This is a genomic window from Streptomyces sp. NPDC107559 (assembly GCF_055657365.1).
In genome coordinates this window covers 362013-418263 of record NZ_JBVKBD010000003.1, presented here as the reverse complement: position 1 = coordinate 418263, position 56251 = coordinate 362013, and the positions used below count along the sequence as shown (strand labels likewise).

49 protein-coding genes, 1 tRNA gene and 1 pseudogene (2 of these 51 only partly in view) are annotated in these 56251 nt (G+C 71.8%); 33 read left to right on the top strand and 18 right to left on the bottom strand.

The features are described 5' to 3' along the window. Positions 1-241, bottom strand: the 5' portion of a protein-coding gene (locus ACZ7OY_RS13300) for an FHA domain-containing protein FhaB/FipA (RefSeq protein ID WP_351610948.1). It extends 278 nt beyond the left edge of the window; 241 of the gene's 519 nt are visible here — the first part of the coding sequence; it begins with the start codon at positions 239-241; its stop codon lies off the left edge, out of view. Positions 242-251: 10 nt separating this feature from the next. Beyond that, positions 252-1100 carry an FhaA domain-containing protein gene (locus ACZ7OY_RS13295; RefSeq protein WP_471911501.1) on the bottom strand — a complete coding sequence of 283 codons (849 nt, stop codon included), beginning with the start codon at positions 1098-1100 and terminating at the stop codon, positions 252-254. Positions 1101-1558: 458 nt separating this feature from the next. On the opposite strand from ACZ7OY_RS13295, the gene ACZ7OY_RS13290 reads away from it, so the two are divergent. The 5 genes from ACZ7OY_RS13290 to ACZ7OY_RS13270 all read left to right on the top strand — a co-directional run bounded on the left by ACZ7OY_RS13290 (position 1559) and on the right by ACZ7OY_RS13270 (position 6565). Further along, a tRNA-Leu gene (locus ACZ7OY_RS13290) sits at positions 1559-1645 on the top strand. A gap of 665 nt (positions 1646-2310) precedes the next feature. Beyond that, the gene (locus tag ACZ7OY_RS13285) at positions 2311-3270 is read left to right on the top strand and encodes an NAD-dependent epimerase/dehydratase family protein (protein ID WP_471911500.1); all 960 of its coding nucleotides are present in this window, start codon (positions 2311-2313) and stop codon (positions 3268-3270) included. A gap of 201 nt (positions 3271-3471) precedes the next feature. Then, a complete protein-coding gene (locus ACZ7OY_RS13280; protein ID WP_471911499.1) occupies positions 3472-5034 on the top strand; it encodes a DUF2252 domain-containing protein in 1563 nt (520 codons plus the stop codon). Between the two features lie 344 nt (positions 5035-5378). After that, positions 5379-6176: a hypothetical protein gene (locus ACZ7OY_RS13275; protein WP_351610915.1), complete on the top strand. Its 798-nt coding sequence runs from the start codon at positions 5379-5381 to the stop codon at positions 6174-6176. Positions 6177-6235: 59 nt separating this feature from the next. Beyond that, a complete protein-coding gene (locus ACZ7OY_RS13270) occupies positions 6236-6565 on the top strand; it encodes a rhodanese-like domain-containing protein (protein ID WP_351610965.1) in 330 nt (109 codons plus the stop codon). Between the two features lie 44 nt (positions 6566-6609). On the opposite strand, the gene ACZ7OY_RS13265 is transcribed toward ACZ7OY_RS13270, so the two are convergent. Further along, positions 6610-7818, bottom strand: coding sequence for an acyl-CoA dehydrogenase family protein (locus ACZ7OY_RS13265; protein ID WP_471911498.1), 1209 nt, complete (start codon positions 7816-7818; stop codon positions 6610-6612). Between the two features lie 100 nt (positions 7819-7918). Between ACZ7OY_RS13265 and ACZ7OY_RS13260 the strand changes: the two genes are divergently transcribed. The 4 genes from ACZ7OY_RS13260 (at position 7919) to ACZ7OY_RS13245 (ending at position 11411) form a co-directional block, all read left to right on the top strand. Continuing rightward, on the top strand, positions 7919-8044 hold the full coding sequence (locus tag ACZ7OY_RS13260; protein ID WP_471911497.1) for a hypothetical protein: 126 nt from the start codon (positions 7919-7921) through the stop codon (positions 8042-8044). Positions 8045-8507: 463 nt separating this feature from the next. Further along, positions 8508-9305, top strand: coding sequence for a DUF5819 family protein (locus ACZ7OY_RS13255; RefSeq protein ID WP_471911496.1), 798 nt, complete (start codon positions 8508-8510; stop codon positions 9303-9305). After that, positions 9302-10603, top strand: a complete 1302-nt coding sequence (locus tag ACZ7OY_RS13250; RefSeq protein WP_471911495.1) for an HTTM domain-containing protein — start codon at positions 9302-9304, stop codon at positions 10601-10603. The genes ACZ7OY_RS13255 and ACZ7OY_RS13250 overlap by 4 nt, the downstream gene beginning before the upstream one ends. Before the next feature lie 10 nt (positions 10604-10613). Further along, positions 10614-11411, top strand: a complete 798-nt coding sequence (locus ACZ7OY_RS13245; RefSeq protein WP_471911494.1) for a TrmH family RNA methyltransferase — start codon at positions 10614-10616, stop codon at positions 11409-11411. 19 nt (positions 11412-11430) lie between these two features. Here ACZ7OY_RS13245 and paaN read toward each other — a convergent pair whose 3' ends face one another. Next, a complete protein-coding gene (gene paaN, locus ACZ7OY_RS13240) occupies positions 11431-13122 on the bottom strand; it encodes a phenylacetic acid degradation protein PaaN (protein WP_471911493.1) in 1692 nt (563 codons plus the stop codon). Positions 13123-13282: 160 nt separating this feature from the next. Here paaN and ACZ7OY_RS13235 point away from each other — a divergent pair, with 160 nt between their 5' ends. Both ACZ7OY_RS13235 and ACZ7OY_RS13230 read left to right on the top strand, forming a co-directional pair. Next, positions 13283-14797: a 3-hydroxyacyl-CoA dehydrogenase gene (locus tag ACZ7OY_RS13235; RefSeq protein WP_471911492.1), complete on the top strand. Its 1515-nt coding sequence runs from the start codon at positions 13283-13285 to the stop codon at positions 14795-14797. Further along, complete coding sequence (locus ACZ7OY_RS13230; protein ID WP_471911491.1) at positions 14794-15384, top strand: TetR/AcrR family transcriptional regulator; 591 nt, start codon at positions 14794-14796, stop codon at positions 15382-15384. The genes ACZ7OY_RS13235 and ACZ7OY_RS13230 overlap by 4 nt, the downstream gene beginning before the upstream one ends. Before the next feature lie 99 nt (positions 15385-15483). On the opposite strand, the gene ACZ7OY_RS13225 is transcribed toward ACZ7OY_RS13230, so the two are convergent. Continuing rightward, the gene (locus tag ACZ7OY_RS13225) at positions 15484-15984 is read right to left on the bottom strand and encodes an Lrp/AsnC family transcriptional regulator (RefSeq protein WP_384724928.1); all 501 of its coding nucleotides are present in this window, start codon (positions 15982-15984) and stop codon (positions 15484-15486) included. Between the two features lie 175 nt (positions 15985-16159). Between ACZ7OY_RS13225 and pdhA (ACZ7OY_RS13220) the strand changes: the two genes are divergently transcribed. From pdhA (ACZ7OY_RS13220) to ACZ7OY_RS13200, 5 genes are read left to right on the top strand one after another with little or no spacing between them, the layout of a single operon-like run. Beyond that, positions 16160-17305, top strand: coding sequence for a pyruvate dehydrogenase (acetyl-transferring) E1 component subunit alpha (gene pdhA, locus ACZ7OY_RS13220; RefSeq protein ID WP_471911490.1), 1146 nt, complete (start codon positions 16160-16162; stop codon positions 17303-17305). Then, complete coding sequence (locus ACZ7OY_RS13215) at positions 17302-18306, top strand: alpha-ketoacid dehydrogenase subunit beta (RefSeq protein ID WP_471911489.1); 1005 nt, start codon at positions 17302-17304, stop codon at positions 18304-18306. Before pdhA (ACZ7OY_RS13220) ends, ACZ7OY_RS13215 begins: the two co-directional genes overlap by 4 nt. After that, entirely contained in the window at positions 18306-19697 is a 1392-nt protein-coding gene (locus ACZ7OY_RS13210; protein ID WP_471911488.1) for a dihydrolipoamide acetyltransferase family protein, read from the top strand. Before ACZ7OY_RS13215 ends, ACZ7OY_RS13210 begins: the two co-directional genes overlap by 1 nt. Positions 19698-19722: 25 nt before the next feature. After that, positions 19723-20700, top strand: coding sequence for an NTP transferase domain-containing protein (locus ACZ7OY_RS13205; RefSeq protein WP_471911487.1), 978 nt, complete (start codon positions 19723-19725; stop codon positions 20698-20700). Beyond that, complete coding sequence (locus ACZ7OY_RS13200; protein ID WP_471911486.1) at positions 20697-22094, top strand: molybdopterin molybdotransferase MoeA; 1398 nt, start codon at positions 20697-20699, stop codon at positions 22092-22094. Before ACZ7OY_RS13205 ends, ACZ7OY_RS13200 begins: the two co-directional genes overlap by 4 nt. Before the next feature lie 21 nt (positions 22095-22115). Here the strand turns inward: ACZ7OY_RS13200 and ACZ7OY_RS13195 are convergent, their stop codons facing one another. Beyond that, on the bottom strand, positions 22116-23231 hold the full coding sequence (locus ACZ7OY_RS13195; RefSeq protein ID WP_471911485.1) for a potassium channel family protein: 1116 nt from the start codon (positions 23229-23231) through the stop codon (positions 22116-22118). Positions 23232-23287: 56 nt separating this feature from the next. Between ACZ7OY_RS13195 and ACZ7OY_RS13190 the strand changes: the two are divergent. Together ACZ7OY_RS13190 and ACZ7OY_RS13185 are read left to right on the top strand one after the other, a co-directional pair. After that, positions 23288-24046: pseudogene (locus tag ACZ7OY_RS13190) on the top strand (potassium channel family protein); the annotation flags it as partial. 29 nt (positions 24047-24075) lie between these two features. Continuing rightward, positions 24076-25065 carry an NAD(P)H-quinone oxidoreductase gene (locus ACZ7OY_RS13185; RefSeq protein WP_471911484.1) on the top strand — a complete coding sequence of 330 codons (990 nt, stop codon included), beginning with the start codon at positions 24076-24078 and terminating at the stop codon, positions 25063-25065. Between the two features lie 80 nt (positions 25066-25145). On the opposite strand, the gene ACZ7OY_RS13180 is transcribed toward ACZ7OY_RS13185, so the two are convergent. Beyond that, positions 25146-25439 (bottom strand): hypothetical protein, encoded by a 294-nt coding sequence (locus ACZ7OY_RS13180; protein ID WP_471911483.1) that lies wholly within the window; start codon positions 25437-25439, stop codon positions 25146-25148. Positions 25440-26033: 594 nt separating this feature from the next. On the opposite strand from ACZ7OY_RS13180, the gene ACZ7OY_RS13175 reads away from it, so the two are divergent. Further along, positions 26034-26579 carry a bacterial proteasome activator family protein gene (locus ACZ7OY_RS13175; protein WP_351616695.1) on the top strand — a complete coding sequence of 182 codons (546 nt, stop codon included), beginning with the start codon at positions 26034-26036 and terminating at the stop codon, positions 26577-26579. Positions 26580-26657: 78 nt separating this feature from the next. Here the strand turns inward: ACZ7OY_RS13175 and ACZ7OY_RS13170 are convergent, their stop codons facing one another. Next, entirely contained in the window at positions 26658-28343 is a 1686-nt protein-coding gene (locus tag ACZ7OY_RS13170) for a protein kinase domain-containing protein (RefSeq protein ID WP_471911482.1), read from the bottom strand. A gap of 332 nt (positions 28344-28675) precedes the next feature. On the opposite strand from ACZ7OY_RS13170, the gene ACZ7OY_RS13165 reads away from it, so the two are divergent. After that, positions 28676-30247, top strand: coding sequence for a protein kinase domain-containing protein (locus ACZ7OY_RS13165; RefSeq protein ID WP_471911481.1), 1572 nt, complete (start codon positions 28676-28678; stop codon positions 30245-30247). 137 nt (positions 30248-30384) lie between these two features. Here ACZ7OY_RS13165 and ACZ7OY_RS13160 read toward each other — a convergent pair whose 3' ends face one another. Together ACZ7OY_RS13160 and ACZ7OY_RS13155 are read right to left on the bottom strand one after the other, a co-directional pair. After that, positions 30385-31383 (bottom strand): phosphotransferase, encoded by a 999-nt coding sequence (locus ACZ7OY_RS13160; protein ID WP_471911480.1) that lies wholly within the window; start codon positions 31381-31383, stop codon positions 30385-30387. 199 nt (positions 31384-31582) lie between these two features. Next, positions 31583-32242, bottom strand: a complete 660-nt coding sequence (locus ACZ7OY_RS13155; RefSeq protein ID WP_471911479.1) for a response regulator — start codon at positions 32240-32242, stop codon at positions 31583-31585. A gap of 353 nt (positions 32243-32595) precedes the next feature. Between ACZ7OY_RS13155 and pdhA (ACZ7OY_RS13150) the strand changes: the two genes are divergently transcribed. Genes pdhA (ACZ7OY_RS13150) through ACZ7OY_RS13140 form a run of 3 tightly spaced genes read left to right on the top strand, consistent with a single transcriptional unit; the run spans position 32596 to position 36213 of the window. Continuing rightward, a complete protein-coding gene (pdhA, locus tag ACZ7OY_RS13150; protein ID WP_471911478.1) occupies positions 32596-33768 on the top strand; it encodes a pyruvate dehydrogenase (acetyl-transferring) E1 component subunit alpha in 1173 nt (390 codons plus the stop codon). Positions 33769-33770: 2 nt separating this feature from the next. Further along, positions 33771-34751, top strand: coding sequence for an alpha-ketoacid dehydrogenase subunit beta (locus ACZ7OY_RS13145; RefSeq protein ID WP_351614228.1), 981 nt, complete (start codon positions 33771-33773; stop codon positions 34749-34751). Positions 34752-34761: 10 nt separating this feature from the next. Further along, positions 34762-36213, top strand: coding sequence for a dihydrolipoamide acetyltransferase family protein (locus ACZ7OY_RS13140; RefSeq protein WP_471911477.1), 1452 nt, complete (start codon positions 34762-34764; stop codon positions 36211-36213). 91 nt (positions 36214-36304) lie between these two features. Here ACZ7OY_RS13140 and ACZ7OY_RS13135 read toward each other — a convergent pair whose 3' ends face one another. Together ACZ7OY_RS13135 and ACZ7OY_RS13130 are read right to left on the bottom strand one after the other, a co-directional pair. Continuing rightward, positions 36305-37387: a BRO-N domain-containing protein gene (locus ACZ7OY_RS13135; RefSeq protein ID WP_471911476.1), complete on the bottom strand. Its 1083-nt coding sequence runs from the start codon at positions 37385-37387 to the stop codon at positions 36305-36307. Positions 37388-37536: 149 nt separating this feature from the next. Then, positions 37537-38439, bottom strand: a complete 903-nt coding sequence (locus ACZ7OY_RS13130; RefSeq protein WP_471911475.1) for a D-alanyl-D-alanine carboxypeptidase family protein — start codon at positions 38437-38439, stop codon at positions 37537-37539. A 221-nt stretch (positions 38440-38660) separates the two neighbouring features. Here ACZ7OY_RS13130 and ACZ7OY_RS13125 point away from each other — a divergent pair, with 221 nt between their 5' ends. Both ACZ7OY_RS13125 and ACZ7OY_RS13120 read left to right on the top strand, forming a co-directional pair. Continuing rightward, positions 38661-39311, top strand: a complete 651-nt coding sequence (locus ACZ7OY_RS13125; protein WP_384732491.1) for a GntR family transcriptional regulator — start codon at positions 38661-38663, stop codon at positions 39309-39311. Beyond that, positions 39308-40618: an MFS transporter gene (locus ACZ7OY_RS13120; RefSeq protein ID WP_471911474.1), complete on the top strand. Its 1311-nt coding sequence runs from the start codon at positions 39308-39310 to the stop codon at positions 40616-40618. Before ACZ7OY_RS13125 ends, ACZ7OY_RS13120 begins: the two co-directional genes overlap by 4 nt. A 128-nt stretch (positions 40619-40746) precedes the next feature. Here ACZ7OY_RS13120 and ACZ7OY_RS13115 read toward each other — a convergent pair whose 3' ends face one another. Further along, positions 40747-41571, bottom strand: coding sequence for a maleylpyruvate isomerase family mycothiol-dependent enzyme (locus ACZ7OY_RS13115; protein ID WP_471911473.1), 825 nt, complete (start codon positions 41569-41571; stop codon positions 40747-40749). A gap of 214 nt (positions 41572-41785) precedes the next feature. Between ACZ7OY_RS13115 and ACZ7OY_RS13110 the strand changes: the two genes are divergently transcribed. After that, positions 41786-42583, top strand: coding sequence for a carbon-nitrogen family hydrolase (locus ACZ7OY_RS13110; RefSeq protein WP_351614247.1), 798 nt, complete (start codon positions 41786-41788; stop codon positions 42581-42583). Between the two features lie 10 nt (positions 42584-42593). Here the strand turns inward: ACZ7OY_RS13110 and ACZ7OY_RS13105 are convergent, their stop codons facing one another. Further along, the gene (locus tag ACZ7OY_RS13105) at positions 42594-43088 is read right to left on the bottom strand and encodes an LURP-one-related/scramblase family protein (RefSeq protein ID WP_471911472.1); all 495 of its coding nucleotides are present in this window, start codon (positions 43086-43088) and stop codon (positions 42594-42596) included. 204 nt (positions 43089-43292) lie between these two features. Here ACZ7OY_RS13105 and ACZ7OY_RS13100 point away from each other — a divergent pair, with 204 nt between their 5' ends. After that, positions 43293-44153, top strand: a complete 861-nt coding sequence (locus tag ACZ7OY_RS13100) for a calcium-binding protein (RefSeq protein WP_471911471.1) — start codon at positions 43293-43295, stop codon at positions 44151-44153. A gap of 90 nt (positions 44154-44243) precedes the next feature. Further along, positions 44244-46079 (top strand): NHL domain-containing thioredoxin family protein, encoded by a 1836-nt coding sequence (locus ACZ7OY_RS13095; protein WP_471911470.1) that lies wholly within the window; start codon positions 44244-44246, stop codon positions 46077-46079. Positions 46080-46196: 117 nt separating this feature from the next. Here the strand turns inward: ACZ7OY_RS13095 and ACZ7OY_RS13090 are convergent, their stop codons facing one another. The 3 genes from ACZ7OY_RS13090 to ACZ7OY_RS13080 form a co-directional block, all read right to left on the bottom strand. Beyond that, positions 46197-46445, bottom strand: a complete 249-nt coding sequence (locus ACZ7OY_RS13090; RefSeq protein WP_351619102.1) for a DUF6458 family protein — start codon at positions 46443-46445, stop codon at positions 46197-46199. 88 nt (positions 46446-46533) lie between these two features. Then, positions 46534-47829 carry a M18 family aminopeptidase gene (locus ACZ7OY_RS13085; protein ID WP_471911469.1) on the bottom strand — a complete coding sequence of 432 codons (1296 nt, stop codon included), beginning with the start codon at positions 47827-47829 and terminating at the stop codon, positions 46534-46536. An 89-nt stretch (positions 47830-47918) separates the two neighbouring features. Next, positions 47919-49745: an acyl-CoA dehydrogenase gene (locus ACZ7OY_RS13080; protein ID WP_471911681.1), complete on the bottom strand. Its 1827-nt coding sequence runs from the start codon at positions 49743-49745 to the stop codon at positions 47919-47921. A 142-nt stretch (positions 49746-49887) separates the two neighbouring features. On the opposite strand from ACZ7OY_RS13080, the gene ACZ7OY_RS13075 reads away from it, so the two are divergent. The 4 genes from ACZ7OY_RS13075 (at position 49888) to aspS (ending at position 54558) form a co-directional block, all read left to right on the top strand. Further along, complete coding sequence (locus ACZ7OY_RS13075; RefSeq protein ID WP_351619091.1) at positions 49888-50361, top strand: SseB family protein; 474 nt, start codon at positions 49888-49890, stop codon at positions 50359-50361. Between the two features lie 148 nt (positions 50362-50509). Further along, a complete protein-coding gene (locus tag ACZ7OY_RS13070; protein WP_471911468.1) occupies positions 50510-51487 on the top strand; it encodes a pirin family protein in 978 nt (325 codons plus the stop codon). 65 nt (positions 51488-51552) lie between these two features. Next, positions 51553-52638 carry an AI-2E family transporter gene (locus tag ACZ7OY_RS13065; RefSeq protein ID WP_471911467.1) on the top strand — a complete coding sequence of 362 codons (1086 nt, stop codon included), beginning with the start codon at positions 51553-51555 and terminating at the stop codon, positions 52636-52638. 156 nt (positions 52639-52794) lie between these two features. Beyond that, complete coding sequence (gene aspS / locus ACZ7OY_RS13060) at positions 52795-54558, top strand: aspartate--tRNA ligase (RefSeq protein WP_471911466.1); 1764 nt, start codon at positions 52795-52797, stop codon at positions 54556-54558. A gap of 106 nt (positions 54559-54664) precedes the next feature. Here aspS and ACZ7OY_RS13055 read toward each other — a convergent pair whose 3' ends face one another. Further along, complete coding sequence (locus tag ACZ7OY_RS13055; protein WP_351619079.1) at positions 54665-55141, bottom strand: hypothetical protein; 477 nt, start codon at positions 55139-55141, stop codon at positions 54665-54667. Positions 55142-55303: 162 nt separating this feature from the next. On the opposite strand from ACZ7OY_RS13055, the gene ACZ7OY_RS13050 reads away from it, so the two are divergent. Further along, positions 55304-56251: the 5' portion of a dioxygenase family protein gene (locus ACZ7OY_RS13050; protein ID WP_471911465.1), read on the top strand. 12 nt of this gene lie beyond the right edge of the window; the window shows 948 of its 960 coding nt (coding positions 1-948); the start codon lies at positions 55304-55306; its stop codon lies off the right edge, out of view.

The following is a 56251-nucleotide window of genomic DNA, read 5'->3' as shown; positions in this document are numbered from 1 at the left end:
CCAGCTTGGTGGGGGCGTTGCGGCGCTGGCGGCCGCCGGCGGCCTGCTGGCGCTGCTGCGGAGGCGCCGCCGCCTGTCGGCCGGTCTGCGCCTGAGGCCGGGCGGCCTCCCGCCGCGCTCCGCGCTGGGTGACACGCGTACCGAACAGGTCGCTGCGGATGACCTGCACGGCCACGATCACGAACAGCCACAGTACGGCCAGGAAACCCAGCCGCATGACCGTGAGGGTCAGCTCTGACATTGCCCCCGCTTCACCCTTCGGCTTGCCGGTAAATGATGGTGGTGCTGCCCACGACGATCCGCGAGCCGTCGCGGAGCGTAGCGCGGGTGGTGTGCTGCCCGTCCACCACGATGCCGTTGGTGGACCCGAGATCCTGGATCGTCGAGGGCGTTCCGGTCCGGATCTCACAGTGCCGGCGGGATACGCCGGGGTCGTCGATCCGCACGTCGGCCTCGGTGCTGCGGCCCAGCACCAGGGTCGGGCGGGAAATCTGGTGACGCGCGCCGTTGACCTCGACCCAGTAGCGCGTGCGTGCGCCGTGGGCCGGTCCGCCGGGCTGGGCGGGCTGCGGGTAGCCGTAGCCACCGGGGCGCGGACCCGCGCCGGGCGGCGGTGCGGCCGGCATGGGAGGCGCGGCACCTGCGCCGGGCTGCGGGTAGCCGTGGCCGCCCGCACGCCGGCCGCTCGCGGACGGGTCGGGGGCCTGCGGTGCCTGCTGGCTGCTGGACGAGGCGAGCGTACGGCTGCGCACCCGGTACAGGCCGGTGTCCAGGTCGGCGGCCTTCTCCAGGTTGACCTTGATCGGCCCCATGAAGGTGTAGCGCTGCTGCTTGGCGTAGTCGCGCACCATGCCGGCGAGCTCGTCGCCGAGCTGGCCGGAGTAGGGGCTGAGGCGCTCGAAGTCGGGCGTGCTCAGCTCCACGATGAAGTCGTTGGGGACGACCGTGCGGTCGCGGTTCCAGATCGTGGCGTTGTTGTCGCACTCGCGCTGGAGCGCGCCGGCGATCTCCACGGGCTGGACCTCGGACTTGAAGACCTTGGCGAAGGTGCCGTTGACCAGACCTTCGAGGCGCTGCTCGAACTTCTTCAGGACTCCCATGGGGCACCTCCTCCGTCGTTGCCGCTGTGCCTGTGCCTTGTCCGGTGCTTGTACTGCTCGTACTGCTTACTGATCGTATCCACGCGCCGCTCGATCGGCTGGTTCCCCCTGTCGGCTCGGTCGACGGGTGTCGACGCCTGCGAGCTTCCCTGCGGAACTCCCCTTCGAACTCTTCTTGCCCAGGATCGTAGAGGGGGCCGCAGACCAGTGTCCCGCACCCGGCTGCGCACCCTGACCGGCTCCTGGTCAGACGGGCGGTACCGGTACGAGGTTGATACGTGAACCGGTACGTGTCGAGACGTAGCCGCACCGGCACCGGCACCGGCGGACCGGCTGTGCCGCTGCTCACCGCCTGCCCAGGGGAAAGGGATGTGAACGCACCCCGGACCGCGTGCTAATGTTCTGCATGTCGGAAGGCGCCGCACCGAAAAGGAACGGAACCGGAAGACACACCCAATGCGCGGGTGGCGGAATAGGCAGACGCGCTGGATTCAGGTTCCAGTGCCCGCAAGGGCGTGGGGGTTCAACTCCCCCCTCGCGCACCAGACGAAACGGTCGGTACCGATTACGGTACCGGCCGTTTCGCGTTACGGGGCGAACCCCGGGGGTTGTTGTCGGGCTCGGATCCTTCGGCCGGGGCCGGCGGCGGGAGAGCGCGGGTTCGGAGCCGCCGACCCGGAGCCGCCGGGTACCCGATCCCCGATGTGGATCTTCACTTGCTCCGCTCTCGCAAGCCGCGGGTGGATTGTGAGGAAGGTCTCAGTGCCCGGAAGGGCCGTTCTTTCGCGGACGGGGGCCACGGACGGGCTTCGCGGCGCCGGTGAGTGCACTCCGTGTCCGGACCGTCCCCAGGGGTGACCGCGATGTGCTGTCCGTGGGGCGGGACCTGGCTGCCCCGGGCGTGCTCCGGCCGGGCCGTCCGCCGGGCGGGAGGGCCGTGGGCCGTGTGAAGTGCTGCCGGTGCCGGGCGAGTTGACGGGCCTGGGAGTCGCCCTCCGTCCCGGCCCGGTGCCGCACGCAGGGCATTCTGTGTCCCACGAGGGGGAGTTCTGTGTTCCGAGGGGGCCTGTGCCCCACAGGGACAGTTCTGTGTTCCGAGGGGGCCTGAGCCCCACAGGGACAGTTCTGTGTCCCGTGGGGGTCTGTGTCCCGCAGGGGAGTTCCAGGGCGCCCGCCGTCCTGATCGTGTGTCCCGGGGAGGGAGTGTTCCGTGTCACCCACTGTTCTGATCACCGGAGCCGCCGGATTCGTCGGCAGCCACGTGGCCGGCGAGGCCCGCCGCCTGGGCGTGGACCTGCGGCTGATGGTTCATCGCAGACCGCTGCCCGGTTCCGCGGGACAGTCGCTGCCCGGCGCGCGGGAGCCCGTGACCGTCGAGGCCGATCTCGGCGACCCCGGCTCGCTGCGCGGGGTGTGCGCCGGGGTGGACGTGCTGCTGCACTGTGCCGCGCGGATCGGCGGCGGTCCGCAGGACAACGAGAGCGTCAATGCCCGGGGTACGCAGGCCCTGGTCGCCGAGGCCCGGCGGGCCGGGGTGTCCCGCATCGTCCAGATCAGCACGGCGTCCGTCTACGGGCGGGGGACCTACCGCCGGGCCCGCCCGCAGGACCTGGTGCGCAACCCGCAGTCGCCGACCTCGGCGACCCGGGCCGTCGCCGAGGACGCCGTGCTCGCCGCGGACGGGGTCGTGCTCCGCCCGCATCTCGTCCACGGTCCGGGCGACCTCTGGTTCGTCCCCGGCCTGAGCGGTCTGCTGCGCGCCCTGCCCGGCACGGTCGAGGGCTGGACCGCGCGGCTGTCCGTCGTCTCCGTGCACGACCTGGCCCGCCTGGCGGTCATGGCGGGACTCGCCCCGCGAGCGAGCCTGACCGCGTCCGTCTACCACGTCGCCCCCGCGGAGCCGGTGGCCGCGCGGGACCTGCTGCGCGCGGTGGCCGACTGTGCCGGACTGGCCTGGCCGGAGCTGGACCTGACCGTGCGGCAGGCCCAGGACCTGCTGGACGGCGAGCCGCGCCTGCGGCACGCGCTCGGCATGCTCGTCACCGACCACTGGTTCGACGGCGGGCCGCTCTGGTCCGACCTGGCCGCCGCGCCCGGACCGGACTTCGCGCAGGCCTTCTCCCGGTACACGCCCTGGTACCGGCCGGTGCTGGACGGTGCCCGGGGTTGAGGCGGCCGGGCGGGCCGGAGCGCCGGAGGCGCGGAGGTACGAAAGGTACGGAGAGGCGAGGACCGGTCGGACCGGTGCCCGGAGTGGGTGTTCTGCGGGTGGTTGTCCACAGGGTCTGACGCGTTTCGGCCACCGGCGGTACGGTCGGCACGCATTGATGTTCATGGAAGTTCTTGCGCGGGTGCGGGGGAGGCGGTCGTCATGACCGAGTTCGGTGCGGAGTTGGCGGAGCCGGTGGGGTCCGCCGGATCGGCGGAGGCCGTCGCGGCGGCGGAGCTCGGTGTGGAACCGGTGGTGCCGGGGCAGTCGGCGCGTGCGGCGGTGCCGGAACGGGCGGTGGCGCAGGAGCGGCCGGCGGAACCGGTGGCGCCGGTGGTGGCCCGGCGGCTGTCCACGGTGCGGGGCTTCGCCGCGTGGCCCGTGGCGGGGTCGCCCAAGGAGGAGGGGAAGGCGCTGCGGCGCCGGGTGCCCCGTGCGGCCCACGCCGAGCTGGACCTCGACGCGTCACGGCCCGACGCGGTCGCCGCGGTGGAGGAGTCCAACCAGGGCCGTATCGCGGAGCTCACACCGATCCGGGTGGGCAGGATGGCGGCCACCCCGTTCGCGTTCCTGCGGGGTTCGGCGGGTCTCATGGCGTACGACCTGGCCCGCACGCCCATGACCGGGATCCGCGCGCAGATCTGCGGCGACGCGCACGCCGCGAACTTCGGTCTGTACGGCGACGCCCGCGGCGGCCTGGTCATCGACCTCAACGACTTCGACGAGACCGTGCACGGCCCCTGGGAGTGGGACCTCAAGCGGCTCGCCGCCTCGCTCGTGCTCGCGGGCCGGGAGGCCGGCGCCGACGAGGACACCTGCCGCAAGGCGGCACGGGACACGGTGGGCGCCTACCGCCGCACCATGCGCCTGCTGGCCAAGCTCCCGGTGCTGGACGCGTGGAACGCCATAGCGGACGAGGAACTGGTCTCCCACACCGACGCCCATGACCTGCTCGGCACGCTGGAGCGGGTCTCCGAGAAGGCGCGGGCCAACACCAGCGGGCGCTTCGCGGCCAAGTCGACCGAACCGACCGCGGACGGCGGCCGCCGCTTCGTCGACGCGCCCCCGGTGCTGCGGGGCGTCACGGACGCCGAGGCCGCGGCGGTCGCCGCGGCCCTGGAGCCGTACCTGGACACGCTCTCCGAGGACCGTCTCCCGCTGCTGGCCCGGCACACGGTGCACGACGTCGCCTTCCGCATCGTCGGCACGGGCAGTGTGGGCACCCGGTCGTACGTGGTGCTGCTGCTGGACCACCGCGGCGAGCCCCTGGTCCTCCAGGTGAAGGAGGCGCGGGCGTCGGCGCTGGTGCCGCACCTGGTGAGCGCCGGGTTCGAGGTGCCCCGGGTCGAGCACGAGGGCCGCCGGGTCGTCCTCGGCCAGAAGCGGATGCAGGTCGTCAGCGACATCCTGCTGGGCTGGACGACGGTCGAGGGCCGGCCCTTCCAGGTCCGGCAGTTCCGCAACCGCAAGGGAAGCGTCGATCCGGCCGCGCTCGCCGCCGACCAGGTCGACGACTACGGCCGGATGACCGGCGCCCTGCTGGCCCGCGCCCACTCGCACAGCGCCGACCCGCGCCTGATCGCCGGCTACTGCGGCAAGAACGAGGAGCTGGACGAGGCGATCGGCACCTTCGCCGTCGCCTACGCCGACCGCACGGAGGCGGACCACGCCCGGCTCGTGGCGGCAGTACGGGCGGGCCGCATCCCGGCGGAGACGGGCGTGTGAGGTTCGACGGTCGTCTGGTGGGTGTGTGAGGTCCGGCAGCCGTCTGGTGGGTGTGTGAGGCTCGACGGTCGTCTGGTGGCTACGTGAGGTCCTGCGGCCGTCTGGTGGGTGTGTGAGGCTCGACGGCCGCCTGGTGGGTACGTGAGCTCCGGCAGTCGTCCGACGGGCGTGTGAGGTCCGGCGGCCGTCCGGATGTGCGGGGTCCGGCGGCCGTCCCTGTGAGGCCGCCTGCCGTACCGGAACGCCGTGCGGGGCCTGCCAGGACCCTGCCGCGGCCCGGGTGCGGGCGGTCTGTCCCGGCCCTGTGGAGCCGGACCGCCCCGACCGTGGCCTACGCTGTTCGGGTGACGACCCCGGAAGCTGAGCAGGCACGGCCCGAGGAGCGGCTGGAGCGGGCCGTTCGGGCCGCCGAGCAGGCGCTGATCGAGTACGAGATCGCGGTGGAGACCTTCCGTGTGGAGGTCGAGAACTTCTCGCGCCTCCATCACCAGAAGCTCGGCCCGATGTACGCCCGGCTCGACGAGCTGGAAGCGCAGATAGCGGAGGCCAAGGCCGCCCGCACCGGTGACCCCGAGGATCTGCGCAAGGCACAGGACGCCCGCGCGCGGGTGCTGCCGATGCCGGGTGTCGAGGAGCTGTTCCACGGCTGGATGGACGGCGAAGGTCTGTTCCCCGAGGCTGTGGCGATGCTCACGGACCAGCCGGTGCGGCCCCCGCAGCGGGTGCGCCCCAGCGACGAGGTCCGCAAGCTCTACCGCGAGCTGGCCCGCAAGGCCCACCCCGACCTGGCCCAGGAGGAGGGCGAGCGCCGGCGCCGCGAGGAGTTCATCACCCGGGTCAACGCCGCCTACGCCCGTGGCGACGAGAACCTGCTGCGTGAGCTGGCCGAGGAGTGGGCGGCCGGTCCGGCGCCCGCCGAGCGGGCCCCCAGCCCCAGCGAGGAGCTCTACGCCCGCCTGGAATGGCTGGCCGAGCGCAAGGAGATGCTCACGCACCTCGCGCGGGAGCTGGAGATCAGCGCGATCGGGGAGATGCTGCGGCTCGCTCCGGACGACCCCGACGCCCTGCTGGACGAGATCGCCGAGAAGCTCCTGGCCGATGTCGCCGCCCGCGAGGCGGAGCTGGCCGAGCTGCTGGGGTAGCCCCGGCCGGGACTCGAGGTGCTTCGGGTAGCGTCGGTGGCATGAGTTTCGGAGCTGGTGTGCCCACGGTCGAGGTCGCGGACCTCAAGGACGACGACTTTCTGCTGGACGTCCGCGAGGACGACGAGTGGCAGGCGGGCCACGCCGAAGGAGCGCTGCACCTGCCCATGAGCGAGTTCGTGGCCCGGTACGGCGAGCTGACCGAGGCGGCGCCCCAGGACGGCCGCGTCCATGTCGTCTGCCGTTCCGGCGGACGCTCGGCCCAGGTCACGATGTACCTGGTCCAGCAGGGCATCGACGCCGTGAACGTCGACGGCGGCATGCAGGTCTGGGCCGCCGCGGGCCGCCCCGTCGTGACGGACGAGGGCCGGCCCGGACACGTCCTGTAGCGGTTCAGGGGGCTCGCGGCCGAGAGGGCCCGCGGGCCCGGGGCTCAGCCGAGCGGATGGGCGGCCAGCAGGTCGCCCAGTGCCTCTTCATGGGCAGCCGCCGGACCTAGCGACAGTTCCAGATGCTTGGCCCAGGCGTGGTACCGGTGCAGCGGGTATTCGACGTCGGCGCCGAATCCACCGTGCAGATGCTGTGCCGTCTGCACGATCCTGCGCACCCCTTCCGAGGCCCAGATCTTGGCGACCGCGATGTCACCGGCCGTCGGCAGCGCGCCCTGCGTCCCGGAGGCGATCCGCCACGCGGCCTGCCACAGGGTGGCCTCCATCGCCCGCAGGTCGATGTAACGGTCGGCGGCCTGCACGGCGACGGCCTGGAAGGTGGCCACGGGGAAGCCGAACTGCTCGCGCCTGCCGGTGTACTCGGCGGTCATCCGCAGCACGTTCTCGCCCAGCCCGAGCGCGAGCGCGCACGTACCCGTGGTCAGCAGCCCGCGCAGCCACTCCCAGGCGCCGTCGGCGTCGATGACGTCGGCCGCCCCGATCCGCGCGGACTCCAGGCGCACCTCGGCGAGCCGTTCGCCGGTGGTGGACACCTGCTCGGCGCGTACGACCCCCGCGTGATCGCGCGGGACCAGGGCGAGGATCGTGCGGCCGGCCTCGGCGTGGCCGGTGTCCGCGCGGTCGGCTCCGGTGCGCGGGGCCAGGTGGGCGGGCACATGGGCGGGTACGACCGTGTAGTCCGCGCCGTGCGCCCACGGTACGGCCGTCTGGACGCCGTCGAGGATCCAGGAGTCGCCGTCCTGGCGGGCGGTCACGGCGAGCTCGGCCGGATCGTGGCCGGTGCGGCCGTGGGAGGCGACGGTCAGGACGATCTCGCCCCGCCCCACCGCCGTGAGCAGTGCGGCCTTCGGCGCCGCCGCACCGCCGGAGGCCGGTCCGCCGTAGGCCTGCACGGCAGCGGCGGCCGCGCAGCTCTCCAGCAGTGGCACCCGGGCCAGCACCTTCGCCGACTCGCGCAGCGTCAGACACAGCGCGACGGCGTCGAGACCGGCCCCGCCGTACTCGGGGTCCAGCAGCAGACTCAGCAGGTCCGCGTCGGCGAGCCTGGCCCACAGCGCCCGGTCGAAGTCGTCGGCGACAGCGGCTCCCCGGGTGAGTGCGGGGCTGGGCACCCCGTCGGGCGCGACCCCGGCGAACACCCCCTGTGCCGCCTCGGCCGCCGCCTGCTGCTCCTCGGTGAAGGTGAAGTCCACGGTCCCTGTCCTCCCACACGCACCCCGGCCATGACGGACCGGGCCGACGGCCTGATCTGACGGACCGTCAAGATAGAACAGGTTCTAGGAGAAGGGAACGGTGGGAGAGCGCAAGCGCGGCACGACGGCGGACTCGACCGTCGTACCTGCCGAACCCGCCGAACCTGCCGAACCCGCCGAACCTGCCGAACCCGCCGTACCTGCCGAGCCCGCCGTAGCCCCGTAGCCCCGTAGCCACCGAACCCCGTCGAAGCCGTCGTCGCAGGGCGTCGGCTGCCCGGGGCGGTCGGTGAGCGGCCGCGCAGGGTGCCGTGGTGCCCATGGTGAGATGGGCGACAGTCCCCGCGTCGCCGGGGACGGCCTGCCTGCCCGTCGGACCGGCCCACGGCGCCGTGCCGTACGGAGCCCGCGCGCTGCCGTACAGAGCCCCCGCGGTGCCGTACGGGCGCTGTGCGGGGGCGTACGGGGCTGTGCGGTGCGGGCGGGCCTGAGTAACGTTTCGCGTGCGACCGCCGTGGGGCGCGGTGCGCGTGGGGCGGTACGGTGCCCTGCGGCCGGGGGCCGGAACACGGACGGCGATCGGGGAACGGGGCGGAATGGATGCGTACGGCGGAACGGACGCGGCCGGCGGTGGCGGGAGCGCCTCGCCCGAGCCGGGCACCCCACCTGCGCAGGGAGCCGGGGTGACCATGCGCGGGACCGAGGAGGCGGGTTCGGCGGACGCCGGGCGCGAGCCGACGGCGCCGGCCGGGACGCCCGCCCCGACCGGACCGGCAGCCACGCCCGAGCCCGCCGCGACGGCACCGGACGACGTGCCGACCGGACCGCCTTCCGAGCCGCTGACCGATGTCGCCGCCCTCTCGCCCCGCTACCAGATAGCCGCCGCCCTGGCGCTCGCCGTCGTCGCGGTCACCGTCTGCGTGCACCTCGGCATGGTGTTCATGCATGTCGCCCCGTCGAACACGGTCAGCAAGAAGCACGGCAAGGCGATCGAGGAGTGGATCTACCCGGAGTTCGAGCAGAACTGGAAGCTGTTCGCGCCCAATCCGCTCCAGCAGAACATCGCGGTCCAGGCCCGCGCCCGGGTCCGTACGGCGGCCGGTGAGATCCACACCACCGGCTGGTACGACCTGTCCGCCGAGGACGGGCGGGCGATCGACGCCAATCCGCTCCCCAGCCATGTCGACCAGAACGAGCTCCGCCGGGCCTGGGACTTCTTCACGGCGACGCACGACGCCGACAACCGGCCGGTGGGACTTCGCGGCAGCCTCTCCGAGTCGTATCTGCGCCGTATCGTCGAGCTGCGGCTGGACCGGGACGGCGCGGCCGGGCGCGGCGGCACGATCGACAGCGTCCAGGTCCGCTCCGCCACCACCAATGTGCGCCCGCCCGAGTGGAGCGGCGAGCGGATCTCGCTGAAGCCGATGTACCGGGTGCTGTCCTGGTGGTCGGTCCCGGCCGACGAGGCCGAGGGGGCCACGAAGTGAACCGCATCGCCCTGTCGGTGTCCGGCGGCATCGCCCGCCTCACCGGGTCGGCCCTCGGCCCGTACCAGACCGCCGTGATCCGCATCGGGCTCAGCGCGACCTGGCTGCTGTTCCTGCTGCGCGAGTTCCCGCACCGCCATGAGATGTACGGTCCCGACGGCACGTGGGACTTCGGCCTCGCCCAGCAGCTGATCGGGCTCAACGGTGCCTTCACGGCGCTGATGTGGACGGACAGCCGCGTCTGGTTCGAGATCGTCTACGCGCTCGCCGTGCTGGCCGCCGCGGCTCTGCTGCTGGGCTGGCGCACCCGCGCGATGTCCGTGGTCTTCATGGTGGGCGTGCTGTCGCTCCAGAACCGCAGTGTCTTCATGGGGGACGGCGGCGACAACGTCCTGCACCTGATGTCGATCTACCTGGTGTTCACGCGCTGCGGCCAGGTGTGGTCCCTGGACGAGCGGCGTGCCCGGCTCGGCCGGGAGGCCCGGGCGCGCGGTGAGCGGGTGGTGGACCGGACCGGGCCGCTGCTGTGGGTGGTGCTCGGGGCGGTGCTGGTGGGGGTGACCGTCGCGGGGCGGCTGGACGGCGATCCGACCGTGCCGGTGCTGCTGTGGACGGTGTGGACGGCGTCGGCTGTGCGGTGGGCCGTCGGGCGCCGTGCGAAGTCGGCCGAGCCCCGGGTACTCCTCGACGTCATCACCAACATCGTGCACAACGGCGCGCTGTTCGTGATCATGGCCGAGGCCTGTCTGATCTACGCGACGGCCGGCTGGTACAAGATCCAGGGCTCGCGCTGGCAGGACGGCACCGCGGTCTACTACCCGCTTCACCTGGACTACTTCTCGCCCTGGCCGGCGCTGGCCGACCTGATGTCCGTCAGCGGCACGATCGTGATGCTCGTGACGTACGGGACGGTCATCGTGCAGGTCGCCTTCCCGTTCACGCTGCTCAACCGGCGGGTCAAGAACGTCCTGCTGGTGGTGATGATGACCGAGCACGCGGTGATCGCCGTGGTGCTCGGGCTGCCGTTCTTCTCGCTGGCGATGATCGCCGCGGACGCGGTCTTCCTGCCGACGTCGTTCCTGCGCCGGCTGGGCGGCTGGGCGGTACGCGCGTGGGGGCGGCTGCTGCCGCGCGGCGGGCCCGTCCTGCCCGCGCAGCGGGACCGGCGCAGCGCCGAGGCCGACGAGAACAGCGGCGACAGCAAGCACAGCCAGGACGGCGGGGACCGCGAGGACAGCAGGGGCGCCGGGCAGGCCGAGGAGATCGAGGGCGCCGAGGCCGCCGGGGCTCCCGCGTAGGCTTCACGGCATGACCGATCCCGTCAGCGCCCGTCCGGAACCCGCGGGCGCCCGGCCCGATCCGCTGTCCGTCTGGCACCGGCTCGCCGACACCGCCGTGCTGCTCGACGGCTTCCACGCGCTCAAGCACGCGGTGCGCTTCGGGGCACAGGTGCCGGTGGCGGTGACCGCCGACCGGCGGGCGGCGCTGGCGCTGGCGGCCGAGCTGGCCCCCGACGTACGGGACGCCCTGGACGCGCTGCTGACGGAGGTCCCGCAGGCGACGTACGCCTCGCTGGTCCCCCGCCCGCATCCCACCGCGGTGGCCGCCCTGGCCGTACGGCCCGCCCGGGAGGCGAACCTGGGCGCGTTGGAGCGGATGCCGCGCACCGCTCCGGTGGTCGTCCTCGACAACCCGCGCAACCTGGGCAACGCGGGAGCGGTGATCCGGCTCGCCGCCGGTTTCGGGGCGACCGGTGTGGTCACCACCGGCACGCTCGACCCGTGGCATCCCACGGTGGTGCGCGGCGGGGCGGGGCTGCACTTCGCGACCGCGGTGGAGCGGCTGGCGGTGGCCGAGCTGCCGCCGGGGCCGCTGTTCGCGCTCGACCCGGAGGGCGAGGACATCCGGGGGCTGAAGCTGCCGGACGACGCGGTGCTGGCCTTCGGCTCGGAGCGCAGCGGCCTGTCCGCCGATCTGCGCGCGCGGGCCGACCAGCTGCTGTCGCTGCCGATGCGCCCCCAGGTCTCCAGCTACAACCTCGCGACCAGTGTGGCCATGACGCTGTACCACTGGAGCCTCACCGGAGGCGCGCCCGGCACTCGCTGAGCGCGCCCCCGGACAGGCCCTAGGCCTGGCGCCGCACCTCCACCGTCCGGAACCGGTTGGCGACGAACGCGCCGTCGGTGAGCGCCGCGTTGGCCGCCGGGTTGCCGCCGGAGCCGTGGAAGTCGGAGAAGGCGGCCGTCTGGTTGACGTACACCCCGCCGGTGAGGTTCAGCGAGAGCTGCGCGGCCTCCTCCAGGCAGACCTCCTGCACGGCCGACTCGACCTCGGTGTCCGTGGTGTAGGCGCCCACGGTCATGGCGCCCTTCTCGCGGATCGTGCGGCGCAGCAGTTCCACCGCGTCCGCCGCCGAGTCCATGGCGACGGCGAAGGAGACGGGACCGAAGCACTCGTTCATGTACGCGGCCTCGTCGTCCGGCTTGGCGCCGTCCAGCTTCACGATCACGGGCGTACGGACGACCGCGTCGGGGAAGTCCGGGTTGCTGATCTGCCGGGACGCGAGGGCGACCTCGCCGAGCCCCGCGGCCGCCTCCAGGCGGGCCTTCACATCCGGGTTGACGATGGCGCCGAGCAGGGCGTTGGCGCGCGCGTCGTCACCGAGGAGACCGTCCACGGACCGGGCGAGGTCGGCGACGACCTCGTCGAAGGTCCTGGTGCCGTCGTCGGTGCGGATGCCGTCGCGGGGGATGAGCAGGTTCTGCGGGGTGGTGCACATCTGGCCGCTGTACAGCGACAGCGAGAAGGCCAGGTTGGAGAGCATGCCCTTGTAGTCGTCGGTGGACTCGACGAGCACCGTGTTGACGCCGGCCTTCTCCGTGTAGACCTGCGCCTGGCGGGCGTTGGCCTCCAGCCAGTCGCCGAACGCGGTGGAGCCGGTGTAGTCGATGATGCGGATCTCGGGGCGGGTGGCCAGGGTCTTGGCGATGCCCTCGCCGGGGCGTTCGGCGGCCAGGGCGATCAGGTTCGGGTCGAAGCCCGCCTCGGTGAGCACCTCGCGCGCGATCTGCACGGTGAGCGCGAGCGGCAGCACCGCGCGCGGGTGCGGCTTGACCAGGACCGCGTTGCCGGTGGCGAGCGAGGCGAACAGACCCGGGTAGCCGTTCCAGGTCGGGAAGGTGTTGCAGCCGATCATCAGGGCGATGCCGCGCGGGACCGCGGTGAACTGCTTGGTGAGCGCGAGCGGGTCGCGCTTGCCCTGGGGCTTGGTCCACTCGGCGGTGTCCGGGGTGCGGACCTGCTCCACGTACGCGTAGGCGACGGCTTCGAGGCCGCGGTCCTGGGCGTGCGGGCCGCCGGCCTGGAGCGCCATCATGAAGGCCTGGCCGCTGGTGTGCATGACCGCGTGCGCGAACTCGTGCGTCCGGTCGCTGATCCGCTTGAGGATCTCCAGGCAGACCACGGCGCGCAGCTCCGCGCCCGCGTCCCGCCAGGCTCCCTGGCCGGCCTTCATGGCGGGCAGCAGGACGTCCACGTCCGCGTGCGGGTAGGTGACGCCCAGCTCGACGCCGTACGGGGAGACCTCCCCGCCGACCCAGTCGTCGGTGCCGGGCTGGCCGAGGTCGAGGCGGGTGTTCAGGACGGCGTCGAAGGCGGCCTTGCCCGCCGCGGCGTCCAGGCTGCCGTTCTCGCCGTAGGCCTTGGGGTGTTCGGGGTGCGGGGACCAGTACGCGCGGGTGCGGATCGCCTCGAGCGCCTGGTCGAGGGTGGGCCGGTGCTTGGCGATCAGCTCGTGGGCGGTCGATTCGGCGGCCATGCGGGACCAACTCCTCGTCTCAGGAACTCTTCGTCGAGCTCATGACCTGGGCAGAAACATGGGCAGGAACAGCTAGTCAGAGTTAGAGTAACCGAACGATCGGTCGGGACAAGGGGGTCCGCCGCATCTGTGGAAAACCCCGTGCGGGAGGATCGCGCACATGACAGCAATCGACCTGAACAGCCCCGTGGCCGTCGTCGGCACCGGCACCATGGGCCAGGGCATCGCCCAGGTCGCGCTGGTCGCGGGCCACACCGTACGGCTGTACGACGCCGCCCCCGGACGCGCCCTGGCGGCCGCCGAAGCGATCGGTGCCCGGCTCGACCGGCTCGTGGAGAAGGACCGGCTCGGCGCCGCCGACCGGGACGCGGCACGGGCCCGGCTGCGGCCCGCGGAAGACCTCGCCGACCTGGCCGACTGCGCGCTGGTCGTCGAGGCGGTCCTGGAGCGGCTGGACGTCAAACAGGAGCTGATGCGCGACCTGGAGGCGGTCGTCGGCGACGACTGCCTGCTCGCCACCAACACCTCGTCCCTGTCGGTGACCGCGATCGGCGGCGCCCTGCGCAATCCCGGGCGTTTCGTGGGCCTGCACTTCTTCAACCCGGCGCCGCTGCTGCCGCTGGTCGAGGTGGTCTCCGGGTTCGCCACGGACGTCACCTCGGCCACGCGCGCGTACGAGACGGCCCGCGCCTGGGGCAAGACCCCGGTCGCCTGCGCGGACACCCCCGGCTTCATCGTCAACCGCATCGCACGGCCGTTCTACGCCGAGGCGTTCGCGGTCTACGAGGCGCAGGGCGCCGATCCGGCCACCATCGACGCGGTGCTGCGCGAGTCGGGCGGCTTCCGGATGGGCGCGTTCGAGCTGACCGACCTGATCGGGCAGGACGTCAACGAGTCCGTCACGCACTCCGTGTGGCAGTCCTTCTTCCAGGACGCGCGGTTCACCCCCTCGCTGGCCCAGCGCCGGCTGGTCGAGTCGGGCCGGCTCGGACACAAGACCGGACAGGGCTGGTACGACCACCGGGACGGCGCCGAGCCCGCCGAGCCGCACACCGCGGAGAAGGCGCAGCCGCCCGCGTACGTGGTCGTCGAGGGCGACCTGGGCCCCGCCGCGGAGCTGGTCGCGCTGATCCGCGAGGCGGGTATCCAGGTCCGCGAGGAGGACGAGGACCACGGCACGCGGCTGGTGCTGCCCAGCGGCGGCCAGCTGGCGCTCGCCGACGGCCAGACCTCCGTCGAGTTCCGCGACGTCGTCTACTTCGACCTCGCCCTGGACTACCGCAGGGCCACCCGGATCGCGCTGTCGGCCTCGCAGGACACCGCCCCGGCGACGCTGGCCGAGGCCACCGGCCTGTTCCAGGCGCTCGGCAAGGACGTCAGCGTCATCGGCGACGTGCCCGGCATGATCGTCGCCCGCACGGTGGCCCGGATCGTCGACCTGGCGCACGACGCCGTGAGCAAGGGCGTGGCCACCGAGGAGGACGTCGACACCGCGATGCGCCTGGGGGTCAACTACCCGCTCGGCCCCTTCGAATGGAGCCGCAGGCTGGGCCGCAACTGGGCGTACGCCCTCCTCGACGACCTGCACCTGCGTGACCCCTGCGGCCGCTACGCGCCCTCCCTCGCGCTGTACCGCCACGCGTACGCCACCGACAAGCGGGAGGGGACCCCGTGACCACCGCCAAGCGCGACACGTACACCCCGGAGACGCTGCTGTCCGTCGCCGTCCAGGTGTTCAACGAGCGCGGTTACGACGGCACGTCCATGGAGCACCTGTCCAGGGCGGCCGGCATCTCCAAGTCGTCGATCTACCACCACGTCACCGGCAAGGAGGAGCTGCTGCGGCGGGCCGTCAGCCGGGCGCTGGACGAATTGTTCGGGATCCTCGACGAGGAGCACGCGCGCGTGGGGCGGGCCGTCGAGCGCCTGGAGTACGTCGTGCGCCGCATGGTCGAGGTGCTGATATCCGACCTGCCCTATGTGACGCTGCTGCTGCGGGTGCGCGGCAACACCGGCACCGAGCGGTGGGCCCTGGAGCGCCGCCGCGACTTCGACCACCGGGTCGCCGACCTGCTGAAGGCCGCGACCGCAGAGGGGGACGTGCGCGTCGACATCGAGGGGCGGCTCGCGACGCGGCTCGTCTTCGGAATGATCAACTCGATCGTCGAGTGGTACCGGCCGGGCGGCGGGGGGACGACCGCGGGCGACGTGGCCGACGCGGTGGTGCGACTGGTCCTCGGGGGGCTGCGCAAGGCCGAGTGACGCGGCGGACGGCTCCGGGCCGGGCGGCGTGCCGGCTCGCACCGGGGCCGCGTGGCCCCGGCGACGCGGTGGGGCATCGCCGGGAGCCGTCCCGGTGACTCACCCCTGGGGCTCCAGGTCCTCCTCCTCGAACACGAGCAGCGTGCGGGTGCTGAGCACCTCGGGGATCGCCTGGAGCCGGGTGAGGACCACTTCGCGCAGCGCCCGGTTGTCGGGGGTGTGCACCAGCAGCAGTACGTCGAAGTCGCCGCCCACCAGTGCGATGTGGGACGCCCCGGGCAGCAGTCTGAGCTGCTCGCGCACCGTCCGCCAGGAGTTCTGAACGATCTTCAGCGTGATGTACGCGGACGTGCCCTGACCTGCCCGCTCATGGTCCACGCGGGCGCCGAAGCCCCGTATGACGCCGTCCTCGACCAGGCGGTTGATCCGCGCGTAGGCGTTCGCGCGCGAGACGTGCACCCGCTCGGCGACCGACCGTACCGACGCGCGGCCGTCGGTCTGGAGCATCTGGAGGATGTCCTGATCGATGGCGTCCAGCGGACGCGGGGGCGGCAGGGCGGTGCCGTCCTCCGGGCGCTCGGCCATTTGTTCAGGTGACATGTCCCCCCGCCTCTCCCTCATGGACGTACTGCGTCCATCTCAGGTTGTGGAGAACCGTTTGTCCACAGCCTGAGGGCGCATGTAGCCAAAATGTGCCGACGACCGAACAATCGGTAGGTGGGGCGGGTCACAGCCGACACGCCTCCCGTAGCCACTCCCACGAGGAGGTGCCGTCATGACGGTGATGGAGCAGCGGGGCGGGTACCGCCCGACACCGCCGCCCGCCTGGCAGCCCAGGACCGACCCCGCGCCGCTGCTGCCCGACGCGGAGCCCTACCGCGTCCTCGGCACGCCGGCCGCCGCCAAGGCCGACCCGGAGCTGCTGCGGCGGCTGTACGCGCACGTGGTGCGCGGCCGCCGGTACAACGCGCAGGCCACCGCCCTGACCAAGCAGGGACGGCTCGCCGTCTACCCCTCCACCACCGGGCAGGAGGCGAGCGAGGTCGCCGCCGCGCTCGCCCTCGAGGAGCGGGACTGGCTCTTCCCCAGCTACCGCGACACCCTGGCCGCCGTCGTGCGCGGGGTGGACCCGGTGCAGGCGCTCACCCTGCTGCGCGGTGACCGGCACACCGGCTACGACCCCTACGAGCACCGTGTCGCGCCGCTGTGCACACCGCTCGCCACCCAGCTCCCGCACGCCGTCGGCCTGGCCCACGCGGCCCGCCTCAAGGGCGACGACGTGGTCGCGCTCGCCATGGTCGGCGACGGCGGCACCAGCGAGGGCGACTTCCACGAGGCCCTGAACTTCGCCGCCGTCTGGCAGGCCCCGGTCGTCTTCCTGGTCCAGAACAACGGCTTCGCGATCTCCGTCCCGCTGGCCAAGCAGACCGCCGCGCCCTCCCTGGCCCACAAGGCCGTCGGGTACGGCATGCCGGGCCGCCTGGTCGACGGCAACGACGCGGCCGCGGTGCACGAGGTCCTCGGCGAGGCCGTGCACCGCGCGCGCCAGGGCGGCGGCCCCACCCTCGTCGAGGCGATCACCTACCGCATCGACGCCCACACCAACGCCGACGACGCGACCCGCTACCGCGCCGCCGACGAGGTCGAGACCTGGCGGGCGCACGACCCGGTCGTGCTGCTGGAGCGCGAGCTGACCGAGCGCGGTCTGCTCGACGAGGACGGCATCCGTGCCGTCCGCGACGATGCCGAGACGATGGCCGCCGGTCTGCGCGAGCGCATGAACCAGGACCCGGTGCTCGACCCCATGGACCTGTTCGCCCACGTGTACGCCGAGCCCACCCCGCAACTGCGCGAGCAGCGCGCCCTGTTGCAGGCGGAGCTGGCGGCCGGGCACGACGACCGGGAAGGTAACCACCGATGACCACGGTCGCCGTCAAGCCGGCCACCATGGCGCAGGCCCTCACGCGGGCCCTGCGCGACGCGATGGCCGCCGACCCCGCGGTGCACGTCCTGGGCGAGGACGTCGGCACCCTCGGCGGTGTCTTCCGCGTCACCGACGGCCTCGCCAAGGAGTTCGGCGAGGACCGCTGCACGGACACCCCGCTGGCCGAGGCGGGCATCCTCGGCACCGCCGTCGGTATGGCGATGTACGGGCTGCGCCCGGTCGTCGAGATGCAGTTCGACGCGTTCGCCTACCCGGCGTTCGAGCAGCTCATCAGCCATGTCGCCCGGATGCGCAACCGTACCGGCGGCAGGATGCCGCTGCCGATCACCATCCGGGTCCCCTACGGCGGCGGCATCGGCGGCGTCGAGCACCACAGCGACTCCTCCGAGGCCTACTACATGGCGACCCCGGGGCTCCATGTCGTCACGCCCGCGACGGTCGCCGACGCCTACGGGCTGCTGCGCGCGTCCATCGCCTCCGACGACCCGGTCGTCTTCCTCGAACCCAAGCGCCTGTACTGGTCGAAGGACTCCTGGAACCCGGAGGACCCGGGGACGGTCGAGCCGATCGGCCGCGCCGTGGTGCGGCGCACGGGCCGCAGTGCCACGCTCATCACCTACGGTCCGTCGGTGCCCGTCTGCCTCGAAGCCGCCGAGGCGGCGCAGGCGGAGGGCTGGGACCTCGAAGTCGTCGATCTGCGCTCCCTGGTGCCGTTCGACGACGAGACGGTCTGCGCCTCGGTGCGACGCACCGGACGGGCGGTCGTCGTGCACGAGTCGGGCGGCTTCGGCGGTCCCGGCGGGGAGATCGCCGCCCGGGTCACGGAGCGCTGCTTCCACCACTTGGAGGCACCGGTGCTGCGTGTCGCGGGGTTCGACATCCCGTACCCGCCGCCGATGCTGGAGCGTCACCACCTGCCCGGTGTGGACCGGATCCTGGACGCCGTGGCGCGTCTGCAGTGGGAGGCGGACAACTGATGGCACAGGTGCTGGAGTTCAAGCTCCCCGACCTCGGCGAGGGGCTCACCGAGGCGGAGATCGTGCGCTGGCTGGTGCAGGTCGGCGACGTCGTCGCCGTCGACCAGCCGGTCGTCGAGGTCGAGACGGCCAAGGCGATGGTCGAGGTGCCCTGTCCCTACGGCGGTGTGGTCACCGCCCGCTTCGGCGACGAGGGCACCGAACTGCCCGTCGGGGCGCCCCTGCTGACGGTCGCGGTCGGCGGACCGGCCGCCGACGAGGACACGGGCTCCGGCAACGTCCTGGTCGGATACGGGACGGGCGCGGCTCCGGCGCGACGCAGGAGGGTGCGCCCCACGGACCGGCCGGTGTCTGCCGGAGGGCCACTGCCTTCCGCCGGGCAGCCGGCCTCCGCCGGGACCGTGACCGCGGGGCGCGAGCCCGTGACCGGTACGTCCGCGCCCGGTGCGTCCGTGGCAGGGGCGCTCTCCGACGGGCCCGTGCCCGTGATCTCGCCCCTCGTGCGCAGGCTCGCGCGGGAGAACGGGCTGGATCTGCGGGAGCTGACCGGCTCCGGGCCGGACGGGCTGATCCTGCGGGCGGACGTCGAGTACGCGCTGAAGGCCGCCACCGGTCCGGACCTGCGGATGCCACCGGCGGCCGCGCAGCCGCCCCTCGCCGCCTCCGCCGCGACCGCGGCGACCGCGGCGACCACCGCGACCGGCGGCACCCGTATCCCCCTCAAGGGCATCCGGGGCGCCGTCGCCGACAAGCTGTCCCGCAGCCGGCGCGAGATCCCGGACGCGACCTGCTGGGTGGACGCCGACGCGACGGAGCTCATGCGGGCCCGGGCCGCCATGAACGCGGCCGGGGGACCGAAGATCTCCCTCATCGCGCTGCTGGCCCGGATCTGCACCGCGGCCCTGGCCCGTTATCCGGAGCTCAACTCCACCGTCGACCTGGACGCCAGGGAGATCGTCCGGCTCGACCAGGTGCACCTGGGCTTCGCCGCGCAGACCGAGCGGGGGCTGGTCGTCCCCGTGGTCCGGGACGCGCACACCAAGGACGCGCAGGGACTGACCGAGCAGTTCGCCCGGCTGACCGAGGCGGCCCGCACCGGCACGCTGACCCCCGGGGACCTCACCGGCGGGACCTTCACCCTGAACAACTACGGGGTGTTCGGCGTCGACGGCTCCACGCCGATCATCAACCACCCCGAGGCGGCGATGCTCGGCGTCGGCCGTATCGTCCCCAGGCCCTGGGTGCACGAGGGCGAACTCGCGGTCCGGCAGGTCGTCCAGCTCTCGCTCACCTTCGACCACCGGGTGTGCGACGGCGGCACGGCGGGCGGGTTCCTGCGCTATGTGGCGGACTGCGTGGAACAGCCGGCGGTACTGCTCCGTTCCGTGTGATCGCCTCGGCGCGCATACTCGGTGCGTGACCGACTACGAGCCCTTCGGCGCCCAGGGAGACCCGGGCGCCCCGGGCGCCCCGGGTGACCCCGGCGACGGTGCGGCGTACGACGCCGTGGTGCTCGCCGGGGGCGGTGCCCGGCGGCTCGGCGGCGCGGACAAGCCCGGTGTGCGGGTGGGCGGGCGGACGCTGCTCGACCGCGTGCTCGGCGCCTGTGCCGACGCGCGGACGACCGTCGTGGTGGCCGACCCCAGGCCCACCGCCCGGCCCGTGCGGTGGGCGCGTGAGGACCCGCCCGGCGCGGGACCCGTCGCCGCGCTCGACGCCGGACTCCGGCACACCACGGCGGAACACGTCGTGGTGCTCTCCGCCGACCTGCCGTTCCTCGCGCCGGGAACGGTACGGCGGCTGCTGCGCGTCCTGCGTTCCTCGGGCACGGACGGCGCGCTGCTGACCGACGCCGACGGCCGCGAGCAGCCCCTGGTGGCCGCCTACCGCGTCCGGGCGCTGCGCCACGGTCTGCGCGCGCTCGCCGAGGGCCACCCCGCCCAGGACGGCCGGCGTGGTCTCGTCGGGCTGCCGCTGCGTCGGCTGACCGCCGGTCTCGATCTCACCCGTGTCCCGGACCCGGTCGCCTCTTTCGACTGCGACACCTGGGACGACATCGCCGCCGCCAGGTCACGCATCAGGGAGCATGGGCACGTGTTGGATGAATGGATTTCCGCGGTCAAGGACGAACTCGGCATCGAACTGGACGTCGACACCGGCGTTCTGCTCGACCTCGCCAGGGACGCGGCCCACGGTGTCGCCCGGCCCGCGGCGCCGCTGACCACCTTCCTCGTCGGCTACGCGGCCGCACGGGCCGAGGGCGGCCCCGAGGCGGTCGCGGAGGCCGCCCGCAAGGCAGCCGCACTGGCGCTGCGCTGGGCGCAGGAGGACCCTGCCGGGGACAAGCCTGCCGACCCGGCTCCGGACACCGCCACCGCCCCGGACGCCGGGTGACCGCCCGTCGCGCCCCGGCCGGGCCGGGCACCGAGCGGGCCCAGGACCCGGAGGACCTCGACGTCGAGGAGGTGCTCGCCCTCGTGAACGAGAACAGGGGCCCGGTCCCGGCCGCCCCGCGTCCCGTGACCGCCCCGAAGGAGCCCGGCGAGCGCGGGGAGGCCGCCCCCGCGCCGGAGCACCGTCACCACAGGGCCACCTCCTGGCCCGAGGCACGAGCGATCGCCGAGCGCGCCGCACTGCGCGCCGCCGCCCGCCGCACTCCCGTCTCCGTCCTCCTCGACGGCGCCCTCGGCCTCGTCCTGGCCGCACCGCTCGCCGCGCTCACCGACCTCCCCTCCTTCGACACCTCGGCCATGGACGGCTGGGCGGTCGCAGGTCCCGGCCCCTGGGACGTACGGGGCGAAGGGATACTGGCGGGACAGGCGGATCCCGGGACCCTGGGTGACGGCCAGGCCGTCCGGATCGCCACCGGCGCCCGCGTCCCCTCGGACACGACCGCGGTACTGCGCAGCGAGCACGGCCGCACGGACGACAAGGCCCGTCTGTACGCCACCCGTGAGGTCGCGCACGGGCAGGACATCCGCCCGCGCGGTCAGGAGTGCCGCAGCGGCGACCAGTTGCTCCCCGTCGGCACCCTGGTGACCCCGGCCGTGCTCGGTCTCGCCGCGGCGGCCGGGTACGACACCCTCAGCGTGGTTCCCCGCCCCCGCGTCGACGTTCTCGTCCTCGGCGACGAACTGCTCACCGAGGGCCGGCCGCACGACGGTCTGATCAGGGACGCGCTGGGCCCGATGCTGCCGCCCTGGCTGCGTGCCCTGGGCGCCGAGGTCACCGCAGTCCGTCATCTGGGCGACGACCCGAAGACCCTGGGCAAGGCACTGGCGACCTCCGACGCGGACGTCATCGTGACCACCGGCGGCACCGCCGCGGGTCCCGTCGACCACCTCCACCCCACGCTCGAACGGCTCGGTGCCGAGCTCCTGGTCGACGGCGTCGAGGTGCGTCCGGGCCACCCCATGCTGCTGGCCCGGGTGCAGAGCGACCAGCACCTCGTCGGACTGCCCGGCAACCCCCTCGCGGCCGTCTCCGGACTGCTCACCCTCGCCGAGCCGCTGCTGCGGACGCTGGCCGCGCGCCCCGCTCCGGAGCCGTATGCGATGCCCCTCCAGGAGGAGGCGCACGGGCATCCCCACGACACCCGGCTCATCCCCGTCGTGCTGCGCGGCGACCGTGCCCTGCCCTTGCACTACAACGGCCCGGCGATGCTGCGGGGCATCGCGGCGGCCGACGCCCTCGCGGTCGTACCGCCGGGCGGTGTCCGGCGGGACCACGAGGCGGACCTGCTCGACCTGCCGTGGGCGAGTGCCGGGGTCGCCGCCTGTTTCACGTGAAACGTCCCCACCGCCGCTCCGTCAGGACGCGATGGTGGGGACGGCCCGGCTGACGACGATGACGCGGTCCCCCTCGTGCATGTCCGTCAGCCGGGCGTCGGTGTAGTCCAGCAGCTGTCCGCCGCGCACGACGGCCACGACCAGGTCCGCGCTGTCGCGGGGCGCACGGCCCACCTCGTCGTCCAGGACGGAACGCTCGATCAGGTCCAGGCCGCTGCCGAGGGTCATCAGGTCCTCCAGGGTCCGGGCCACCGACGGGCTCAGCATGGACATCCCGAGCAGCCTGCCCGCCGAGCTGGAGCTGGTGATGACGGTGTCCGCACCGCTCTGTTTGAGCAGGGGCGCGTTCTCGTCCTCCCGGACGGCGGCGACGATCGTGGCGTGCCGGTTCAGCTGCCGGGCGGTCAGGGTGACCAGGGCGGCCGTGTCGTCGCGCTGCGGGGCCACGATCACCCGCGAGGCGTTCCGGACCTCGGCCTTGAGCAGGGTCTCGGAACGGGTGGCGTCCCCCGTCACGGACACCAGTCCGTCCTCCCCGGCGAGGTCGGCGGCCTTGTGCTGGGAGTCCACGACGACGATCCGGTCCTTGGCGATGCCCTGTCCGGCCAGCGTCTGAACGGCGTGACGGCCCTTGGTCCCGTAACCGATGACCACGACGTGGTCGCGGGTCCGGGCCCGCCAGCGGTGGATGCGGACCTGCTGGCGGGTGCGCTCGGTGAGGACCTCCAGGGTGGTGCCGACCAGGATGATCAGGAACAGCACACGCAGCGGCGTGACGACGAGGATGTTGGTGAGCCGGGCGGAGTCGCTGACCGGGGTGATGTCGCCGTAGCCGGTGGTGGAGAGGGTGACCGTGGAGTAGTACGCGGCGTCCAGGAAGCCGACGGAGTCGTCGGCGCTGTCGTGATAGCCGGTCCGGTCGACGTAGACGACCAGCGTCGTGACGGCCAGCACCAGCAGGGCCAGGGCCAGGCGGCGCAGCACCTGCTGCAGGGGAGGCGTGGCGCTCTGGGTCGGCATGGAGATGGACCGGCCCGCCTCGGCGTCGTCACGCGCCTCGGTGCTGGTCCGGTACCAGACGGAACGCAGAAGAGAGAGCCTTTTCGTCCGGTATGGCGGTTGTCGCTGGTCGTTCATCGCGTGCCCCCTGTGGCGGTGATCCGGAAAGTCGGCACCATGGTGGCCGACACGGGCGTACACGTCACGAGCAACACGTCCGCCGCTGCGTGCCCGTCGCGGTGCATCACCATCGGAGGCCCACCTTGCGCGACCACATTGTCGTCGTCGGCTTCGGCACGAAGGGCCGGTCCGCGATCCGGTCCGCCTGCGCGTCCGGCCTGAAGAAGAACCAGGTCGTCGTGATCGACCCCAGCGCGACGGTGATCGCCGCCGCTACGGCCGAGGGCTATGAGGGGATCGTCGGGGACGCGACCCGCAGCGATGTGCTGCGGCGGGCCGAGGTGCACCGGGCGGGTCGGATCATCGTCGCCCCCCAGCGCGACGACACGGCCGTCCTGGTGGTCCTGACCGCCCGGCAGCTCAACCGTACGGCGAAGATCGTGGCCGCCGTGCGCGAGGAGGAGAACGCCCCGCTGCTGAAGCAGTCCGGTGCCGACGAGGTCATCACCAGCGCCGGTGCGGCCGGCCGACTGCTGGGCCTGTCCGTGCTCAGCCCCTTTGCCGGGCGGGTCATGGAGGACCTCATCCAGCAGGGCGCCGGACTCGATCTCGTCGAACGGCCCGTCACCAAGGCCGAGGCGGGCCGCGGTCCGCGCGAGACCGACGACCTGGTGGTCAGCGTCGTACGGGGGCACCGCCTTCTCGGCTACGACGATCCGGCCGTCGGCGTGCTGGAGCCGACGGACCGGCTGATCACGATCGTCCGGGTGGCGCCGGACGGCCCCCGGGACGCCACCGGCACGCCGAGCGTCCCGCCCCTGCCACCGGCTTGAGCGGATGCGGCGGGAGTAGCGTCCCTTCCATGTATGCGATCACGATTCCCGAAGCAGGCGGACCCGAGGCACTGGTGTGGGCCGAGGTCCCCGATCCCGTACCGGGCGAGGGCGAGGTCCTGGTCGAGGTGGTGGCCAGCGCCGTCAACCGTGCCGACATCCTGCAACGGCAGGGCTTCTACAACCCACCGCCGGGGGCGTCGCCGTACCCGGGCCTCGAATGCTCCGGCCGGGTGGCCGCGGTGGGCACCGGCGTCTCCGGCTGGAACATCGGCGACGAGGTCTGCGCGCTGCTCGCGGGCGGCGGGTACGCCGAGAAGGTAGTCGTCCCGGCCGGTCAGCTGCTGCCCGTGCCCGAAGGGGTCGACCTGCGCCAGGCCGCGGCGCTGCCCGAGGTGGTCTGCACGGTCTGGTCGAACGTCTTCATGATCGCCCACCTCCGTCCGGGCGAGACGTTGCTCGTGCACGGCGGTTCCAGCGGCATCGGCACGATGGCGATCCAGCTCGCCAAGGCCGTCGGGGCCAAGGTCGCCGTCACCGCGGGCAGCAAGGAGAAGCTGGACGCCTGCGCGGAACTCGGTGCGGACATCCTGATCAACTACCGGGAGCAGGACTTCGTCGCCGAGATCGAACGGGCCACGGGCGGTGCCGGTGCGGACGTCATCCTCGACAACATGGGCGCCAAGTACCTGGACCGCAACGTCCAGACACTCGCCGTCAACGGCCGCCTGGTGATCATCGGCATGCAGGGTGGAATCAAGGGCGAGCTGAACATCGCCACCCTCCTCAACAAGCGGGCCGCGGTCGCCGCGACCTCGCTGCGGGCCCGCCCGCTGTCCGAGAAGACGGCCATCGTCGCGGCCGTGCGCGAACACGTCTGGCCGCTGATCTCGGGCGGCCGGGTGCGACCGGTCGTGGACCGCGAGATCCCCATGGAGGAGGCGCCGGCCGCCCACCGGGTCGTGGAGGAGAGCGGCCACATCGGAAAGGTGCTGCTGGTGGTGGAGAACGTGGTCTGACGTCTGACGTCTGACGTCTGACGTCCGACCGCTCCGCGGGCGTCCGGGAGTCCGGGCGTCCGGGAGTCCGCGCGACACGCTCAGCCGCGCCGCAGGCGCAGGGCCACGAACGCGAGGCCGAAGCCGAGACCTATCAGCATCAGACCGCTGCCGAGCGGCAGGATCTGGAGGACGGGTTCGGGAGGGGCCGCGGAGCGCGCGACGTTCTGGTGTGCGGGATTTCCGGGTGGCGTGGCGGCCGTCAGACCGGCCTCCTGGGGTGCCTCGGTGGACCGGCCGGCCGTCGAGGCGTCCGGGGCGGCGGAGGCACTCGCGTCGACCTCGTCCGTGCCGTCCGGATAATCCGAGTCCTCGTCCTCGCCCTCGATCCGCACCGGCGGGTCCTCCCGGCGTCCGGGCCGTTGCCGGCCCTCACCGGCCCGGCTGCCGGCCCGTTCGGGATCCGTGGCGGAGGCGGACGCGGAGGCGGATGCGGAGGCCGAAGCGGAGCCGGAGCTCGACGCGGAGGCCGACGGGGACGCGGATGCGGAGTGATGCGCGGAGGTGTGCTCGGAGCCACGTGACGACGTATGCGGCGGCGACGTGTGCGAAGCCGTATGCGAAGACATGTGCGAAGCAGTGTGCGAAGAGGTCGGCGCGGCGGGCGCGACCGGTGCGGCGGGCGCGACCGGCGCCCTGGGTATGGGAGGGGCCGGAGCCGGCGAGGCCGCGCTGGGGCGGACGCAGTCCGCCGCGTACGCCGGTCCGCTCCCGCCGACGAGCCCGCAGGCCAGTCCCAAGAGTCCGCACACGCCAGCCGTGCGCCATATGTACCGCCTTGGAGTCACGTCGGTGACCCCCTCCCGGTGCCCAGTCGTCAGGTTGCCAAGATCGAGGCAATCAGCGTCACACGGGCGAACAATCCGGGCATTCCGGGTTCGGCCAAGGGAGGGACGTGACGGGGTGTGGCGGTGCGAGACAATGACCGCATGGAGATGCCGAGCAACGAAAGGTCGCCGGAGAACGCCCAGAAGATCCTGGTCGTGGGTCAGGATGGCATGGCACTCGGTGGCACGGACGCGGATGACGACTCCCGCGAGATCCCGGTGACGGAGATGGTGGAGCAGCCCGCGAAGGTCATGCGGATCGGCAGCATGATCAAGCAGCTGCTCGAGGAGGTGCGTGCCGCTCCCCTGGACGAGGCGAGCCGGGTCCGGCTCAAGGAGATCCATGCGAGCTCGGTGAAGGAGCTGGAGGACGGACTGGCTCCGGAGCTCGTCGAGGAACTGGAGCGGCTGTCCCTGCCGTTCGCGGACGAGGTGACCCCGAGCGACGCGGAACTGCGCATCGCCCAGGCTCAGCTGGTGGGCTGGCTGGAGGGTCTCTTCCACGGGATCCAGACCACGCTGTTCGCCCAGCAGATGGCGGCCCGCGCCCAGTTGGAGCAGATGCGCCGCGCCCTTCCGCCCGGCGCCGGGCACGAGGGCCTGGAGGACCCGCGCACGGTCGGCCGCACCGGTGGGCCGTATCTCTAGATCACCGGACGTGGAAGCACGCCGCGGCCCTGTTCCGGACCAGACGGTCCCGGGACAGGGCCGGTTGCTTCTCCCGGGTCAGGACGGGGGGTTGCCCGTCGAGACGGTGAGCGTGATCTCGGGTACCGCCTTGGGGTCGACGTCCGTGCCGGCCGGCGGGAACTGGTCCCGGACCGAGCCTTCGCCGTAGGTGTTCTCGTCGACTTCCGTGATCTTCATCTTCCAGCCGGCGGCCTGGAAGCACTCCTTGACCGACTTGATGTACTTGAACTGGAAGTTCGGGAGCCGGACCTTGTCCGGGTCGTTGTACGACTCCTGCGGCTCGCTGCACTCCGTCGGGTCGATCGTCTTCGAGGTGTCCGGGCCGCGGTAGCCCGCCACCTTGCCGTCCGAGGCCGTGGAGGAGGCCGGGGCCGAGGCCGAGGCGCTCGTGCCGTTCCCGCCCTGTCCCCCGTTGTCGTCGCCGTTCATGTTGAGGGCCGCGATCAGACCGCCCACCGCGGCGAGCGAGACGAGGATCGACCCGATGACGACCAGCCGGTTGCTCCCGCCGCCGGAGGGCGCCTTGGCGGTCACGGTCTGCGGAGTGAGGTTGTACGGGGCAGGCGTCGACGGGCCGTGCTGCGCGGCGTACCCGGGCACCGGCGTGCCGTAGCCGCCCTGGGGGGCCTGGTGCGTCTGCTGCGGGTAGCCGTACGCCGGGGCCGGACCGGGCGGCGTCGGCGCCGGGGTGCCGTACGGGCCGGGCGGGGTCGGCTGGTACGGCGTCTGCACCGGGCCGGACGGCGCCGGAGCCGCCTGGTCGACCGGCGGGAACACCGCGGCACTGACACCCGCCCCGTTCGACGTCTGCGCCCCGGGGACGATGCTTGGCGCGGCCGCCTGGAGGGAGGCCGCCACCCGCAGGCACTCGTCGTGCATGGCGACGGCGGTCGGGAAGCGCTCGTTCGGGTTCTTCTTCAGCGCGCGGGCGATCAGCGCGTCCACCGCGGGCGGCAGCGCGCGGTTGATCGAGGAGGGCGCCACCGGCTCCTCCTGGACATGCGCGTACGCGATCGCCAGCGGCGAGTCCGCCTCGAACGGCAGCCGCCCGGTGACCAGCTGGAACAGCATGATCCCGACCGAGTACAGGTCGCTGCGCGCGTCCACGCCCCGGCCGAGGGCCTGCTCGGGGGAGAGGTACTGCGGGGTGCCGACGACCATGCCGGTCTGTGTCATGGAGGTGACGCCGGACTGCATGGCGCGGGCGATGCCGAAGTCCATCACCTTGACGACGCCGCGCTTGGTCACCATCACGTTGCCGGGCTTGATGTCACGGTGGACCAGCCCCATCTCGTGGCTGATCTCCAGCGCCGCGAGCACGTCCGCGGTGACCTTCAGGGCCTTGTCGGCGGGCATCGCGCCGAGCGCCCGGACGTCGTCGTCGAGGACCGACCCGAGCGGGCGGCCCTCGACGTACTCCATGACGATGTACGGGGTCGTCGTCCCGTCGACGTCGTCCTCGCCGGTGTCGAAGACGGAGACGATGTTGGTGTGGGTGAGCTTGGCCACGGCCTGGGCCTCGCGGCGGAAGCGCTCGCGGAAGGCCTGCTCCCGGCCTAGCTCGGTGTGCAGCGTCTTCACCGCGACCTGGCGGTCGAGCACGGCGTCGTAGGCGAGGTGCACGGAGGCCATGCCGCCTTCGCCGAGCAAGTCGCGCAGCTGATAGCGGCCGCCGGCGAGGGCGCGCCCCGCATACCGGCCGTACGCCCCGTCCTGGCTCATCTCCGCTTGTCCCCCATAGCCGTCGGCGCCGTGACCGTCGTTGATCGAATGACCCATTCTCGGCCAAGTCTGCCCCAGGGCACGGACACGTCAAGCTCGGTGCCCGTTCCGTGACCGTACGCGAAAGAAGCGTCGCGCAAGCGTTACAGGCGTCGAACCGACGGTGCGCAGGATTTGCGCGACAGCGCGTGCTACGGCTTTGATGGCCGATCCGTCCTCGGCCGATCGAGGGGGTCGCCCCGGACCGGAGGCTTGCGCCGAGGCTGTAGCGTGGCCGACGGAGACCGTGACAACACCGCGCGCACCGCGGGCAGAAACGACGGCGAGGACCGATGGCACAGCAGCAGCGCGCCCAGGGCCCGTCCGACCCCGAGGCGACTGGCGGCGGAATGTCAGATGCGCCGGAGTTGTGGGGCAACGGCGGACTGGTGGGAGACGGTCGGTACCGGCTCACCCACAGACTGGGCCGAGGCGGAATGGCCGAGGTGTTCGCGGCCGAGGACGTACGGCTGGGTCGCACCGTCGCGGTCAAACTGCTGCGCGCCGACCTCGCCGAGGACCCGACCTCCAAGGCCCGCTTCACGCGTGAGGCACAGTCCGTGGCCGGTCTGAACCACCACGCGATCGTCGCCGTGTACGACTCCGGCGAGGATGTCGTGGGCGGCCAGTCGGTGCCGTACATCGTGATGGAGCTGGTCGAGGGCCGCACCATCCGCGATCTGCTGATCGACGCCGAGGCGCCGGGGCCCGAGCAGGCTCTGATCATCGTCTCCGGTGTGCTGGAGGCGCTCGCCTACTCGCACCAGCACGGCATCGTGCACCGCGACATCAAGCCGGCGAACGTCATCATCACCGACAACGGCGCCGTGAAGGTGATGGACTTCGGCATCGCCCGCGCCCTGCACGGCGCGTCGACGACGATGACGCAGACCGGCATGGTCATGGGCACCCCGCAGTACCTCTCCCCCGAGCAGGCCCTGGGCAAGGCCGTCGACTACCGCTCCGACCTGTACGCGACGGGCTGCCTGCTGTACGAACTCCTCGCGCTGCGTCCGCCGTTCACCGGCGAGACCCCGCTGTCGGTGGTCTACCAGCACGTCCAGGACATCCCGCTGCCGCCGTCCGAGGCCGACGCGGCCGCGCCGCCGGAGCTCGACGGGCTCGTCATGCGCTCGCTCGCCAAGGACCCCGACGACCGGTTCCAGACGGCGGAGGAGATGCGCGGCCTGGTCCAGTACGGCCTTCAGATGCTGTACGACCAGGGCAGCCACACCGGTACCTGGAACACCGGCCCGGTGCAGATGCACGACGGCCGGCACGTCCCGCCGGCCGGATTCGCGAACACGACCGTGCTGCCGCACCCCGGCGACGGCTCCGGCACCACGATGATCCCGCAGCCGATCCTGCCGCCCGGGTACGGCAGCGGTGACGACGGCGGTTTCGAGGGGCACGGCAACCGGGGCGGCGGCCGCGGCAAGTCGTGGATCCTCGCCGTCCTCGCGGTGATCGCCGTCGTGGCGGGCGTCGCGCTGGCGCTGAACACCGGGGGCGGCAAGGGCTCCGGCTCCGACACCACGCCGCCGCCGACCGTCTCGCACAGCGCCGTGGACGACAAGGCCTCCGAGAGCCCGAGCGACGAGTCCACCGACCAGTCCTCGGACACCTCGTCGGACGACGACCAGGGCAACGGCTCGGACTGGCAGCCGTCGTACACGCCGTCGTACACGCCGTCCGAGACCCCCTCCAGCGAGCCGTCGGACGAGCCGACCGACGACCCGACCACCGGCGACGACCCGACGTCCGACCCGACGCAGTCGGCGTCGAACCCGTCCACCCCCGCGGTCCCGACCGACGGCGGCACGGACGCCGGCGGCGCCACGGACGGAGCGGCGGGCGGCTTCTGACCGGCTTCCGGCCTGCCTGAGGGCAGCAACCAGTACGCGCGCGTGGACCCGGGGACCGGGGGCACGCGCGCGTCGCGTCGGGCCCTCGGCCGGACCGGTCCGCCGGCGTCGGGCCCTGCCGTCGGGCCGGCCGGTCGTCACCCCGCGAACGCCTCGCACACCGCGTCGTACTCCCGTGTCCACCACATCACCAGCGCCGAGGCCGCCGGGAACTGGGGATCCGCGCGGGTGTCGCCCCGCTCGTAGTGCCAGCGCAGCATCCAGAAGTCGTTCAGACGCTCCCACCACACCCGGTGGACGGCCGCGGCGAGCTCCGAGGGGGTGACCCCCGCCGAGCGGCGGTAGGCGCGGGCGTAGGCCCGTGCCTTGGGCAGGTCGAGGGCGCCCACCGGACGTACGAAGAAGATCGCGGCGGCGCGTACGGCCTCCTCGGCGCGGGGCTGCACGCCCAGGCGGTCCCAGTCGACGATCGCGGCCGGGGCGTCGCCCTTGTAGAGCAGGTTGAACGGATGGAAGTCGCCGTGCACCCAGCCCACCGAGGCCCCGCGCGGCGGCCGCCGGTCCGCGTGCCGTTCGAGCAGGGCGCGGCGTTCCAGCAGCCGGTGCCGGGCCAGCTCGTCGAAGGAGTCGGCGGGGCGGTGCCGGCGGACCCGGGCGAGCAGGTCGTCGATCAGGGCGAACGTGGAGTGCGGATCGGCGCTCTCCACGGGATGGGGGCTCGTGGCGGGGCGGGTGCGCCCCTTCGGTGGCATCACGCGCTCCAGGCAGGCGTGTACGGCTCCCAGGAGCCCGCCCAGGCGTGCGCACTGGCCGGTGGTCAGCTGGCCGCCGTGGTAGTGGCGGCCGTCGATCCAGGGGTGCAGGGCGTAGGCGTGGCCGCCGACCACGGCGACGGTGCGGCCGTCGCGGCCGGTCAGCGGCGGGGCCACCGGGACGCCCAGGTCCGCCAGCCGCTGGGTGGCCCGGTGCCGGCGTTCGATCGCGGCCGGGTCGGCGGTGTCGGGGTCGAAGTGGTGCTTGAGGAAGTAGCGGCCGCGGGTGGTGCACAGGCGGTAGCCGCGGTTCAGCAGGCCCTGGTCGACGGGCTCGCAGGCGAGGGCGGACCCGGCGGCGTACTGGCGCAGGAGGGCGCTCAACGGCGGCGACGGGGGCGCATGAAGTGCACGGGGTGGTAAGGAAGGGCGCGGCACGCGCCAGATGCTAGGGCACCGGACAAGGCCGTGAGCTGGGCGTTGTCACAGTAAGTCGCGGTCAGTCGCTTGTGGTCACATAGTGTGCTCGAACCGGTCCCGGCGGCCGCCGACGGAGGCCGGGACGATCACCGCGCACATGTGTTCACTCCTTGCCGGCCTGCGTCCGGGCCACGAAGGCGGCGGCCTGGGAACGCCGCTGCATCTCGAGTTTCGACAGCAGACCCGAGACGTAGTTCTTGATCGTCTTTTCGGCGAGGTGCAGCCGCTCGCCGATCTGGCGGTTGGTGAGTCCCTCGCCGATCAGGTCGAGAATCCTGCGTTCCTGCTCGGTCAGCCGGGCGAGCCGGTCGTCGGACCTGGCCCCCGCGCCCTCGCGCAGACGCAGCCGCACACGCGCGACGGCCTGCGGATCGATCAGCGACTTCCCGGCGGCGACATCCCGGACGGCGCTCAGCAGCTCGTTGCCCCGGATGGCCTTGAGCACATAACCGGAGGCACCCGCCATGATCGCGTCCAGGAGGGCCTCGTCGTCCGCGAACGAGGTCAGCATCAGGCATCCGACGGACTCGTCCCGGGAGCGGACCTCCCGGCACACCTCCACCCCGCTGCCGTCCGGCAGCCGCACGTCGAGCACCGCCACGTCCGGCCGGGTGGCCGGAATTCGCGCCAGCGCCTCGGCGGCCGTACCGGCCTCGCCCACCACCTCGATGTCGTCCTCGACCGAGAGCATCTCGTGGACCCCGCGGCGCACGACCTCGTGGTCATCAAGGAGAAAAACTCTGATTTTTCCCTCTTCGTGCACCCGATCAGTTTCCCACGTCAGCTCTTCCCGTGACATGGGTGACCGGGATAACGTGCCGTAGCTCCGGCCTCCTGCAAGGCTGTGACCAGCAACCTTCCCGTCCATCCCGATTTACTTGGAAATCCAAGCAAAATCGCAGGTCAGGAGGGGTTTCACAGAAATGTGGAGCACTGGGTAACGTGACTGTTGCAGGGCGCTCGCCGGGGCACCTGTCACGCCTGTTCCCGGCCGAGTGGCACCCACCCCGTGCACGGGTGCCGGAACAGGTGAGCCGCTCCCCCCGGCTCCAAAAGGAGCAGGGGGGATCCCAGCCTGCCGGCAACCCCGGGGGCCGGACCGACGGAGGAGCACACGTGACCGTGGAGAGCACTGCCGCGCGCAAGCCGCGACGCAGCGCCGGTACCAAGCGCACGAGCGCCGGCAGTACGCCGGACGCGGTGGCTGCGGAGCCGGAACTCGTCCAGCTGCTGACGCCCGAGGGGAAGCGCGTCAAGAACGCCGACTACGACAAGTACGTCGCCGACGTGACGCCCGACGAGCTCCGTGGTCTGTACCGCGACATGGTGCTCACCCGGCGCTTCGACGCCGAGGCCACGTCCTTGCAGCGCCAGGGCGAGCTGGGCCTGTGGGCCTCGCTGCTCGGCCAGGAGGCCGCCCAGATCGGCTCCGGCCGGGCCCTGCGCGACGACGACTACGTCTTCCCGACCTACCGCGAGCACGGCGTCGCCTGGTGCCGCGGGGTCGACCCGACCAACCTGCTCGGCATGTTCCGCGGTGTGAACAACGGCGGCTGGGACCCGAACAGCAACAACTTCCACCTGTACACGATCGTCCTCGGCTCGCAGACCCTGCACGCCACCGGCTACGCGATGGGCGTCTCCAAGGACGGCGCGGACTCCGCCGTGCTCGCGTACTTCGGCGACGGCGCCTCCAGCCAGGGCGACGTCAACGAGTCGTTCGTCTTCTCGGCGGTCTACAACGCTCCGGTCGTGTTCTTCTGCCAGAACAACCAGTGGGCGATCTCCGAGCCCATCGAGAAGCAGACCCGCGTCCCGCTCTACCAGCGCGCCCGCGGCTTCGGCTTCCCCGGCGTCCGGGTCGACGGCAACGACGTCCTGGCCTGCCTCGCGGTGACCCGCGCGGCCCTGGAGCGCGCCCGCAGCGGCGAGGGACCGACGCTGGTGGAGGCGTTCACGTACCGCATGGCCGCGCACACCACCTCCGACGACCCGACCCGCTACCGCCGCGACGCCGAGCGTGAGGCGTGGGAGGCCAAGGACCCGATCCTGCGGCTGCGGGCCTACCTGGAGAGCGAGGGCCACGCCGACGCGGCCTTCTTCGAGGAGCTCGAGACGGAGAGCGAGACGCTCGGCAAGCACGTCCGCGAGGTCGTCCGGGCCATGCCCGTCCCGGAGCACATGGCGATCTTCGACAACGTGTACGCGGACGGGCACGCGCTCGTCGACGAGGAGCGCGCGCAGTTCGCCGCCTACCAGGCGTCCTTCACGGGCGGAGAGGCCGAGTAATCATGGCTGTTCAGACGCTTCCCCTCGCGAAGGCGCTCAACGAGTCGCTGCGCAAGGCCCTGGAGACCGACCCCAAGGTCGTCATCATGGGCCTGGACGTCGGCAAGCTGGGCGGAGTCTTCCGGATCACCGACGGCCTCCAGAAGGACTTCGGCGAGGACCGGGTCATCGACACCCCGCTCGCCGAGTCCGGCATCGTCGGCACCGCGATCGGACTCGCGCTGCGCGGCTACCGGCCGGTCGTGGAGATCCAGTTCGACGGCTTCGTCTTCCCGGCGTACGACCAGATCGTCACCCAGCTCGCGAAGATGCGGGCCCGGTCGCTCGGCGCCGTGAAGGTGCCGGTCGTCATCCGCATTCCGTACGGCGGCGGCATCGGCGCCGTCGAGCACCACTCCGAGTCCCCCGAGTCGCTCTTCGCGCACGTCGCGGGCCTCAAGGTCGTCACCCCGGCGAACTCCTCCGACGCCTACTGGATGCTCCAGCAGGCGATCCAGAGCGACGACCCGGTCATCTTCTTCGAGCCCAAGCGCCGCTACTGGGACAAGGGCGAGGTCGACACCGACGCCATCCCGGGCGAGCTGCACAAGGCCCGCGTCGCCCGCGAGGGCACGGACCTCACGCTCGTCGCGTACGGCCCGATGGTGAAGACCTGTCTGGAGGTCGCCGCCGCGGCCGCCGAGGAGGGCAGGTCGCTGGAGGTCCTGGACCTTCGGTCGATCTCCCCGCTGGACTTCGACACGATCCAGGCGTCGGTGGAGAAGACCCGCCGTCTGGTCGTCGTGCACGAGGCGCCGGTGTTCTTCGGTTCGGGCGCGGAGATCGCCGCCCGGATCACGGAGCGGTGCTTCTACCACCTGGAGGCTCCGGTGCTCAGGGTCGGCGGCTACCACGCCCCGTACCCGCCGGCTCGCCTGGAGGAGGAGTACCTGCCGGGCCTGGACCGGGTGCTCGACGCCGTCGACCGTGCCCTGGCGTACTGAGGAGAGGGTCGTGACGACGATGACCGAAGGGTCCGTACGCGAGTTCAAGATGCCCGACGTGGGCGAGGGACTCACCGAGGCCGAGATCCTCAAGTGGTATGTCCAGCCCGGCGACACGGTGACGGACGGCCAGGTGGTGTGCGAGGTCGAGACCGCCAAGGCGGCCGTCGAACTCCCCATCCCCTACGACGGAGTGGTCCGCGAACTGCGATTCCCCGAAGGCACCACGGTGGACGTGGGCACGGCGATCATCACGGTGGACGTGGCCGGCGGGGCCGCCCCCGCCGTGGCCCCGGCGCCCGCCGGAGCGCAGCAGGAGGAGTCCCCTGCACCGGAGGAGCCGGCGGCGCCGGCCCGCACGCCGGTGCTCGTCGGCTACGGCGTGGCCACCTCCTCCACCCGGCGGCGCCCCCGCAGGACCACGCAGGCCCCGGGCCAGGAGACCCAGGCCGCCCAGGCGGTCCCGGCGGCTCAGGCGGCGATCCAGGGCGAGCTGAACGGCGCGGGCACGGCTGCCGCCGCCGCGCAGCGGCCGCTGGCCAAGCCCCCGGTGCGCAAGCTGGCCAAGGACCTGGGCGTGGACCTGGCGCAGGTGGTTCCGTCCGGTCCGGACGGAATCGTCACGCGTGAGGACGTGCACGCGGCGGCCTCCGCGGCGCAGGCCCCGGCCGTCGCGGCTCCGGTGGCCCCGACGGCTCCCGCTCCGGCCGCCGCCCCGGCTCCGGTGCAGGCCCCGGCGCCGGTCGCGGCGTACGACGCGGCCCGCGAGACCCGGATCCCGGTCAAGGGGGTCCGCAAGGCGATCGCCCAGGCCATGGTCGGTTCGGCCTTCACCGCGCCGCACGTCACGGAGTTCGTGACGGTCGACGTGACCCGCACGCTGAAGCTCGTCGAGGAGCTGAAGCAGGACAAGGACATGCAGGGACTGCGGGTGAACCCGCTGTTGCTGATCGCCAAGGCCCTGCTGGTCGCCATCAAGCGCAACCCGGACGTCAACGCGTCCTGGGACGAGGCCAACCAGGAGATCGTGCTCAAGCACTACGTCAACCTGGGCATCGCGGCGGCCACCCCGCGCGGTCTGATCGTGCCGAACATCAAGGACGCGCAGACGAAGACGCTGCCGCAGCTGGCCGAGGCACTGGGCGAGCTGGTGTCCACGGCGCGCGAGGGCAGGACCTCGCCGGCGGCGATGCAGGGCGGGACGGTGACGATCACCAACGTCGGCGTCTTCGGCGTCGACACCGGTACGCCGATCCTCAATCCGGGTGAGTCCGCGATCCTCGCGGTCGGCGCGATCAAGCTCCAGCCGTGGGTCCACAAGGGCAAGGTGAAGCCCCGTCAGGTCACCACGCTGGCCTTGAGCTTCGACCACCGCCTCGTCGACGGCGAACTGGGCTCGAAGGTGCTCGCGGACGTCGCGGCGATCCTGGAGGAGCCGAAAAAACTGATCACCTGGGCATGACGGTCGCCTCGACCGGATAGGCTCGACGCAGAGAGGGGCCGGCCGCAACTTTGGTTTGCGACCGTCCCCTCTCTGCTGTTCCGGGTCCGGGTCAGGGACGGTTGAGCACGTAGATCGGCGCCCCGTCCTCACTGGCACCCCGCGAGTGGATGCAGGCGTGCTTGCGCAGCATGCGCAGGCTGTCGTTCACCCGGTGCACCGAGAGCCCCGTACGGGCCGCGATGGACTCCAGCGGCTGACGCAGCTCACCCGTCTCGACCAGGACCGGGACGATCGCCACCGCCACCGCCCACACGTCCGAGGTCACGGACAGCCGCTGCCGCCAGTCGGCCAGCACGGACTCGGTGGTCTGGTTCACCGCGCAGGCGGCGGCGGGCGCCGGACGGTCGAGGGCCAGGGTGTCGAGCCGGTTCGCGATGCGTTCCAGGGCCAGCGCCACGGCCTGCTGCGCCGCGATGGCCTCGCGTTGCATCTCCAGCAGGGTGTGCTGCATCTCCATCATGCTCGTCTGGATGTCCACCGTGGTGCGTTGCAGGTCCACCATGGTGCGTTGCAGGTCCACGGTGGTGCGGTGCAGGTCCACCGTCGTGTGCTGAAGGTCCATCGTGGTGCGCCGCAGAGCGAGCGACTCCTGCCGGGTGACGGCGAGTTGCTCGTCCGCCTGGATGTTGCGCTCCTCGAGCCGGACGATGGCGTCGGCGACCTGCTGCGGCATGGCGTACGCGATGGGGGCGCCCGGCGCGGTGGGCTGCACCTCGGCCTCCTCCAGGGTGTACGAACCCTCGCGCTGGACGGTCTCGATCACCTCGGCGCACCACTGCTTGAAGGGCGCGCAGGCGGGCTTGGTGCAGCCGTTGACGAGCAGGATCAGACCCTGGAGATCGATGAGCTGCAAGTCTCGGCGCCAGTTCCTGCCTGCGGGAATGCTGAGACCGTAACTTCCGGTTACGGTCTCGAGATTGTCTCGATGCTCTTCGGGTACGTGGTCGGCAAGCGCCTTCCTCGAGTTGGCGTACCCCAACTCCTTGCACACGTCGACCGCCGGGAACCAGTGCGCCCCGCCCGGCAGGGTCAGCCGGCGGACCCGGGCTCCCGTGGCCGCGTAGACGAAGTCGCCGACGTCGATCGCGTCGTACTGCTTGCCCGCGTCGGGCCGCTTGCTGGGTTCATTCATGTGAACCACCTCCGCTGCGGAACGTAGAGCGGAGCAAATCGAATATGCCAGCCAGCGCAATGATGTTCACCGTTGCGGGTGAAATCGGGCGGGAAACACCGAGGGGGTCCTTCCGCCGCCGCGGAAGAACCCCCCTCGATCCGTGTGCGTCAGGCCAGCTTCGCGAAGCCGTAGTTGAGGAGCTTCGTGGCGTCCGTGGCGCGCTGCGTGGCGTTGGTGTCGGCGAGGATCGTGCCGATGACCGTCTTGCCGCCCCGGGTCGCGGCGAAGACGAGGCAGTACTTCGCCTCGGCGCCGGAGCCGGTCTTCACGCCGATGGCACCGCTGTAGCTGCTGAGCAGCGTGTTGGTGTTCGTCCACGTGGCCATGGTGCGGGTGCTGCCGGTCTTGGTGATCGTCTTGGCCGTGTACGACTTGGTCTTGACGATCGCGCGGAAGTTGGCGTTCTTCATCGCGCTGCTGGCGAGCTTCGTCAGGTCCTTCGCCGTCGAGTAGTTGCTGCCGTTGCCGATGCCGTCGAACGAGTCGAAGTGGCTGCGCGTCATGCCGAGGCTCTTGGCGGTGGCGTTCATCTTGCCGAGGAACGACTTCACGCGCAGGGCCGTGGTCGAGCCGGTGCCGTACTTGTCGGCCAGTGCGTACGCGGCGTCGCAGCCGGACGGCAGCATCAGACCGTAGAGCAGCTGGCGGACGGTGACCTTGTCACCGACGATCAGGTGGGCGGACGACGCGCCCTTGGCGACGATGTAGTCGCTGTACGCCTTCTGGATGGTGACCTTGGTGTCAAGGTTGAAGTTGGGCTGCGCCAGCACGACCTTCGCGGTCATGATCTTCGTGGTGGAGCCGGTGGACAGCTTGGTGTCCATGCCCTTGTTGTAGAGCGTCGCACCGTTCGCGTTGTTCATCACGTAGCCGGTCTTGCCCATGATCGTCGGCGTGGTGACGGCCTGCGCGGGCGCGGCGGCGAAGGCCCCCGTGGCCAGCACGGCGCCCGCGGTGACGGCGACGGCTGCGACGCGGCGGCGACGGATGCCCTTAATGCCCTTTATCAAGTGAGTTACCCCGAATAAGTTGAATGCCCCTGTTGTGCGGCCGAGTTGGCGGGCTACAGCGAGAGGGCCGCAAGTGTGTGACACGTAAGTAGCACAGAAGGTTGTGCGGTTGCTGGGTCCGAATTCCCCGAACGGGTGAAGGGCGCGGGGGCGGCCCGCTCCGGGGTCCGTATGCTGGACCGGACGCCACCATGCGTACGTGATGTATCTATCCTGTGGGCATGAGCCTGGCCGTCAAACAAGCGCCCGCCGCCGACCGCGTCTACAGCCATGTCAAGCAAGGTGTCCTGGAGCGCCGTTACGAGGGCGGCACCCTGCTCACCGAGGGCGAGCTCGCCGAGGCCGTCGGGGTCTCGCGCACCCCCGTGCGCGAGGCGCTGCTGCGGCTGGAGGCCGAGGGGCTGATCAAGCTCTACCCGAAGAAGGGCGCCCTGGTCCTGCCGGTCTCCGCGCAGGAGATCGCCGACGTCGTGGAGACCCGGCTGCTGGTGGAGGAGCACGCGGCGCGCAAGGCCGTGCCCGCCCCCGCCGGTCTCGTCGAACGGCTGGAGGGGCTGCTGGCCCGGCAGAAGGCCCAGGCCGCCGCCGGGGATCTGGCGGGCGCCGCCGTCACCGACCGCTGCTTCCACGCGGAGATCGTCCGCAGCGGGGGCAACGAGATCCTGTCCCGCCTCTACGACCAGCTCCGCGATCGCCAGCTGCGGATGGGCGTGGCGGTGATGCACTCCCACCCCGACCGGATCGCCAAGACCCTAGTCGAGCACGAGGAGATCCTCGGCGCGCTGCGCGCGGGGGACGCGGAGGCGGCCGTCTCGCTGGTCCACCGGCACATCGGCTGGTTCTCCCATCTGGCACGGGGCGAGGTCCGATGAGCGGCGGATCCAGGCCGGCGGCCGCGCTCCCCTCGGACCCGCCGGGCGGCCGCCGCGCCGTGGCCGTCTGGTCCATCGGCGTCGCCGTCTACTTCGTCGCCGTCATCTTCCGTACGTCCCTGGGGGTGGCCGGACTCGACGCCGCCGACCGCTTCCACGTGGGCGCCTCCGCGCTGTCCACGTTCTCCATCCTCCAGCTGCTGGTGTACGCGGGCATGCAGATACCCGTGGGGCTCCTGGTGGACCGGCTCGGCACCAGGAAGGTGCTGACCATCGGCGTCGTGCTGTTCACGGCCGGGCAGTTGGGCTTCGCGTTCTCGCCGTCGTACGGCACGGCGCTCGCGTCGCGGGCGCTGCTCGGGTGCGGTGACGCGATGACGTTCATCAGCGTGCTGCGCCTCGGCTCGCGCTGGTTCCCGGCGCGGCGCGGCCCCCTGGTCGCGCAGTTCGCGGGTCTGGCGGGCATGGCCGGCAACCTGGTGTCGACGCTGGTGCTGGCCCGGTTGCTGCACGGGGTCGGATGGACGGCGGCGTTCGCGGGCAGCGCGCTCGCCGGTGTCGTGGTGCTCGTCCTGCTGCTGCTGTTCCTGGAGGACCACCCCGAGGGGTGTGAGCCGGAGCCGTTCCCGCACCGGGGCGCCGCCTATGTCCGCCGTCAGATCGCCGCGTCCTGGCGGGAGCCGGGGACGCGGCTGGGACTGTGGGTGCACTTCACCACCCAGTTCCCCGCGATGGTGTTCCTGCTGCTGTGGGGGATGCCGTTCCTGGTCGAGGCGCAGGGGCTCAGCCGGGCCACCGCCGGTGAACTCCTCACGCTGGTCGTACTCTCCAACATGCTGGTCGGTCTGGTGTACGGCCAGATCGTGGCCCGGCACCACGAGGCCCGGCTGCCGCTGGCGCTGGGGACGGTGGGAGCCACGGCCGTGGTCTGGGCGGTGACGCTGGCCTGGCCCGGCGCGCACGCGCCGATGTGGCTGCTGATCGTGCTGTGCGCGGTGCTCGGGGCGTGCGGACCGGCGTCGATGCTCGGCTTCGACTTCGCGCGGCCGGCCAATCCGCCGGAGCGGCAGGGAACCGCGTCCGGCATCACGAACATGGGCGGGTTCGTCGCCTCGATGACGACGCTGTTCGCGGTGGGCGTGCTGCTGGACGCCACCGGCGACGACTTCACCGTCGCCTTCTGCGCGGTGTTCGTCCTCCAGGCGCTCGGCGTCACCCAGATCCTGCGCCTGCGCAGCCGGGCGGCCCGGCGGGAGAGGGAGCGGCTGGTGGCGTCCCGGGTGGAGACGGTGCACGTACCGGTGTGAGCGGGTGCCACGGGCGGGTGTCCCCCGCCCGTGGCCGGCCCCACCGGGCCGGCGCGCCTCCGCGTCACGGGGGCACCGGATCACCACGTCACCAGATCGCCGGATCACCGGGTCAGCGGGTCAGCGGGTCAGCGGGTCACCGCGAAGTTCCGCAGTATCGCCTCGGAGAGGTCCGGGTCGCCCTCCGCCTTGATCCGGTCCGCCACCGTGTCCGCGGACACCCGGCCGCAGGCCAGCCGCACGAAGGTCTCCCAGTCGAGGGTGAGGGTGGCGGCGGGGCCGAGGGCGGGGGCCGTCTCCAGGGTGCCGCGGCCCTGGATGTCGACGCGGATCGTGCGCAGGAACTCGACGGGGCCGTGCACGTCGAGGACGACCGCCGAACTGCGCGGGGCCTGCGCCTTGTCGGCCACGACCTGGGGCAGCCCGGCGAGCAGCACGTCACGGGCGATGTGCGCGCCGGGGGAGTCGAGGTTGCCCGGACGGCCCAGGGCGGAACGCAGGTCCTGCTCGTGCACCCAGACGTTGAACGCGTGGGTGCGCATGGACTCCTCGAGGGTGACCTCGGTGCTGAGGTGGCCGCGCACCTTCGTGCCGGGATCGCGGGACTCGTTGCGCAGCTGGCGGTTGCGGCGGATGACCGTGTACTCCAGCTCCGACGTCATCTCGGGCGCCGTGTGGTGGCGGCGGACGTCGACCTGCATCTCCATGTAGCGCTGGTGCTCGTTGGTGACGTGGAACAGGTCCCGCGGCAGGGTGTGGATGGGACGCGGGTCGCCCAGCATCTCGCAGTCCAGACCGATCACATGCGAGACGACGTCCCGGACCGACCAGCCCGGGCACGGGGTCCGCCGGTTCCACTCGCCCTCCACGAGCGGCTGCACCAGTTCGGATATCGCGTCGATGGAGTGGGTCCAGGCGTCGGCGTAGGGCTGGAGGGTGGGATGCAGACTCACGGAACGGGACCCCTCGGCGGTCGGTACACGGTTGGTTTACGGCGGCGTTGCCAGCGGGAGGTGACAATCGGTGGGTGCCTTGGCTCCCCCTATTCTCGGCTCCGCTCGAATCGGGGGGACCCCCAAGTTACGCTGCTGCGAGGCACCCCGGCAGTGCTTTCGTGTGACGATCGTAGGCCCGTGTGGACGGCTCGAATGCCAGGACGGTGGTAGTGTGCGCGCCTCTTTGATCCAAGTCGCCGTGGACGAGGGCGAATCGACCGCGTCACGCCGGGAGCGGGTGGCCTCCCTGGTGCGGGATCAGGCCGGCGTCGCCGATCTGGTGATGCTGCCCGAGCTGTGGACCACGGGTGCCTTCGCCTACCAGCGGTTCGCCGACGAGGCGGAGCCGCTCGACGGGCCGACCCACGAGGCGATGGCGAAGGCCGCGAGCGAAGCGGGCGTGTGGCTGCACGCGGGCTCGATCCCGGAGCGGGACCCGGAAGGCCCCCTGTACAACACCTCGCTCCTCTTCTCCCCCGACGGGGAGCTCGCCGCCGCCTACCGCAAGATCCACCGCTTCGGGTTCGACCAGGGCGAGGCCGTGCTCATGGGCGCGGGTACGCAGCTGTGCACCGCGCGCCTGGCCGGCACGACGGTCGGCCTGGCCACCTGCTACGACCTCCGTTTCCCCGAACTCTTCCGCGGGCTCGTCGACGCCGGCGCCGAGGTGCTGCTGCTCCCGGCCGGCTGGCCGGAGCGCCGGCGTGCGCACTGGACGCTGCTGGCCCAGGCACGGGCGGTGGAGAACCAGGCGTTCGTGCTCGCGTGCGGAACGGCCGGGACACATGCGGGAGTTCCCCAGGCGGGTCACTCGATCGTGGTCGATCCCTGGGGCGAGGTCCTTGCGCAGGCGGGCCCCGAGGAGGAGGTCCTCACCGTGGAGTTCGACCCGGCGAAGGTCGCCACGGTCCGGGAGCAGTTCCCCGCTCTGAAGGACCGCGTCCTGGGGCTGGCCGCGCCCGTTCGCTGAGGAACCGGGATCAGTCCTCCCGGCGCTCCTGCTCCGCCAGGTGGATCACGCACACCGCCACCGCGATCAGCAGCGCCGGATCGGCGTCCTCCCGTACGACGTCGACGCCGTACGTCTCCCGCACGTGCAGCCACCGCCGGGAGACGACGGCGAGCAGTTCGCCGTCGTACTCGACGGCGAACTCGCGGTCGAGGATCCTGCCGCTGACGTCCAGTCCGGTGCCGTCCACGAGGGACACCCGGTAGTGGTTGCGCAGCAGGGAGAGCCGCTTGCGCCGGATCGTCGCGAGCGGCTCGCCGGCCCGCTCGATCGCCATCGTGTCCCGCAGCGTCAGCATCTTCCGGTGGATGTCGATCAGGACGCGTCCGCGGGCGTCCTTCAGCTCGAAGGTGTCGCGCAGCCGCATCGCCTTGCCGTCGACGAGGAACACCTTCTCGCCGTGCTCGTCCTCGATCCAGTAGTCGTCGCCGAAGCCGAGCAGCCGGTCGCGTACCAGGAATCTCATGCCCGCATGGCTTCCCCGGCGCGGGCCGATCGTCACGGAGCGATCACGCTCGGTGTCCGGGGTCTCGCGTCCGTCGGGCGCGGGGGTGTACGGCGGTGGAACTTCCGGCCGCCGTGAGGGGATGGCCCAACCCTGCGGGCGGGGCCCGAGTCGAACGAAGCGTAAGTCGCACAGACGTCGCACGTTCCTCCCGGAGGTTTCGTCATGTCTTCTCGCTCCGCCCGTCGCCGGGCGACCCGCGCCGTCCCGGCGGCTGCGACAGTCCTCGGCGCCGCCCTGGCCGCTGCGTTCACCCTGACCGGGACCGCGGGCGCCGCGCCGTCGACGGCCACCGCCTCGGTCAACCCGTACGACTGGCAGCTCACGTACCAGGCCGCCGCGGGCCAGACCAACAAGGCCACCGTCACCGCGTCGCTCACCGCGGACCGTACGGGCATCACCTACGTGATCGACGACGCCGTCGCCATCAACGCGGGTCACGGCTGCGCGTACCCCGTCGCCACGGACCGCACGAAGGTGTCCTGCACGGTCACCCTCATGGACAGCCAGGACCCGTACGCCGCCCTGGTCATGAACCTCGGCGACCGCAACGACACGGTCGCGTACAAGAACGCCACCGGCCAGATCTACTTCTACGCCGAGATCTCGCTGGGTGCCGGGAACGACAGACTGACCGACTCCGGCCGCCTCGACGGCACCTACGCCTCGGGCGACGCGGGCGACGACACCCTCACGGTGGGCGCGGAGGGCCTGGCCTGGGGCGGCGACGGCAACGACACGGTCCGGGCGAGCGGCGGCGACAACATCGTCCGGGGCGGCCGGGGCAACGACGTGCTGTACGGCGGCTCGGGGAGCCAGCACCTCTACGGCGACGACGGCAACGACAGGCTCCACGGCGGGAGCGCCGCCGACACGCTGTACGGCGGCAAGGGCAACGACGCCCTGTACGGCGACAGCGGCAACGACGTGCTGTACGGCAACAGCGGCGACGACCGGCTGTACGGCGGACCGGGCAGCGACGCGCTGTCCGGCGGCCCCGGCACGGATGTGATCCACCCGGGCTGACCTCTCGGCGACGGCCGCCTGGCCCGCCGCCCCGGCGCGGTGGGCAGGGCGGCACGGCGGCCCGGGCAGCGGTGATGGCACCCTGGGATCATGAGCGACTCCTCTCCCCGCCGCGTCCGTGTCCGCGCCCCCGAACTGCTGGGCAAGGGCGGCTGGCTCAACACGGGCGGCAAGCAGCTCGGCCTCGCGGAGCTCCGGGGCCGTATCGTCATCGTCGATTTCTGGACCTTCTGCTGCATCAACTGCCTGCATGTTCTCGACGAGCTGCGGGAGCTGGAGGAGAAGCACCGGGACACCGTCGTGATCGTCGGTGTCCACTCGCCGAAGTTCGTGCACGAGGCCGAGCACCAGGCGGTCGTGGACGCGGTCGAGCGCTACGGGGTGGAGCACCCCGTGCTCGACGACCCGGAGCTCGCCACCTGGAAGCAGTACGCGGTACGGGCCTGGCCGACGCTGGTCGTGATCGACCCCGAGGGGTACGTCGTCGCGCAGCACGCGGGCGAGGGGCACGCGCACGCGATCGCGCGGCTCGTCGAGGAGCTGGAGGCCGAGCACGAGGCGAAGGGCACGCTGCGCCGCGGCGACGGGCCGTACGTGGCGCCGGAGCCCGAGCCGACGGTGCTGCGCTTCCCCGGCAAGGCGCTGCTGCTGCCCTCCGGGACCTTCCTGGTCAGCGACACGACCCGGCATCAGCTGGTGGAGCTCGCCGAGGACGGGGAGACGGTCCTGCGGCGGATCGGGTCGGGGGCGCGCGGGTTCGCGGACGGCACGGCGGACACGGCGACCTTCAACGAGCCGCAGGGCCTGACGCTGCTGGACGGGGACGTGGTCGTCGCCGACACGGTCAACCACGCCCTGCGGCGCCTGGATCTGTCGACCGGCGAGGTGACGACCCTCGCCGGCACCGGCCGCCAGTGGTGGCAGGGCTCGCCGTCGTCCGGACCGGCCCGCGAGGTCGACCTGTCCTCGCCGTGGGACGTGGCCGTCTTCGGCGGCCGGGTGTGGATCGCGATGGCGGGCGTCCACCAGCTGTGGGCGTACGACCCTGCCGCCGGGACCGTCGCCGTCGCGGCCGGGACGACCAACGAGGGGCTCGTCGACGGGCCGGGAGACGAGGCCTGGTTCGCCCAGCCCTCCGGGCTCGCGGCCACCGCCGACCGGCTGTGGCTCGCCGACTCCGAGACGTCCGCGCTGCGCTGGGTGGACCTCGACGGAGTCGTCCACACGGCCGTGGGCACCGGGCTGTTCGACTTCGGGCACCGGGACGGGGACGCCGCTCAGGCGCTGCTCCAGCATCCGCTGGGGGTGACCGCGCTGCCCGACGGTTCGGTCGCCGTCGCCGACACCTACAACCACGCGCTGCGCCGCTACGACCCCGCGACCGGCGAGGTGAGCACGCTGGCCACGGATCTGCGGGAGCCGAGCGACGCCGTGCTGGCCGGCGAGGACATCGTGGTCGTGGAGTCGGCCCGGCACCGGCTGACCCGGCTGCGGCTGCCGGAGGAGGCGGTGCGGGTGGAGTCGGTCGCCCACCGCACGCAGCGTGCGGCCACCGAGGTGCGGCCCGGCAGATTGCGGCTGGACGTGATCTTCCAGGCTCCGGCGGGCCAGAAGCTGGACACCCGCTACGGTCCCTCGACCCGGCTGCTGGTCTCCTCTACCCCGCCCGGACTGCTGCTGGCGGGGGAGGGCGCGGACACGGACCTCTCGCGCACGCTGGAGCTGGACCCGGCGGTCACCGAGGGCGTGCTGCATGTCTCGGCGATGGCCGCATCGTGCGACGACGACCCGGCCAACGAGTACCCGGCCTGCCATGTGCACCAGCAGGACTGGGGAGTTCCGGTCCGCCTCACCGAAGGCGGGGCGGACCGGCTGCCGTTGGTCCTGGCCGGCATGGACGACCAGGAGACGGCGCGGGACGCCTGACGGGCCGGGGCGTCCGGAGGTCAGGGCGTCCGGCGGTCAGCGGCGGCGCGGGCGCGGCGCCCCGGGCGGGCGGTCCGGTCCTGTGCCGTTTCCCGGGGCCTCGGTCCTGTGCCAGGGTCACACGCCGTACCCGTCGGAGTAGCCGTCGCGGTGGTGGTGCCGCTCCTCCTCGACGACGGTGGCCGCGGGCGGTACGACCACGCGCCTGCGCCGGGCGATACCGCTGAACGTCGCCACACCGATCAGTCCGACCAGCATCAGGATGATGCCGACCATGTCGAGGTCGACCCCCTGCATGTGCCAGTCGGTGGCGAACGTGAGAATGGCTCCCACCGCGATGAGGATGATGCATCCGCCGAGACCCATCAGGCTCGCCTCCCTGTCCGGACCGGCCGTTCCGGTCCCAGACCGCGGGTACCCCGGCGGACAACACCCATGCCATTGCGGAGTGTTGCTAACCCGCCAGGAACGCCACCAGCGCGTTGGCCAGCAGGTGCGGGTCGTCCGCGCCGCACAACTCCCGTGCGCTGTGCATCGACAGGATGGCCACGCCGATGTCGACCGTCCGGATGCCGTGGCGGGCCGCGGTGATCGGGCCGATGGTCGTGCCGCAGGGCATGGAGTTGTTGGAGACGAAGGACTGGAACGGGACGTCCGCCTTCTCGCAGGCGGCGGCGAACACCGCGCGGCCCGTACCGTCGGTGGCGTATCGGTTGTTGACGTTCACCTTGAGGATGGGGCCGCCGTTGACGCGTGGGTGGTGCGTCGGGTCGTGCCGCTCCGCGTAGTTGGGGTGCACCGCGTGGCCGGTGTCGGAGGACAGACAGACGGTGCCGGCGAAGGCACGGGCCCGGTCCTCGTACGACCCCCCGCGGGCGAACACCGAACGCTCCAGCACGCTGCCCAGCAGCGGGCCGTCCGCACCGGTGTCGGACTGCGAGCCGTTCTCCTCGTGGTCGAAGGCGGCGAGGACGGGGATGTACGGCAGGTCGTCCACCGCCGCCACCGCCGCCAGCGCCGCGGTGCCGGCGTGCACCGACAGCAGGTTGTCCATCCGCGGTCCGGCCACGAGGTCCTTGTCGCGGCCCAGGTAGGCGGGCGCCTCCACGGAGTGCACCATCAGGTCCCAGCCGGTCACCTCGCCCGCGGCGAGCCCCGCCTCCTCCTCCACGAAGGCGATCAGGTCGCCGTCGCGCACCCGTTCGCCGAGGCCCCAGACGGGCTGGAGGTGGCGCTGCTTGTCGAGCTTGAGGCCGTCGGAGTTGACCGCGCGGTCGAGGTGGATGGCGAGCTGCGGCACGCGCAGCAGCGGCCGGTCGACGTTGACCAGACACGTCGAGCCGTCCCGCAGGGTCAGCCGGCCGGCCAGGCCCAGGTCGCGGTCGAGCCAGGAGTTGAGCAGCGGACCGCCGTAGATCTCCACGGCCACCTGCCGCCAGCCGTGCGCGCCGGTGTCGGGCAGCGGCTTGACCCGCAGGTTGGGCGAGTCGGTGTGGGCGCCCACGATCCGGAAGGGGGTGTGCGGCGCGGCGCCCCCGGGGACGTACCAGGCCACGATGGCGCCGCCGCGCAGCACGTACTTGCCGCCGGTCGTCCCGTCCCAGGCGTCCGTCTCCGAGACCTGCCGGAAGCCGGCCTTCTCCAGCCGCTCGGCGGCGTTCGCCACCGCGTGGTACGGCGACGGGCTCGCGCTCAGGAAGGTCATGAGGTCGTCGGTGTGGCCGCGGTCGAAGCGGGAGGGTTCGCTCATGGGGTTCACCTTAACGACGGACGAGGGCCCGCTCCCCAACACTGGGAACGGGCCCTCGTGAGGGCTTGGTGGAGCTGATTCCGTACGGCCTAGAAGGCGGCCTCGTCCAGCTCCATCAGGTCCAGGTCGACGTCCGTGGCCACCTTGCGGGCCAGGGTGACGCCGGGCAGGACGTTGGCCGCGAAGAACTTCGCCGCCGCGATCTTGCCGGTGTAGAAGGCCTTGTCCTTGGCGGAGGCCGTCTCCAGCTTCTCCGCGGCGACCGCGGCGCCCTTGAGCAGCAGGTAGCCGACGACCACGTCGCCGGAGACCATCAGCAGGCGGGTGGTGTTCAGGCCCACCTTGTAGATGTTCTTGACGTCCTGCTCGGTCGAGGCGAGGTCGGTCAGCATCAGGCCGACGATGGCCTCCAGCTCGACGGCCGCCTTGGCCAGGTGGTCGCGGGCGCCCGCGAGGTCCTCGCCGCCGGTGCCCAGCGCCAGGAACTTCTTGATGTCCTCGGCGAGGGTGTTCAGCGCCGCGCCCTGGTTGCGGACGATCTTCCGGAAGAAGAAGTCCTGGCCCTGGATCGCCGTGGTGCCCTCGTACAGGGTGTCGATCTTGGCGTCGCGGATGTACTGCTCGATCGGGTATTCCTGGAGGAAGCCGGAGCCGCCGAAGGTCTGGAGCGACTGGGCGAGCTGCTCGTAGCCCTTCTCGGAGCCGTAGCCCTTGACGATCGGCAGGAGCAGGTCGTTGAGCGCGTTCTCGGCGGAGGAGTCCTCGCCGTTCGCCTCCTTGACCGCGATGGTGTCCTGGACGGAGGCGGTGTACAGCACCAGCGCCCGCATGCCCTCGGCGTACGCCTTCTGCGTCATCAGCGAGCGGCGCACGTCCGGGTGGTGGGTGATGGAGACCTTCGGCGCGGCCTTGTCCATGAAGTTCGCCAGGTCGGGGCCCTGGACGCGCTCCTTGGCGTACTCCAGCGCGTTGAGGTAGCCCGTCGACAGCGTCGAGATGGCCTTCGTGCCGACCATCATGCGCGCGAACTCGATGATGCGGAACATCTGGCGGATGCCGTCGTGCTTGTCGCCGATCAGCCAGCCCTTGGCGGGGTGGCGGTCGCCGAAGGTCATCTCGCAGGTGTTGGAGGCCTTCAGGCCCATCTTGTGCTCGACGTTGGTGGCGTAGACGCCGTTGCGCTCGCCCAGCTCGCCGGTCTCGAAGTCGAAGAGGTACTTCGGGACGAGGAAGAGGGACAGGCCCTTGGTGCCGGGGCCGTGGCCCTCGGGGCGGGCGAGGACGTAGTGGAGGATGTTCTCCTCCATGTCGTGCTCACCGGAGGTGATGAACCGCTTCACGCCCTCGATGTGCCAGGAGCCGTCCGCCTGCTGGACCGCCTTGGTGCGTCCGGCGCCCACGTCCGAGCCGGCGTCCGGCTCGGTGAGCACCATGGTGGAGCCCCAGGTCCGCTCGACCGCTATCTGCGCGATCTTCTTCTGCTCCTCGGTGCCCTCGTCGAAGAGGACGCCGGCGAAGGCCGGGCCGGAGGAGTACATCCACACGGCCGGGTTCGCGCCGAGGATCAGCTCCGCGTACGACCAGATCAGGGACGGCGGGGCGACGGTGCCGCCGATGCCCTCGGGCAGTCCGAGCCGCCAGTACTCCGACTCCATGAACGCCTTGTAGCTCTTCTTGAAGGAGGCCGGCACCGGGGCGGTGTTCGTCTCCGGGTCGAAGACCGGCGGGTTGCGGTCGGCGTCGGTGAAGGACTCGGCCAGCTCGTTCTCCGCCAGGCGCGTCAGCTCGGCGAGGACGCTCTTGGCGGTCTCGGTGTCCATCTCCTCGAACGGGCCGCTGCCGTACAGCTTGTCGCGGCCGAGCACCTCGAAGAGGTTGAACTCGATGTCGCGGAGATTCGACTTGTAGTGCCCCATGGCGACGGCTCCGTAGAGGATCGGCGAGGCGCTGAATCCTCGCGACTGTTTCACTTACCAACAAGTAGCTCCGATGATGCTACCCGCCAGTAATAAGATGCAACCCCGTTTGGGTCATCTGTGACTCGTTACTCTTTGGGGCATGTACGGCTACGACCAGAGCGCGGGTGCCCAGCAGGGGTACGCCCCGCCGCAGCAGCAGATGCCCGGCGGTGTCGGCGGTTACGGCCAGCAGCCGCCGCTCTATCCGGAACCGTCGCCCCCCTCCCTGGTGGACGCGGTCCGCGCCTTCACCACGGGCCAGGTGGCCGCCGAGGACTTCCAGCAGGTGTTCGCGACCTCGAAGGTGTACTGCCCGCGCGGCGACAACCCGGGCTTCCTCGCGCTGCACAACACCCAGCAGCCGGTGATCCCGATGTTCACCTCCCTCAAGGAGCTGCGCCGGTACGCGGGCAAGGAGTCCAAGTACTTCGTGATCACCGGCGCCGAGGTGATCGACCTGCTGCCGACCGGGTACGGCTTCGTCCTCGACATGGAGGGCGAGTACCGGATGGTCTTCGACGCCAAGGCCGTGGAGCAGATGGTCGAATTCGCGATGCGTCGCATGTACGGCTGACCGTCCGCCCAGGCCGCCCGATCCTGCCGCCCCGGCCGACCCCGATGTCACGCCCCGAGCCCGGAGGGAATTCCCTCCGGGCTCTTTCTGTTGAGGGTGGCAGAAAGTTCAACACTCAACTAATCTGGTTGCACAAGGAGGTACCGACATGCCCGCAGTAACCGTCGAGAACCCGCTGACGCTGCCCCGTGTGGCCGCTCCCGCCGACGCGGTGGCCCGCCCCGTGCTCGGCGTCACGACCGCGCCCAGCGGCTTCGAGGGCGAGGGCTTCCCGGTGCGCCGTGCGTTCGCCGGGATCCACTACCGCCACCTGGACCCGTTCATCATGATGGACCAGATGGGCGAGGTGGAGTACGCGCCGGGCGAGCCCAAGGGCACCCCCTGGCACCCGCACCGCGGCTTCGAGACCGTCACCTACATCATCGACGGCGTCTTCGACCACCAGGACTCCAACGGCGGCGGCGGCACCATCACCAACGGCGACACCCAGTGGATGACGGCCGGCTCCGGCCTGCTGCACATCGAGGCGCCGCCGGAGTCCCTGGTCATGTCGGGCGGGCTCTTCCACGGCCTCCAGCTGTGGGTGAACCTTCCGGCCAAGGACAAGATGATGGCCCCGCGCTACCAGGACATCCGCGGCGGCAACGTCCAGCTGCTGACCACCCCCGACGGCGGCGCGCTGCTGCGGGTCATCGCCGGTGAGCTGGACGGCCACCAGGGCCCCGGCATCACCCACACCCCGATCACGATGATCCACGCGACGCTGGCCGCCGGTGCCGAGCTCACCCTGCCGTGGCGCGAGGACTTCAACGGCCTCGCCTACGTGCTGGCCGGGCGCGGTTCCGTGGGTGCCGAGCGCCGGCCGATCAAGCTGGGCCAGACGGCCGTCTTCGGCGCGGGCTCCTCGCTGACCGTGCGCGCCGACGCACAGCAGGACTCCCACACCCCGGACCTGGAGGTCGTGCTCCTGGGCGGACAGCCCATCCGTGAGCCCATGGCCCACTACGGCCCGTTCGTGATGAACAACCAGCGGGAGCTCCAGCAGGCGTTCGAGGACTTCCAGAAGGGCCGCCTGGGGACCATCCCGGCGGTGCACGGGATGACCGAGGGCGGACCGCAGGCCTGACGCTCCGTCACCCGGGCGGGCCGTTCCGACGGGACGGCCCGCCCTTCGCGTGATCGGGTGGAGGGGTGCACCTGCTTCCCGATCCCGCCCGCCGGCTCGCCGCCTGGTGTGCCGTCGTCCTGCTGGTCGCCGGGGTCGGCTACGTCGGGATCCGGCTGTGCGCCGAGCTCCGTACGGCCGTGACGCCGGTGCTGCTCGCGCTGCTGGGGACCGCGCTGCTCGGGCCGCTGCACCGCCGGCTGGTGAAGGCCGGGGTCAACCGGTCCGTGGCGGCCGTGGTCACCTGCGTCGCCGTGGTGGCCGTGGTCGGCGGCGCCGTCTACATCGTCGTCGCGGCGCTCGTCCACACCGGGGACGAGATCGTCGCCTCGCTCAAGACCGCGGCGCGCAGCATCGCCGACCACTTCGGCGCCGCCGGCACCTCGCTGGACGACCTCGCCGGCCACAGCAGGGAGCTGCTCTCCAGGTTCGGCGGGACCGCCGCCTCCAACGTCATCAGCGGGGTCAGCGTCGTCGGCGAGACCATCGCCATCGCCGTTCTGGCCCTGCTGCTCGTCTTCTTCTTCCTGCGCGACGCCCACCGGGCCGCCCCCGTGCTCAGGTCGCTCGCCCCGCGCGGCACCGCCGACACCGTGGAGGTGATGGCGCGGCGCGCCTTCGAGGCCGTCGAGGGGTTCATGCGCGGGACGACGGTCATCGCGCTGATCGACGCGGTCTGCATCACCGTCGGTCTGCTGATCCTGCGGGTGCCGGGGGCGATCGGGCTCGGCGCGCTCGTCTTCGTCACCGCCTACATCCCCTACCTCGGGGCCTTCCTCTCCGGATCGGTGGCCGTACTGGTCGCGCTCGCCGAACGCGGATTCGTCATCGCGCTGTGGGCGCTCGGTGTGGTGTTGGGCGTGCAGCTGCTGGAGGGGCATGTGCTCCAGCCGGCGATCCAGAGCCGGACCGTGCAGATGCATCCGGCCGTGGTGATGCTGGCGATCACCGCGGGCGCGTCCGTGGCCGGGATCCTCGGGATGCTGCTGTCGGTGCCGCTGACGGCGGCCGCCTTCGGGGTCCTGTCCGAACTGCGCACCCGTCACCTGTCGTCCGGGCCGTCCGGGCCGCCCGGACCGCCGGAGGTGCCGTCCGGGTCGTCGGAGGCGTAGCGCGGGCCCGCACAGGCCCTGTCCGGGCTGTTGCAGGGGACATGCCCCGGGACCTGCCGTGACAATGGTGGGGAGGTGATCACGGGCTGGCCGGTAGGCTGGGGTGAGGTTTCACGTGAAACACGACCCCGATCCGCGAAGGCTGGATGAACGACGATGCATCGGTACAGGTCCCACACCTGCGGCGAGCTCCGCGCCTCTGACGTCGGCACCGACGTCCGGCTGAGTGGCTGGCTGCACAATCGGCGCGACCTGGGTGGCATCCTCTTCATCGATCTGCGCGATCACTACGGCATCACGCAGCTCGTCGCCCGCCCCGGCACGCCCGCGTACGAGGCTCTCGACAAGGTGACCAAGGAGTCGACGGTCCGCGTCGACGGCAAGGTCGTCTCCCGTGGCAGCGACAACATCAACCCCGAGCTGCCCACCGGTGAGGTCGAGGTCGAGGTCGGTGAGGTCGAGCTGCTCGGCGCAGCCCAGCCGCTGCCCTTCACGATCAACACCGAGGACGGGGTCAACGAGGAGCGGCGCCTGGAGTACCGCTTCCTGGACCTGCGCCGCGAGCGTATGCACCGCAACATCATGCTGCGTACGGCGGTCATCTCGGCGATCCGCCACAAGATGACGGCGCTGGGCTTCAACGAGATGGCGACCCCGATCCTGAGCGCCACCTCCCCCGAGGGCGCCCGTGACTTCGTCGTGCCGTCCCGGCTCAACCCGGGCAAGTTCTACGCGCTGCCGCAGGCCCCGCAGCAGTTCAAGCAGCTGCTGATGATCTCCGGCTTCGACCGGTACTTCCAGATCGCGCCCTGCTTCCGTGACGAGGACGCCCGCGCGGACCGTTCGCCGGGCGAGTTCTACCAGCTCGACGTGGAGATGTCCTTCGTCGAGCAGGAGGACGTCTTCCAGCCCATCGAGAAGCTCATGACGGAGCTCTTCGAGGAGTTCGGCAACGGCCGTCATGTGACGTCCCCGTTCCCACGCATCCCGTTCCGTGAGGCGATGCTGAAGTACGGCTCCGACAAGCCGGACCTGCGGGCCCAGCTGGAGCTGGTCGACATCACCGACATCTTCGAGGGCTCGGAGTTCAAGGCGTTCGCCGGCAAGCACGTGCGCGCGCTGCCGGTGCCGGACGTCTCGGCCCAGCCCCGCAAGTTCTTCGACCAGCTCGGCGACTTCGCCGTGACGCTGGGCGCGAAGGGCCTGGCCTGGGTCCGTGTCGCCGAGGACGGCTCGCTGAGCGGCCCGATCGCGAAGTTCCTGACCGAGGAGAACGTCGCAGAGCTGACCAAGCGTCTGTCGCTGGCGGCCGGTCACGCCGTCTTCTTCGGCGCGGGCGAGTTCGACGAGGTCTCGAAGATCATGGGCGCGGTCCGCGTCGAGGCGGCCAAGCGCGCCGGCCACTTCGAGGAGAACGTCTTCCGGTTCTGCTGGATCGTCGACTTCCCGATGTACGAGAAGGACGAGGAGACCGGCGCGATCGACTTCTCGCACAACCCCTTCTCGATGCCGCAGGGCGGCCTGGAGGCCCTCCAGACCCAGGACCCGCTGGACATCCTGGGCTGGCAGTACGACATCGTCTGCAACGGCGTCGAGCTGTCCTCCGGCGCGATCCGGAACCACGAGCCGGAGATCATGCTCAAGGCCTTCGAGATCGCGGGCTACGACCGTGAGACCGTCGAGGAGAAGTTCGCGGGCATGCTGCGCGCCTTCCGCTTCGGCGCACCTCCGCACGGCGGCATCGCCCCCGGCGTCGACCGGATCGTCATGCTCCTCGCGGACGAGCCCAACATCCGCGAGACGATCTCCTTCCCGCTCAACGGCAACGCCCAGGACCTGATGATGGGCGCGCCGACGGAGCTGGAGGAGGCGCGACTGCGCGAGCTGCACCTCTCGGTGCGCAAGCCGCAGCCGAAGTAGCGGAGCGCGGGACGCGAGACCCGCTCCCGGACGAGCCCTTGCGAAGGGGGCCGGAAACCGACACCGGTTTCCGGCCCCCTTCGCCGTTCAGGCTCCCCGACAGGTCCTAGGTGTCGTACCGCCCGTCCCAGGGTGCGCCGAAGCCGAGGTGGTCCGGGTAGAGCTCGGCCCAGGCCTCGCCCTCGTCCTCCCCGGTCAGCAGGCCGAACAGCACACCGTCGACGGTGACGCGGAAGGGCCGGACCGCGATGTCCGTGTAGGTGCGCCGGGGCAGGCTGCGGAGCTTGGTCGCCAGGTGGGCGCGGGCGTGGGCGAGCACCGACGTTCCTCCGTGCGGGGACCGCTGCTGCTCGGCCCAGGTGCCGGCGCACCAGATCTCCGAGTCGCGGTAGCGGCCGTCGGCGTCGAAGAGATGCAGCACCGAGTACAGGCGCTTGTGCACCTCCCAGCCGTCGTCGGGACGGTACTTCTCGGGGAAGGCGTAGGTGACCGAGCCCAGGAACTGTCCGTCCGCATAGCGGCCGACGGCCTGGGTACGGCCCTGCGGCTCGTAAGCGATCGGAATGATTTCAGGGACTGGCATGGCGAGAACCATACGTATCCGCTGTGGCGACTTTCACTCCAGGGTCCTGAGATGACCGCCGGGCTTCCGGAGAAGCCGCTCCCTGGCCCCTTTTGCACGCACATGGCAATGCACAGTCCTTCCCCACGCTCCTGACAGGGCCCCTGCCTAACGTCACCGCCCATGACGGGAAACCAAGGACCAGCACACAAGCGGAGCATGACCCGGCGCAAGGTCGTCGTGGCGGGCGGAGCGGCCGTGGCCGTGGCGAGCGTGGGCGGCGGAGTGGCCGTGACCGCCTTCGCCGGCGAGACGGGCAACGGCTCGACCGCGTCGGCCACCGCCGCGGAGACCTGCTACAAGCTGACCTCTGAGACCACCGAGGGTCCCTACTACATCGACGCGGACAAGATCCGTAAGGACATCACCGAGGACAAGGAAGGCATCCCGCTGACCCTGTCCCTCAAGGTGATCGACTCCGAGACCTGCAAGCCCATCAAGAACGCGGCCGTCGACATCTGGCACTGCGACGCGCTGGGCATCTACTCCGGCTACGAGAGCCTGTCCACCGGCGCCGGCGGCGCACCGACCGACGCCCCCTCGGGCACACCGACCGACGTCCCCTCCGGTACTCCCACGGGTGAGCCCCCGTCCGGCGCGCCCTCCGGCGGTACCGGCGGCGGTGGCCACGAGGAGCCGACCGACGACGAGCGCTATCTGCGTGGCACCTGGCGGACCGACCGCAGCGGTCACGTCACCTTCAGGACGGTCTTCCCGGGCTGGTACCGGGGGCGTTGTGTGCACATCCACGTCAAGGTGCACGTGGACGGCGAGTGGACCGACGCCGGTTACGAGGGCGGGCACACCTGCCACACCGGCCAGTTCTTCTTCACCGAGGAGGCCGTCCTCGCCTCCGCCGAGGTGGCGCCGTACTCCACCAGCACCACCGAGCGCACCACGCTCACCGAGGACACGATCTACGACCAGAGCGGCACCACGGGCGGCCTGCTCAAGCTGAAGTACGACAAGAAGCGCATCGCGAAGGGAGTGCAGGCCTCCCTGACCCTGGGCGTGGACCCGGACGCCACCCATGACGGCACGGACGACGCGGTGCAGCCGGGCGCGTCCGCC

Excerpts from the sequence above, each read along its gene's own strand:
- ACZ7OY_RS13295 (WP_471911501.1), bottom strand. The coding sequence starts at position 1,100 with ATGGGAGTCCTGAAGAAGTTCGAGCAGCGCCTCGAAGGTCTGGTCAAC.
- ACZ7OY_RS13280 (WP_471911499.1), top strand. The coding sequence starts at position 3,472 with ATGACCGAGTTCGGTGCGGAGTTGGCGGAGCCGGTGGGGTCCGCCGGA.
- ACZ7OY_RS13255 (WP_471911496.1), top strand. The coding sequence starts at position 8,508 with ATGCGCGGGACCGAGGAGGCGGGTTCGGCGGACGCCGGGCGCGAGCCG.
- ACZ7OY_RS13245 (WP_471911494.1), top strand. The coding sequence starts at position 10,614 with ATGACCGATCCCGTCAGCGCCCGTCCGGAACCCGCGGGCGCCCGGCCC.
- paaN (WP_471911493.1), bottom strand. The coding sequence starts at position 13,122 with ATGGCCGCCGAATCGACCGCCCACGAGCTGATCGCCAAGCACCGGCCC.
- ACZ7OY_RS13235 (WP_471911492.1), top strand. The coding sequence starts at position 13,283 with ATGACAGCAATCGACCTGAACAGCCCCGTGGCCGTCGTCGGCACCGGC.
- ACZ7OY_RS13225 (WP_384724928.1), bottom strand. The coding sequence starts at position 15,984 with ATGTCACCTGAACAAATGGCCGAGCGCCCGGAGGACGGCACCGCCCTG.
- pdhA (WP_471911490.1), top strand. The coding sequence starts at position 16,160 with ATGACGGTGATGGAGCAGCGGGGCGGGTACCGCCCGACACCGCCGCCC.
- ACZ7OY_RS13215 (WP_471911489.1), top strand. The coding sequence starts at position 17,302 with ATGACCACGGTCGCCGTCAAGCCGGCCACCATGGCGCAGGCCCTCACG.
- ACZ7OY_RS13210 (WP_471911488.1), top strand. The coding sequence starts at position 18,306 with ATGGCACAGGTGCTGGAGTTCAAGCTCCCCGACCTCGGCGAGGGGCTC.
- ACZ7OY_RS13195 (WP_471911485.1), bottom strand. The coding sequence starts at position 23,231 with ATGAACGACCAGCGACAACCGCCATACCGGACGAAAAGGCTCTCTCTT.
- ACZ7OY_RS13185 (WP_471911484.1), top strand. The coding sequence starts at position 24,076 with ATGTATGCGATCACGATTCCCGAAGCAGGCGGACCCGAGGCACTGGTG.
- ACZ7OY_RS13175 (WP_351616695.1), top strand. The coding sequence starts at position 26,034 with ATGGAGATGCCGAGCAACGAAAGGTCGCCGGAGAACGCCCAGAAGATC.
- ACZ7OY_RS13170 (WP_471911482.1), bottom strand. The coding sequence starts at position 28,343 with ATGAGCCAGGACGGGGCGTACGGCCGGTATGCGGGGCGCGCCCTCGCC.
- ACZ7OY_RS13165 (WP_471911481.1), top strand. The coding sequence starts at position 28,676 with ATGGCACAGCAGCAGCGCGCCCAGGGCCCGTCCGACCCCGAGGCGACT.
- ACZ7OY_RS13145 (WP_351614228.1), top strand. The coding sequence starts at position 33,771 with ATGGCTGTTCAGACGCTTCCCCTCGCGAAGGCGCTCAACGAGTCGCTG.
- ACZ7OY_RS13135 (WP_471911476.1), bottom strand. The coding sequence starts at position 37,387 with ATGAATGAACCCAGCAAGCGGCCCGACGCGGGCAAGCAGTACGACGCG.
- ACZ7OY_RS13125 (WP_384732491.1), top strand. The coding sequence starts at position 38,661 with ATGAGCCTGGCCGTCAAACAAGCGCCCGCCGCCGACCGCGTCTACAGC.
- ACZ7OY_RS13120 (WP_471911474.1), top strand. The coding sequence starts at position 39,308 with ATGAGCGGCGGATCCAGGCCGGCGGCCGCGCTCCCCTCGGACCCGCCG.
- ACZ7OY_RS13105 (WP_471911472.1), bottom strand. The coding sequence starts at position 43,088 with ATGAGATTCCTGGTACGCGACCGGCTGCTCGGCTTCGGCGACGACTAC.
- ACZ7OY_RS13100 (WP_471911471.1), top strand. The coding sequence starts at position 43,293 with ATGTCTTCTCGCTCCGCCCGTCGCCGGGCGACCCGCGCCGTCCCGGCG.
- ACZ7OY_RS13095 (WP_471911470.1), top strand. The coding sequence starts at position 44,244 with ATGAGCGACTCCTCTCCCCGCCGCGTCCGTGTCCGCGCCCCCGAACTG.
- ACZ7OY_RS13090 (WP_351619102.1), bottom strand. The coding sequence starts at position 46,445 with ATGGGTCTCGGCGGATGCATCATCCTCATCGCGGTGGGAGCCATTCTC.
- ACZ7OY_RS13085 (WP_471911469.1), bottom strand. The coding sequence starts at position 47,829 with ATGAGCGAACCCTCCCGCTTCGACCGCGGCCACACCGACGACCTCATG.
- ACZ7OY_RS13080 (WP_471911681.1), bottom strand. The coding sequence starts at position 49,745 with ATGGGGCACTACAAGTCGAATCTCCGCGACATCGAGTTCAACCTCTTC.
- ACZ7OY_RS13075 (WP_351619091.1), top strand. The coding sequence starts at position 49,888 with ATGTACGGCTACGACCAGAGCGCGGGTGCCCAGCAGGGGTACGCCCCG.
- ACZ7OY_RS13070 (WP_471911468.1), top strand. The coding sequence starts at position 50,510 with ATGCCCGCAGTAACCGTCGAGAACCCGCTGACGCTGCCCCGTGTGGCC.
- aspS (WP_471911466.1), top strand. The coding sequence starts at position 52,795 with ATGCATCGGTACAGGTCCCACACCTGCGGCGAGCTCCGCGCCTCTGAC.
- ACZ7OY_RS13055 (WP_351619079.1), bottom strand. The coding sequence starts at position 55,141 with ATGCCAGTCCCTGAAATCATTCCGATCGCTTACGAGCCGCAGGGCCGT.